We start from the raw sequence: 57,671 nt of genomic DNA, 5'->3' as shown, positions 1-57,671 counted from the left end.
GACGCCAATGTATATGCGTAAGGACACCATGGTGGGAACGGCTGCCATGATTGCTGAGTTGGAGCGTACCATTCGTAAGTGCTTCCCAGAAGGTTTAGTCACCATTGGTGAAATGCAAGTTGCTAACTCATCACGTAATACCATTCCAGGTCAAATTCAATGGACCATCGATTTGCGTAATCCGAATGATGCGGCACTCAAACAGATGGAAGTTGAAACACGCCATGTTTTACAAAGCTTGGCAGAACAGCATGATTTAGAGATCAGCATTAGCGAGCATTGGTTTAGCCCAGCAACTTATTTTGATGCAACTTGTGTAGAAACAGTACAGAAAGCAGTTGATTTCTTGGGATATTCCAATCAGAAAATCGTCAGTGGCGCAGGACATGATGCAATTAATATTGCAAAACATTGCCCAACCACTATGATCTTTATCCCATGTATTGATGGTTTAAGTCATAACGAAGCTGAAGATGTCTATGCACTGGATGCGGCGCAGGGTGCAGATGTATTGCTCAACGCCATCTTAAATTATGATGCGAAGCAAGCGACCACCACAGCAACACAATGTGCTGAAGCAGTTTAAGCACAAGATTTTAGTCAATACATCGTTAAAAAATGCAGCCATTCAGGATGAATGTGCCGCGTAGTGTAAGGAAGAATAAGAGATGAACTCTAAATTACCAGTAGCTGTAGATATTCAAGATATTTGGCAAAAAGACAAAGATCATGTGATTCATCCATGGACAGATTTCACCACATTTAAAGAAGAAGGTTCTTTAATTATGGCGAAAGGTGAAAATGTTTTTGTTTATGATGCACATGGCAATAAGTACCTCGATGGTATTGGTGGTTTGTGGTGCGTGAATGTGGGATATGGTCGTCAAGAAATTGCTGATGCTGTATCTGCACAAATTATGGAACTTCCATATTTCTCACCATTTGGTCATCAAACCACTGCGCCAGCGGCTAAATTGGCAGCAAAATTGGCTGAACATGCACCAAAAGGTTTAAACCATGTGTTCTTTGGTTGTGGTGGTTCAGTGGCGAATGACACGGCAGTCCGTTTAATTCACCATTATTTCCATCAAATTGGTCAGCCTTCAAAGAAAAAATTGATCGCACGTAAAGATGCGTATCACGGCAGTACTTATATCAGTATGAGTCTGACAGGTATTGAAGCAGATCATATTGGTTTTGAAATTCACAACCAATTGGTGCATCACGTTTCATGTCCAAACCCGTACCGTAAGCCTGAATCGCAGTCGATGGAAGATTTCTGTAATGAAAAAGTACAGGAATTGGAAGATACAATCTTGGAATTAGGTCCAGACAATGTTGCGGCATTCTTTGCTGAGCCAATTATGGGTGCAGGTGGTGTGATTGTGCCGCCTGAAGGTTACCGCGCGAAAACGTTAGCAGTGTGTAAGAAATACAACGTGTTGTATGTGTCGGATGAAGTTGTGACTGCATTTGGTCGTTTAGGTCATATGTTTGCTTCTGAAGAAGTGTTCGGCATTGTTCCAGACATCATCACTTGTGCCAAAGGTTTGTCTTCAGGTTATTTACCTTTGGGTGCAACCATTATTTCTGATGAAATTTATGACGCGATCAGCAAACCGCATCACAAGGGTGGCTTATTGACACACGGCTTTACCTATTCAGGTCATCCTGTGAGCTGTGTTGCAGCACTGAAAAACATTGAAATCATTGAGCGTGAAAATATTTGTGAACACGTGCAAGACGTTGGTGTGTATTTTGAAGAGCAGTTAAAAACCTTAGCTGACTTGGAAATTGTCGGTCAGGTACGCGGCAAGAAGTTCATGATGTGTATCGAAAACTTGCGCAATAAAGACACCAAAGAATTGTTTGATGGTGCTGTCGGTGTAGGTAAACGTATTGCCAATCATTGCCAAAAACTCGGTTTGATTGTCCGTCCAGTTGGGCACATGAACGTGTTGTCTCCACCGTTAATTTTAACGCGTGAACAAGTTGACTTTGTGGTTAGAACTTTACGTGGGGCAATTCAAAACACGATTGCAGAATTAAAAGCTGAAGGTCATCTCTAAGTTTTAATTTCACTTAAATAGCTGACAACCTGACCCATTTGGGCAGGTTGCTCAGCGGTTGTTTGCCTGAATAATAGCTTTGGGCAACGTAGAAGATAAAAGTCAAGAAAGACAACATGGAACAATGGTCCTGCTGTGGTGGACACAAAAGAGACGGATAAAGCCTCCAATGATGGACACAAACAAAGGCGAGTAAAAAGATGAAAAATTATATCAATGGACAATGGGCTGCAACGACAGGCTCTACCGAGATTGCGGTGATCAATCCGCGTAGTGAACAAGCACTCGCGCATTTCATTGCAGCGTCACCCCATGATGTAGATGCTGCGGTTGAAGCAGCAAACCAAGCTTTGGCAAGCTGGAGCAATACCAGTGCAGCAGAACGTGCAGCATGGCTGAATAAAATCGCAGATGCGATTGAACAGTCTAAAGACAAACTGGTTGAACTATCCCATCACAACAATGGCAAGTCCATCAGTCAAGCCAAAGTCGATGTCGATAACAGCATTAAATGCTACCGCTACTATGCCGATTTAGTGCAAAAATTTGCTTTCAGCAAAACCAGTCAGACTGATCACGGTACTGAACTTACCCATCAGCAAAACCCAGTAGGCGTGGTGGCATTAATTACCCCATGGAATTTCCCTTTAATTACCAGTGCATGGAAAATCGCGCCCGCTTTAGCAGCAGGCTGTACCTTGGTATTTAAACCTTCTGAACTGGTGCCCTTACCAGAACTCGAATTCATCAAACTGCTGAATCAAATTGATTTCCCACAAGGCGTATTTAATTTGGTCTTGGGGGATGCAGTTGCGGCTGAACATTTGGTACGCCATCCAGAAGTACAAAAAGTCTCTTTCACCGGGAGTACCGAAATTGGCATTCAAGTCATGCAAGCTGCAGCAAGTTCAGTGAAACGTGTGACCTTAGAGCTGGGCGGGAAATCTGCATTTTTAGTATTAGATGATGCTGATCTTGATGATGCTGTGGAAAAAGCCGTTGGTGGTATGTTCTATAACGCGGGTCAAATGTGTTCTGCCATGTCGCGTGTGTTGGTGCATGAATCAATAGCAGATCAGTTTTATCAAAAACTGAAACAAGCCACTGAATCTATTTTATTGGGTCAAGAAGCCGATGGTCAGTTCAGCATGGGTCCAATGACCACGCACAAACAATTCAAAAAAGTGCATGAATATTTAGCCATTGCAGAGCAAGAACAACTGACCGCATTGATTGATGCGGAAAATATTCAATGTCCTGCACAAGGGTTCTATATTCGTCCGCAAATTTATATCAATGTTCCGACGGATAGCCGTCTGTGGAAAGAAGAAATTTTTGGTCCAGTCATGTGCTGCCGTACTTTTAAAACAGAAGATGAAGCCGTTCAAGTGGCAAATGATTCGGAGTTTGGTTTGGCTGCAACCATTATGACGGGCTCAGTCGATCATGGTAAATCACTTGCTAAGCGGCTGCGTGCTGGACATATCTGGATTAACTCTTTCCAAATGATTCATCCGAGTTCTTTGTGGGGTGGCTTTAAAAAGAGTGGAACTGGTCGTGAGTTGGGTGAGTCTGGCATGCAAAGTTATTTAGAAGAAAATGTGATAACAATTTAAATGTAGTTTTACGGAGTATTGGGAAGGAAAAGGATGTCCTTCTCAATATAGGTGTTGTTAGTTGAAACAACTAATGCACGGAAGAAAGTGCTTGCATTGCTACAGGAGTAAAAGCATGGAAGGCGAGAATAAACACAGGAGTCTCTCCCTTTGGCAAGTGGTTGTCATTGGGGTTGCCTATATGGCACCAGCGACGGTATTTGATACATTTGGTATTATTTCTAGAGTTACCAATGGTCAAGTTCCGTTAGCCTATTTATTGGCATTGGTTGCCATGTTGCTAACCGCAGTAAGTTATGCACGTTTTAGTCGACTCTCACCCAAGGAAGGTTCTGCTTATACCTACACTAGTGAAACTTGTGGCAAAACCATGGGCTTTTTTGTGGGGTGGTGTTCGTTATTAGATTACATGCTGTTGCCGCTGATTAATGCGTTGTTGGCTGGTTTTTATTTAAATTCACTGTTCCCTGATGTGTCCTATACCGCTTGGGTGCTGATCATGGTTGGGCTGGTTACCCTGATTAATAGCTTTCGCATTAATATTCTTGCCAATTTCAGCTTTGTTTTTGTGATTGCGACTTTGATCATGATGCTGGTATTTATCTATCTGGTGGTGACAGGAATTGGAAGTTCACAAGGTTATAGCCACGTTGTAACCATGAAACCAATGTTTAGTGGTCAGCCAGAACTGGGTACACTGGTTGCGGGAGTGTCATTGGTGTGTTTTTCGTATTTAGGTTTTGATGCAGTTTCGACACTCGCACATGAAACGAAAAATCCAACTAAAACCATTCCAAAGGCAATTATTTGGACCACATTATTGGGGGGTGCAATTTTTATTACGGTGTCGTGGTTTGTCACATTGCAATTCCCAACTTTGGCTCAATTTAACAACCCTGACGAAGCTTTGCCTGAAATTGCCTTGATTGTGGGTGGTGCAGCATTTCAAACGGCATTATTAAGCGTGCAAATTATGAATGCCTTCGCTTCAGGTTTAGCAACCCATGCCAGCGCTTCACGCTTAATGTACATTATGGGGCGTGATGGAGTATTCAATAAAAGAGTGTTTGGATCGGTCAGCACAAAACTGGGTACGCCACTTTATTCAATCTTCTTTGTCGGTTTAATTTCGTTATTGGCAATTTATGTCGACCTTGCAACGGTAGTGAGTTTTGTCAGTTTTGGTGCCTTAATTGCCTTTACCATGGTGAATTTCTCGGTCTTTATGAAATTCTTTGTAATTGCTAAAGCGCGATCAGGCTTTAAAAATCTGTTTATGAACCTATTTTTACCTTTGGCATCTGTATTTTCATTGTTAGGTTTATGGATCAACTTGGAAAAATCAGCCCTCGAATTTGGTGGGGTTTGGTTATGCGTAGGCATTGGCTTAGTGGTGTATAAGAAAATTAAAAAGCAGCCAATCTCTTTGGGAACGCCAATTGAGGAAGCTTAAAACAGTGTGAGTGAACGACTTTAATTCACTAAAGCAAAAATTTGGAAATGTTAAAATTCAAGAGAGTTTAAAATGGAACTTGTAGTCGAAAAGCAAAAAACAATCAAAACCCCAAAACAACAGGGTTTTAGTATGCCGGGTGAATGGGCAGCGCAAGAAGCAGTCTGGATGATTTGGCCGTACCGTACCGATAACTGGCATAATAATGCACAGCCTGCACAGCAAGCATTTGCACAAGTTGCAGCAGCAATTTTGAAAAAAACACCTGTATTTATGGCGGTTCCTGTTGCAGAAATGGAAAAAGCACGCCAAACCATGCCAGCCGAAGTGACCTTATACGAAATGGAAAGTGACGATGCATGGACGCGTGATACTGGACCTTCGATTGTTAAAAATGCACATGGTGAACGTCTAGGTATTGACTGGGTATTCAATGCTTGGGGCGGAGAAGATGGCGGCTTGTATTTCCCATGGGATCAAGACCAGCTCATTGCCAAGCAAATTTCTGCGATGCATGAGCTGGAAAGTTTTTCTACACCTTTAGTGCTAGAGGGTGGCTCCATCCATGTGGATGGTGAAGGTACACTCTTAACCACGGCAGAATGCTTGCTCAACCCAAATCGTAATCCAGATTTAACACAAGACGACATTGAAGAAATTTTACAAGAGTGTTTAGGCGTCACGACTTTCATTTGGTTACCAGATGGGGTCTATAACGATGAAACAGATGGGCATGTAGATAATATGTGCTGTTTCGTTCGCCCGGGTGAAGTGGCATTGCACTGGACCGATGATGAAACTGATCCTCAATATGCACGTTCTATGGCGGCATTGAAGGTTTTGGAAAATACAGTGGATGCACAAGGTCGTTGTTTAAAAGTCTGGAAACTGCCAGCACCAGGCCCACTGTATGCGCGTGAAAATGAAACCAACGATGTGCAAAAAGGCAATGCGATTGAGCGTGTTGAAGGCAATCGCTTGGCAGGTTCGTATGTGAATTACCTGATTAGTAACCAGCAGATCATTTTCCCATTATTCGATGAAAGCACGGATCAACAAGCACAGCAATTGTTTCAGCAAATGTACCCTGACTATTTAATTACAGGTGTACCAGCGCGTGAAATTTTGTTGGGCGGTGGTAATATTCACTGTATTACGCAACAAATTCCAGCTTAAAGCTATAAAACAGGTTAGTTCAATCCCTTCAAGTAAAGCCATGCACATGCATGGCTTTATTTTTTGTTATTTATTTTGTAAAGCTAAATATATTCATAGTGTTATTAAAATAAATGGACTGTCTGGGGCTGTTGATATTTCTACGGCTTTAATTTGGCTTCCAAGATCACCACGCTAAAATCAATAATGGTAGCTATTTGAAAATATCAAGAGGATTACACTGCGTGTTAGTAAACAAAATAGGCTATTCGCCGTATGCAAAACAAACCACATAGTCTATCTAGAGTGATAACCAGTTATAACTAAGTAGAGAAATATGTGCTGAAACTTTCTAATTTATAGCTATTTAAATGGATATATTTCAGTATGTTAGTTTGATTTTTCATGTGCTTTATATAAGGGAGTTGCTATAATCTTGCCCGTCTATCTTGGGGGATAGTGATGTGTTAAGTCGTATTTTATTGGGTTTTCTTTGTGTATTGTGGGGAGGATCTGCGTTTGCCGAATGGACGTTTGTGAATGCCAATTATGATCGTTCACAATATGTTTATGTCGATTTTGATCGAGTTAAAATGCTTGATATGAGTCGTAATGAAGTTGAATATTGGGTCAAATATCTCATTAAGAGTGACAAAGAAAAAGACGGCTTGGAGTTAGGGGATTACTCACTCGCGCTATACAGAGTTGGCTGTGACAATGAAGTCTATAGCATTCGTTCATCTGCCAATTTTAAAAAAAATGGCTCGTTACTCAGTAGTCAAGACTATGTAACAAGTCAGACTCGACCGCTGATTCCCAATACTGCTGTGGATTATACCGCCGAGATGGTCTGCCATGTTTTACCACAACGACAAAAAGTCGATCGTTTGGAACAACTGGCTCGACGTATTGCGACGGGGGAATATAAATAAGAACCTGCTGTGGATGATTTAATCCATCAGCATGCTTTGTTTTAAGTCGGCTTGTTTCCGCAAATAATCCCAGACCAATTTAATCCGTGGCTCGTGTTGTAAATCAACAAACGTCAGCATCCAAAAGGTATGCGTGAAGCGTACCTGCTCGGGCAATACTTGTTCTAAGTCGGGTTGGTCATGGGCTAGAAATTGCGGCAAAATGGCCAATCCAGCTCCTGCATTGACTGCGATTTGTTGGGCCAAAATACTGCTACTGCGAAAATTTGCGGTCAGAGGAATGGGTAGCCGTTCTAAGCAATACAGCTCCGAACTATAAATCAGATCATCAATATAATTGACAAAGCGATGGGTCGCTAAATCTTCCATCCGCTGAACAGGCGGATGCTGTGCCAGATAGCACTTGCTTCCATAAATTTTTAAACAGTAATCGGTCAGTCGGGTAATGATGTAGGGACCTGATTTTGGACGGTCAATTGAAATCACAATATCCGCTTCACGATGCGACAGCTTCATCATCTTCGGTACAGGAATCAGGTCGATCGTGAGTAGTGGAAATTGCAATGACAGTTCGGCCAATAACTGGGTTAAAAACGCTGTGCCGAAACCCTCAGGTGCGCCAATGCGCACTCGTCCTTCAAGTGGCTGTTGCGGTTTCTGAATTTGCAAAAAGGCCTGTTCCATTTGCTCTACGCGCGGCACTAGTGCCATGCCATCGACGGTGAGTTCATAGCCTGTGGCTTCACGTTTAAACAGCGGCGTACCTAAAGCGATTTCTAAAGACTGTACCCGCCTTGCCACAGTACTGTGTTCGACTCCAATAATCCGTGCTGCATTGGTCAGGGTTTTAGCGCGTGCCAAGACCAAAAAAAACTGCAGATGATCCCAATCTACTTTCATTTTTTATTTTCCACATCCTGTGCAAAATTGCACAACCATCGTGCACCAATCTGCATTGGTGGTCAAAGTTTTCTTTGCTAGTCTGAGTTGAAAAGCAGAAATTGAAAATACGGTTTAAGTCGTATGTTTCAACAGTGACACAATAAAAATGAATGCCTATGGAGAGGTTATGAATACGGTTTCTAAAATCCAAATTACTACAGCTAAACTTTTGATTAACGGTGAGTTTGTCGAGTCTAAAACTCAACAATGGCAAGACATTATCAACCCAGCAACCCAAGAAGTGATTGGTTTAGTCCCTTTTGCAACACCTGAGGAAATACAAGCCGCGATTGCTTCAGCAAAATCCGCTTTTGCCAGCTGGCGAGAAACCCCGATTCAAGCGCGTATGCGCATTATGCTGAAACTACAGCAACTGATTCGTGACAATGCCAAGAAAATTGCACAGGTACTTACAGCCGAACAAGGCAAAACCTTGGCGGATGCGGAAGGTGATATTCAGCGTGGTTTGGAAGTGGTGGAACATGCATGTTCAATTGGCACCTTGCAAATGGGCGAATATACCGAAGGGGTGGCACGTGGCGTAGATACTTATACCTTGCAACAACCTTTAGGTGTCTGTGCGGGGATTACCCCGTTTAATTTTCCTGCGATGATTCCTTTGTGGATGTTCCCCATGGCAATCGTCTGCGGCAATACCTTTGTTTTGAAGCCATCTGAACAAGATCCGCTCTCCACCATGATGTTGGTCGAGTTGGCAATCGAAGCCGGTATTCCCGCAGGCGTACTGAATGTGGTGCATGGTGGCAAAGAGGTGGTCGATGCCCTGTGTACGCATCAAGACATCAAAGCCATTTCTTTTGTGGGCTCAACTGCGGTTGGTACGCATGTCTATAACTTGGCGGGTCAACATGGCAAGCGTGTGCAATCGATGATGGGCGCGAAAAACCATGTGGTCGTGATGCCCGATGCCAATAAAGAACAAACCTTAAATGCCATGGTCGGTGCAGCCTTTGGTGCAGCAGGGCAACGTTGTATGGCGCTTTCAGTTGCAGTCATGGTCGGTGACAGTAAACATTGGATCAATGAGTTGGTTGCAAAAGCGAAGACCTTGAGTGTGAATGCAGGACATGAGCCGAATACGGACATTGGCCCTGTGATTTCACCGCGTGCCAAAGCCCGTGTGATTGATCTGATTAACAGTGGTGTAGAACAAGGTGCTGAACTGCTGCTGGATGGCCGTGAGATTCAGGTTAAAGGCTATGAAAATGGCAACTTTGTTGGCGCGACCATTTTCAATCAAGTCACAACCGATATGCGCATTTATAAAGAAGAAATCTTTGGTCCCGTATTGGCGATTATCTGTGTCGATACTTTGGAGCAGGCAATTGAACTGGTCAATGCCAATCCGTTTGGCAATGGCGTAGGCTTATTTACCCAAAGCGGTGCCGTGGCACGCACCTTCCAAAACCGTATTGATATCGGTCAAGTCGGCATCAATATTCCAATTCCTGTACCTGTACCATTCTTCAGTTTCACTGGTTCACGTGGCTCGAAACTGGGTGATCTGGGGCCTTATGGCAAACAGGCGGTACAGTTCTATACCCAAACCAAAACCATCACCAGCCGTTGGTTTGAAGACAGCCAAGAGGCTGGAGACGTGAATACCACTATCAGTTTACGCTAAGGAGTAGCGAGATGAAGATAGCTTTCATTGGTTTAGGCAATATGGGCGGTTCGATGGCGCAGAACCTGCTCAAAGCGGGGCAAATGGTTCTGGGTTATGACCTGAGTGAAAAAGCCTTGCAGCAGTTTGCCGAAAGTGGCGGGATTGTCTGTGACAGCCCGCAGGCGGCTGCTGAGCAAGCAGATGTGGTGATTAGCATGTTACCCGCAGCCAAGCATGTACGTGAAGTGTATTTGGGGGAAACTGGGATTTTGGCAGTCATGCGTGCAGGCAGCTTATGTATCGATTCCAGTACCATTGATCCGCAAACCATTAAAGATGTGGCGGCTGAAGGCTTAAAGCATCAGATTCAGGTCTGCGATGCACCTGTTTCTGGGGGCACTATTGGTGCCAAAGCAGGTACCTTGACTTTTATGGTCGGTGCCGATGATGCGACTTATGAGCAAGTGAAGCCCATTCTTGGTTTGATGGGGAAAAACACCGTGCATTGTGGTGCGGTCGGTGCAGGGCAAATTGCTAAAATTTGCAATAATATGATTCTGGGCATTTCGATGGCAGCGGTGGCAGAAGGCATGGCACTGGGCAGTCGACTGGGCATTGATACCCATGCACTGGCAGGCGTGATCAATAGTTCAAGTGGTCGTTGCTGGAGTTCTGAAATCTGTAATCCTTGGCCAGACATTAGCCCGAATGCCCCCGCAGGTCGTGGTTATACCGACGGTTTTGCTTCGCAACTCATGCTCAAAGATTTAGGTTTGGCCATTGAAGCGGCAGGCCAAGTCAAGCAACCTGTATTACTCGGTGGTTTGGCACAGCAGCTTTATCAACAACTGTGTTTGCAAGGCAATGCGCATTTAGATTTTTCCAGCATTATCCAGCAATACTTACCCCGAGAGAGTTAATACAAAAGAAACACAGGAGCGCAATGAATGCGCTCTATAAAAACCCTTGTCGTGAATAACAAAAAATGTGACTGAGGTGAAAGGATGACTTCAAATTATCAACAAGCGCAGCAAAGCTTTGATTTACAGCAGGCTGCGCAACGGTTTCTATCAGGTTCAGTCGATGCGCTGAATGCGTGTTATGAGTGCTGTGATCGGCATGCTTTGCCGGGGCAGATTGCTTTGTTTTGGCAGGGTAAAGATGGTCGTAAAGAGCAATATACCTTTCGAGAGTTACAACAACGTGCCAGCCAATTTGCCAATTTCATGAAATCACAAGGGATTGGAAAAGGCGATCGCGTGTCGGGCTTATTGCCACGTACGCCTGAGCTGATTATTACCATTTTAGCCACATGGCGAATTGGTGCGGTCTATCAACCTTTGTTTACTGCATTTGGTCCCAAAGCCATTGAGCACCGTTTACAGTTGGCACAAAGCAAATTGGTGGTAACGGATGTCGGCAATCGCGACAAATTGCATGAAGTAGACGGTTGCCCTGCCATTGTGACGGTCACGGGAGCCAAAGGTACAGGGCTGTATCAAGGAGATTATAGTTTCTGGGCAGAGGTCAATCGCCAATCTGATCAGTGCGAATTGGAGATGATGAACATCCAAGATCCATTCTTGTTGATGTTTACATCAGGCACGACAGGCCCTGCTAAACCCTTACAAGTGCCCCTCAAAGCACTGATTGCTTTCGGTGCTTATATGCAAGATGCGATTGGTTTAAGAGCTGAAGATTCGTTTTGGAATATTGCCGATCCGGGTTGGGCGTATGGATTGTATTACGGCATTACTGGCCCGCTCTTATTGGGTCATCCAACCATTTTTTATGAAGGCGCATTTACTGCAGATAGCTTATGTCAAATTGTCCAAGACTATGGCGTGAATAATTTGGCGGGTGCGCCAACCGCTTATCGCATGATGATGGCGGCGGATCAAAAACAAATGGCGAAACTCCGTGGCAAATTCCGTGTCGTCAGCAGTGCAGGTGAGCCATTGAATCCTGAAGTTTTCCGCTGGTTCAAGCAAGTGTTAGATGCTCCGATCTTTGACCATTATGGTCAAACTGAAGTGGGCATGGTGGTGTGTAATCACCATGCATTGGCGCATGAAGTACGTGCAGGTTCGGCAGGTTTTGCCAGTCCCGGTTATCGCGTGGTGGCTTTGGATGAACAGGGCAATGAATTGGGTGCAGATACCCCAGGAATTCTCGCGGTGGATATCAGTCAATCGCCACTGATGTGGTTTGGTGGTTATCAAGAAAGCCGAAAATCGCCCTTTATTGGACATTATTATTTAACTGGGGACACCGCTGAAATGCATACTGATGGCAGCATGAGCTTTGTCGGACGCAGTGATGATGTGATTACTACGTCAGGTTATCGTGTGGGGCCATTTGATGTGGAAAGTGCGTTGTTGGAACATGTAGCGGTGATTGAAGCTGCCGTGATTGGCGTGCCTGACCCTGAACGTACTGAAGTGATTAAAGCCTTTGTGATTTTATCGGGGGAAAGCACAGCCAGTGCAGAACTTGAACATGAACTCAGCCAATTTGTGAAAAAACGCTTATCTGCCCATGCCTATCCGCGTTTGATTGAGTTTGTGACTGAACTGCCAAAAACACCAAGTGGGAAGATTCAACGCTTTTTACTGCGCAATCAGGAAATTGCTAAACAACAAACTGCGGCTACCGTTTAAATTGAAGAGATTGTAAGGAAAGGATTTATGCAATTCACTGAGGAACACGTCCTGAGTCAGGACAAGGCGAAAAGTTTTGCCCAAGAGCAGATGAAACCGAATACCAGTGAGTGGGATCGACAAGGTATGTTTTTTGAAGAACAAGTCCTGATTCAGGACATGGCAAAAAGCTTTGCCCAAGAACAAATTAAACCCTATGCCAGTGAGTGGGATCGACAGGGAACTTTTCCTGCGCAAGCCTTACAGCAAATGGGGCAATTGGGTTTTATGGGCATGTTGGTGTCTGAAGAATGGGGTGGATCGGCAACAGGCAACTTGGCCTATGTACTGGCGTTAGAAGAAATTGCGGCTGCGGATGGTGCAACTTCAGCCATTATGAGTGTACATAATTCAGTGGGTTGCGTGCCGATTTTGAAATTTGGTACTGAGGAGCAAAAGCAGCAATTCCTCGTGCCTTTAGCCAAAGGGGAAATGATAGGCGCTTTTGCACTGACTGAACCACACACAGGTTCCGATGCCGCAGCCATTAAAACCCGCGCCGTGAAAGATGGTGACCATTACATCATCAATGGTGCTAAGCAATTTATTACTTCAGGGCACAATGCAGGCGTGATTATCGTGTTTGCCGTGACCGATCCTAGCGCAGGGAAAAAAGGTATGAGTGCCTTTTTAGTCCCGCGTAATACGCCGGGTTATGAAGTGATTCGGGTCGAAGAAAAATTGGGTTTACATGCCTCTGACACCTGCCAAATTGCCTTGACTGATGTGCGTGTGCACAAAAGTATGTTGTTGGGCAAAGAGGGCGAAGGCTTAAAAATTGCCTTGTCGAATTTAGAAGGTGGGCGCATTGGTATTGCCGCGCAGGCTGTTGGATTGGCGCGTGCCGCTTTGGAGGAAGCGACGCGTTATGCCAAAGAGCGCGTAGCTTTTGGGAAGCCCATTTTTGAGCAGCAAGCGGTGTCGTTTCGACTTGCCAGTATGGCAACAGAAATTGCCGCAGCACGTCAGTTGGTACATCAGGCGGCGCGTTTTAAAGAAGCGGGTCAACCGTGTTTGACTGAAGCTTCGATGGCGAAGCTGTTTGCCTCTGAAATGACCGAGCGGGTTTGTTCAAATGCCTTACAAATCTTTGGAGGTTATGGCTATCTGAAAGATTTCCCGATAGAGCGGATTTATCGTGATGCCCGAATTTGTCAGATTTACGAAGGTACCAGCGATATCCAACGCTTAGTGATTGCCCGTAGTTTATAAAGCCAATATCGAAAAAACTGACCCTTGCACCTGTCAGTGATCGAGAGATTTTAACGTTACATGTGCACTGGTTTATAGAAGAAGGATCGCAACATGCAGTGGGAAAAAACATTCATCGAAGATTTACAGTGGGACACGATTTTAGTTGAAAAGCGTAAAGGCGTCGGGCTGATTACCTTGAACCGTCCTAAAGCGTTGAATGCCTTGAATAGTCAACTGATTGCTGAAATTAACCAAGCCTTAGACCAATTTGAACGCGATGCTGAAATTGGCTGTATGGTATTGGCGGGTTCGGAAAAAGCCTTTGCCGCGGGTGCCGATATTAAAGAAATGGCAGAGCTGAATTTCCCGAATATCTATTTTGATGATTTTTTCCATTTAGCAGATCGAATTGCGCAGCGTCGTAAACCGTTGATCGCAGCGGTAAGCGGTTATGCACTGGGTGGCGGTTGTGAGTTGGCATTGATGTGCGATTTTATCTATTGCGCGGACAATGCCAAATTTGGTTTGCCTGAAGTAACACTCGGTGTGATTCCTGGCATCGGTGGAACGCAGCGTTTAACGTTGGCATTGGGTAAAGCCAAAGCCATGGAAATGTGTTTAACCGCACGGCAAATGGGCGCGGTTGAGGCCGAGCAAAGTGGTTTAGTGGCGCGAGTGTTACCGAAAGAAGAATTATTGGCCTATACCTTAGAGGCTGCGGAAAAAATTGCGCAACGATCCCTCACTGCCACCATGATGATTAAAGAAAGCATTAATCGTGCTTTTGAAGTGAGTTTAAGTGAAGGATTACGCTTTGAGCGTCGCACTTTCCATTCCATCTTTGCCACAGCTGACCAGAAAGAAGGGATGAAAGCCTTTGTGGAAAAGCGACCAGCCCAATTTAAAAATCAATAAATAAGGAGTCTGCGCATGGAAAATAATTTACAGATCAGCCTCCAAGGACATTTGGGTGTGATTACGCTAGATCGCGCGAGTCATCTGAATGCACTGTCCTTAAGTATGATTCATGGCATTAGCCAGCAGTTAGAACAATGGCGCGAGGACGATCAGGTTCAAGCCGTCTTGATTAACTCGAATAGCCCGAAAGCCTTTTGTGCAGGCGGAGATATTCGTTTCCTCTATGACAGCTATCAAAATGGAACCGCCAATTATCAGCGCTATTTTGCCGATGAATATCACATGCTGAAAAGCCTGCGCCAATATGCGAAACCTGTATTGGTGTTTTTAGATGGCTATGTTTTGGGTGGTGGTTTTGGTTTGGCACAAGCTTGCCAGATTATTGTCAGCAGTGAAAAATCACGTTTTGCCATGCCAGAAACCGCGATTGGCTTTTTCCCCGATGTGGGCGCAACCCATTTTCTGTCTCGTTTAGACGATATCGGTGTGTACATGGCTGTTACGGGTGAACAGATTAGTAGTAGTGATGCTTTGCACTTAGATTTAATTGATTATTTAGTACCGAGTGAACAGTTACAGCAGTTACAAACAGAACTGGGACATGCCGCGCAATTAACCCAACAATCGATTGAGCAGACCATTGCGCGTTATTTAAAAGAACCTGCGCCTAGTGAATTAAAACAGTATGAAGATGCGATTCGCCAGCATTTTTCTCATTCTGAATTGGCCCAAATTGAAGACAGCCTTGCCAATACATTAGATAGTGATTATATGGATTGGGCTGAAAAGATCTTAGCAAACTTACAACAGCGTTCTTTGTTGGCCAAGAAAATCAGCCTAAAACTTCAGCATGTAGGGCGTGGGCTATCGTTAGAACAGTGCATGCAGTTGGAGCGCGATTTACAAGATATCTGGTTTGAGCAGGGTGACATGCTTGAAGGTGTCCGTGCCTTGTTGATTGATAAAGACAAACAGCCGAAATGGCAGACTGAAAACTCTGAACTGATGCAGAGGTTCGAAGAACTTTTGCCAGCGTCACGACAACAGCGTCATGCGAGTGTGCAAGTGTAAGCTTGCTTTCCATCTGTACCGAAAATCCTCCAATACTTTGGAGGATTTTTTTATGATGAGAACGTTAGTGAGATAAATGCATCGAATAACTGAAGCCTCTTCAAAGTTCATCGTGATTACAGCTCTGATGAGCCTTACCAGTTTCATTCTGTAATGAAAATAAACCACTAGAAAAAAACTTATCCCTTCTTTGAATAAGCCAAAGAGTACAGTTCAAGCCCAAATAAAGAATCAAAATCGACGTGTGAGATTTTGTTTAAATATAGAAATTAAGCGAAGAGTCCATCGACTAAGTATAAGAAAAACGTGAAGTTTCTTGTTTTATTGATTGAAAAAAATATTTCAAATATATTTTTTGATCTGAGTTATAGATTGAATTTTGTCTGGTAAAAAAAGCCAATCACTACTTAACTGAGTATGATTCTTATTATTTAATTTAAATAATAAGAAAAGACAAATACTTAAGTTAATTTAAATGATATACGTGTGTATAAAAAAGCTTAAAAGGTATACAAAAAGTAGGGGAATGTGTAAGTGAGTTTTACTGAATGGTTTAAAATTTGATGTTTTTTGTCAATAAAATTAAATATAATGTGACTTATTAGGCATTTTGTTGTTCTTGGGGCTTCTTGATGATACTACAGCAGTACAAAATTGTTTTCGGAGGAACCATGGGGGCAGGAAAATCTGCGGCCATTCAAGCATTGTCTGATATTCCTGTCGTGACGACAGAAGCAGTAAACACTGATACCGAAGCACATCATAAATTTTTGACGACTGTGGGTATTGATTACGGTGAAATTAGCCTTGATGACGGTACGCAGATAGGCCTGTACGGTACTCCAGGCCAAGATCGTTTTGATTTTATGTGGTCTATTGTCTGTAAGGGTGCAATAGGAATCGTGATCTTGATTGATCATAGCCAAGCAGATCGTTTAAAAGATTTAGAGTTTTATTTAAAAGCATTTGAGCAGTATGGATCAAATGTGGTGGTTGGTATTACACATTTAGATCAAGAAGATGAACATAAGCTCAAAATTTACCGTGATTGGATGCAGATCCATCAAAAACAATTTCCGCTGTTTGCCGTTGATGCGCGTGAACAAGATGATGTTTTACTGATGATTGAAACACTAATTACAACAATAGAAATGCAAGCAGAATCTGCAGTTGCATAGGTAGAATAAATGAATAGTTCACGTGAAATTTCGCAAGCACTGATTGAATCTGCTCACATCGAGTTACAACATTTTTTAAATACCGTTACAGGCATCGACTTTGTGATGTTGTGCTCATCGGATGGTTTTGAGCTTGCTTTGGCCTCAAAGAAAAATATCGACAATACAGGAAAAATTGCAGCAGTCAGCAGCTCTATCTTGGCTATGGTAAATGCATTTATTACAGAAATTCAATTGATGGGGTGCCAAACCATTACTCTTGATGCGGACAATGGCAAAGTCTTTTTAACGGCTGTCAACCATCCATTGCATCCTATGGTCATGGTGGCTGTCACGCACACAGATATTCTGATGGGGCAGATGCTGTATTACTACAAAGAGTTAAGTGCGCGATTAAGCAATGCACCGCTCAGCATTGCATCATAAGAAATTCTATATTTATTAATTTTTAATTATATCAATCGGCGTGATGCAGTGATTTGAAGGGTGAGGTTGTTGTGGGTTTGGGCATGAAAAACGTAATAAATATTGCAGTATTTGGTTTAAGTTTAAACTCGTTAGAGCAACTAAAAGAACAAATTTTACTGTCTTTACCTGAAAATTTGAATGTGAGATGGGTCAATCTTGCTGAGCAAAAAATCGATTTATTGCTGGTCAATGATGTTTTTTTTAATTCACCTGGCATTCAAAAGTTGCTGACTATTCAAAATATTGTGTATTTGCGTCTGGTCAAAAAGGTTGAAAATGCAGGGCACATTGTCGGAGATCAATTGTTCTATCCATTTTCAAACATAGAGCATTTGCATGATTGGTTATCTAGAAAGGTAGTATCACAACATGAACTTACCGCGCCTGTGAAGTCAACGCTTGAAGTCATTATGCCTATTCAATCTGTTATGCCTACAGTGCTGAACCCAGTAATGACCACGGAACAGGTTTTTAGCGAAATTTTTACACCACGTAATGGCTATATTCAGTTGTTCGATGCCCATGGTTTTCTCGCTTTGGTCGATACACGGACCGAACGTGTTTGGGTCGAGCCGAATAAAGAGATTCAGTTTAATGAGACCTTGAACCAAACGTATGCAACTGCGCAGTTGGTCCAAGATACGATTAAAGATAAAGACGTTTATGACTTAAGAGTTTGGCTATGGAAAGTGGTGAATGCTTCACCTGCGATTCAGTTACCGCAGATCAGTTTGAATCAGAACTTTAAACTTGAAATATGGCCTCAGTTTGAAAAAAATTTACAACGTCGTGACTTTTTAAAGATGGCAACGTCCTTCTCACAAGGCGCACAAATTGATCAAGTAAAACAATCCTTAACTTTAAGTAATGAAAGGGTATTGAATTTTGTAGCATGTGCTGTTCTACTGCAATTAGGTCGGTTTATTGATCAAAATGAAGTGAAGTATCAGGTAGATACACAACAAGTAGAAACAGGACAAATGAATAAATTACGCGGTTTTATTGGAAAGTTGCGTAAGAAACTAGGTCTTTAAATTTTTTGGGGTAACCCTATAACTAGAGGTAAGAATAAGATGGCACGTGTTAGTTTAGATGCGTTAACAGGGATTGATGGTTTTGTTGCTGCTGCGCTGGTCGACAGTGACAGTGGCTTAGCACTCGCGACTCAGGGGAGTGGTGTGGACTTAGAATTAGCAGCTGCAGGTAATACTGAAGTTGTACGTTCTAAGCGCAAGGTTGCGAAAGCATTACAATTAAACGATAACATTGAAGATATTTTGATTACTTTGGGTAAGCAATATCATTTGATTCGTCCGCTTGATAGCAATGAAACATTGTTTTTATATTTGGTACTTGACCGTACCAAGTCTAACTTAGCGATGGCGCGTTATGAGTTAAAAGGTTTTGAGAAAGAGCTTGATTTTTCTTAATTAAATAGCCGAACTATCCATGCCAGTGTATGTCAATATGCTGGCATTTTTTATTCAGCATAGTAAGTTTGATAAGCAGTTTGAAACGTTCCCACATGAAGCTTGACCAGTTCTGGTAGTGCTTGATAACCGCCAGCTAAAACAAACATCAAAGGCAGTTGATGCTTTTTGGCCAAGCGAAACACAATTTCATCTCGTTTTTCAATCAGTTCTGTGCTGAACCATGATGAGCCGCAAGGATCATTTTGATGGCAGTCCATTCCCGCCTGAAAGATAATTAAATCAGCGTTCCAGTCTAGGGCACGTTGAAAAGCTTGATGGATTGCTAAAATGTATTGGCTGAAGTTTCCTTGATGTTTGTGTACATGATAGGTTTCTGAACGTTCGTAGGTCGGACAGCCAAAAGCCAACCCATAGATACTATAATTAAAAAAGTTATCAAAACGGCGGGTAAATTCTGCCGTGCCATTACCGCCATGCTGATCACAGTCCAGCACGAAAATACGTTTATCTGGAAATTGTTGCGCGACCAAAGCCAGCCCGTTAAAGGTACAAAAAGACCCACCGTGTTCGTAAACCGCATGATGAAAGCCTTGTGCGATATTGGCCGAAATTTGATGTTTGAATGCCAATTCTGTTGCAAGAACTTGCCCTGCATTAATCTGATAAACCGCATCACGCAGTTGAGTATTCCAAGGCTTAAAACCTTGGAAAGTGGCTAGCTTTTCAGGGAAACCTGTATCAAAAGCATCGACATATTTTGGATCATGCAGTTGTTTTAAAATATCTATGGAGAGCTTTTCAGGGCGATGGAACTGTACGATACCGAGGGGATCTAAAGCATCGGCGACAGCGCTCAGTTTTTCCATACTGTTGGTATGGGTCTGAGCATAATAATCCGGTGAGTAGCAAACCTGTAGCATGCGTTTAGTTCCGTATTTGCGCGGTCGCGACATCAACCAATTGTTGTAGGCATGTGGTTCCCGGACTAAATAAACCATTTTCAACTTGCTGCTGATAATGCGTTGTAAAAGCACGTGCGCGATTCTCAGGAGAAATAGCTAAAGTCGTGAGTCTTAAAAACCAAAAGCCGTTGATCTCAGGATAGGGGATCACATAGCCTTTATATTGCTGGTTTTGAGTTTTGTTTTGAATGGCTGTGCGATCATAGTTGACTGAGAACAATGAACCCGCAGGCAAACACACCCCATTCATCAGGATCGGTTTGAGGCTAATACAGGAATGATCATCTCCCATATTGAGTTTTTCCAGCAATAAGGGCTGCTGTTGTTCATCGACAAATATATTGAGCTCGCCCTGTCTTAAGACGCGGCCATGGGCAATTTTAAGAAAGAAATTTTCAGCCATGGGGCAAGAACCGACTTTCGGTTTTTCAGCCAAGGCTTTGAGCTCAACCAAACCTGTTTTCGCCGTGTTTTGCGGGAGAATAATATCGGCAATCAGTTGGCATAGAATTTGAGTTTCTTCCAGTTGCGCTTGTGCGGTGATACTGCGTAATTGTTGTTGTAACTGCCGCTGACGTTGCACTTGCTGAGCAAATTCAGAGCTGTTTTCGGTTGCGAGCAGCGGTTGAATTTGCTCATTCAAATCTAAATTATGCCAATCAGAAATCATGTACTGCGATTGCTCAAGCAATACTTTTAAGGTCTTGGTTTCGTATTGGTCAAACAGTTTTAAGTCGGCAAAATCTTGGCTGAGTCTGGTGCTGTTAATATAGTCCGCTAAAACACGTGTCGCCTGCGTATAGCCGCAACCACGACGTTCTGTTTGGTGGGAGAAATGTTCATTTAACATTTCGGTGAGTTTGCTTGAAAGCGGGTGAACGTGTTGTTTAAAAAGTTGAATAATTTCGTGATCAGTTTCGCGCATCCTTGCCCCAAAAAATAAATTTAAAATCTGTTTTATTATACAGTTATATATCAAATAACTATTGATATTGAAATAAAAACCAGTAGGCATTGTGACATTTATTTTGGCAGGATAATCATTGTTTTATTTGGTATGAACTCTTATTAAAGTGTCTTTTATTGAAACTACAAAGGTCAGCTTATCTTCGGCGTGGAATTTAGCCGATACATCTGTGGTGTGGTACCTAATTCAGCTTTAAATGTCCTACAAAAATTCGCTGCCGTGGAGTAGCCCAGCTCAAAACTAATTTCGGTGATGTTTTTGTTGGTGTGCATCAGCATATGCTCAGCACGGCTTAAAATGACCTGCTTACGAATGGTATTAAAATTGGCATCCCGCTTTTTTAAGTAGCGCTGCAGGGTTTTACTTGAGACATTCAACATTTGAGCACAGTCTTCAAAACTTGGCGGAGGAGATGCTTCGCGGAGCATCATGCTGATCCAGTCAATAATCTCTCCATCTAAACTGATTTGTTTCAGTTGTTCGCGGCACTGTTGTTCCAAAATGTTCAATGAAAATGCATCTGCTTTGGGGAGTTTCGTGTCTAAATTATCCGCTTGAATAAAGATTTTAATGCTAGGACGAATGAGTGTACCAAAGTGAAATTGAGCGGGCTTGAGTTGCTGTAAAGCTTGTACATAAGTTGGTTGAAACACCGATAAATGAATGTCATAGGGTTTAACTTGGTGATTGAGTAATTCAGCAAAACTGCTGCAAAAACCCACTGCAATGGCTTCTAAATGAAAATTCAATGTGAGCGTGCTCATGGCTTGCAGCGGGTGAATGTCTAAAACCACGACGTTACTTAACTCAGTCACTTTTAGTCGAAAGTTCGGCATGATTAAGCTGAAATATTGCGACATCACGCCTAAGGCCTGCATGACATTTTCACAGCTGAGTAAGGCATAACCCACTAAATGATGCGCGCTCAATTTTAAGGAGCGACCGAGCTCAAAGGCCAAATCACGGTTTTCTGGAAATTTAAGTAAATAGCTGACCAAGGTTTCAATTTGTGCTAGCGAAAGCTTGGCATCCTCCTGTTGTACATAGCTGCTCAAATCCGTTCCTAACAGCTGAAAAAGCTCAGTTAAATCCATCTGACGTTCCAGCAATAAAGGCAGCAAACGCAAATAATATCGGGATGGAATAGATGGAATGTGAGGATTCATATTTTTAAAGTGATGTCCTTTTTTGAATATATAATGTCCGAAAATGAATAAAAATAACAACTGATTTTACCAATAATGAGCAAGCGTTCTATCTAAAATAAAAAGGAGTTCCGCATGAATGCACTGACCTTGCTTGAGCACCAGCACAGTGAACATCAGTTTAAGGATAAAAAACGGCATTTATGGTTATTTGGTTTGGCGTACCCGTGTATTGCTATGGGTGCTTTGGCAGGCTATCAGTTTGGCCCCCAAAAACTACGTTCAGTGTTTGCCTCGACAGGCCCGATTTTTATGCACGTGGTCATGCCAGCTTTGGATAAATTCATAGGTGAGGACAGCGAAAACCCACCTGATGCCGCAATTGCAGCCTTAGAGGCCGATCCCTACTATGCTCGTATTGTGAAGTTGTTTATTCCGCTGCAGTACAGTGCCAATTTTTATGCTTTATACCTCGCCAGTCGTGATAGCACCCCAACGCATGATCGTGTGCTTATTGGCACACTATTGGGCGTATTGAATGGTGTCGCGATTAATACTGCACATGAGCTGAGTCATAAACCGAATAAATTAGAACAAATGTTGTCGCATTTAGCATTGGCACCGACGGCTTATAATCATTTTCGGATTGAGCATCCTTATGGGCATCATCGCCGTGTGGCGACACCTGAGGACCCTGCCTCTTCGCAAATGGGCGAGTCTTTTTGGCAGTTTTGGCCAAGAACAGTGGTGGGGAGTTTTAAGTCGGCTGTTGAAATCGAAACTCGACGTTTAGAGCGTCAAGGGCATGGATTCTGGTCACTCAAGAATGAGTTGTTGCAAGGCTGGGCGATGTCAGGGCTTTATCATGCGGCGATGTTAAAATGTTTTGGTAAAAATATTGCGGTTACCCAAGCCACTCAAGCTTTGTACGGTATTACGTTATTTGAAGTCGTAAATTATATTGAGCATTACGGTTTAAAGCGGGAGCAGCTTGAAAATGGCCAATATGCACGCACCCAGCCAGAACATAGTTGGAACAATAACAACTTGGTGACGAATCTATTCTTGTATCAGTTGCAGCGTCACTCTGACCATCACGCTTACCCAACGCGAAGTTTCCAAACTCTGAGAAACTATGAAGACGTACCCCAGCTTCCAGCAGGTTATGGGGCCATGATTCTACCAGCACTAATTCCAAAGTGGTGGTTTAAATTGATGGATCAACGGGTGGTGGAGCATTATGCCGGTGATTTCAGTAAAATGAATATTTACCCTAAAGCCAAACAGAAAATTCAGCAGAAGTTTGCGGGATTGTTTTGTCAGTCATCCCTTATACACGAGGACTAAACATGAAGCGCTACCAATGTTTGGTTTGTGGATGGATTTATGATGAGCAACTCGGATGGCCACAGGAGGGAATTGCTGCGGGTACGCCATGGCAAGATGTTCCTGAAAACTGGACCTGTCCTGATTGTGGGGTTTGTAAAGTTGACTTCGATATGGTGGAAATTTAAACAATAAATTTAAACACATTCTGTATAGGGTGCTGCTACAGGCTGTGGTCGCACCAAAAACCTTTCTATTTGATGATTTATTCTTCTAAACCATTCTAGAACCATTCTTTCGGATGGTTGTTCTACGCTTTATGACTGCTAATCTTCTGAAGCAGATTTAATACTCCAGCTCGGAGTGAAAAATCGTAAGTCATGTTTTAAAGAAACCCACTATTAGGGATGATTGTGGGTTTCTTTAAAATCTAAAGCATATTTAAAAAATATCGATGTGAAATCGAATACGAATAGAACCAAGTAACCGAATTCGAAGATAACAAACATATAGCTCTTATGTAGGGTATGCATAAGAGTTGTGCTCAAAAAAAGGATGTAGGATCTAGATGATTAACCAACATATTAAACACAGAACATATTTCTTTTCATATCAAGCTTATTTTGTATGTCTACTGAGATTTCTAGCAATAAAAATCTAGATTTCTCGAATCATTTGTAACACCTAACACATAACACATTACTTATAAAAATTTAAATGCGAGCAAAAGCTGGTAGGGATACCTGTAACTAAAAACGGTCAAGGAGGATATCATGCATATCAAAAAGTCTAAATTGTGTTTGTCCATTGGGGCAACTTTATTATCTGCGATTTTTGCTACAACACAGGCTGCACCTCAGCAAAGTTATCAAAAAGGTAAAACGATTGCTGATGATCCATTTTTAAAGGCAGTGGTTACTTCTGAAAACATGGAGCCTGCGATCATTCATCCAGCGCAAAGTGCAGCAGCCCAGAAAAAACTGAATGCATATAAACAAAAAACAGGTCGTACTCCAAATATTCTAATTTTCATTGTAGATGATATGGGGTGGGGGGATATTGGTGCCAATGGTGGTGGTACAACAGTTGGTGCACCGACGCCAAATATCGACAAATTGGCTCGAGAGGGATTGCTCTTTACTTCTTTCTACGCACAACCGCTGAGTACACCTTCACGTGCGGCCATGATGACAGGACGTTTACCAGTTCGAACAGGTTTGGTTCGACCGATTCTGACAGGAGAAAAACTTAAAGCAAATCCATGGGATGGTGAAGTGACTGCCGCTGGATTGTTACAAAAAGCGGGTTACCACACAGGCATGATCGGGAAATGGCATTTGGGTGAAATCGAAGGTGCTTATCCACAACAAAATGGTTATGACGAATATTTCGGCTTTTTACAAGTGGTGTCTAATTTAAGTGAAATGACGGATGAGCGTTTATATCCAAATTTGATTCATGACCCTGAGCGTTTGGAAGCAATGCGTTCAATTCAACCGCCTGAAATTACCAGTGGTGTCAAAGGTGGGCCATTAAAGGTCGAGCAGTCGATTAAAACGATTGATGATATTAGTCGGATGGATCAAAAGTTTGCAGATTATTCTGATGGGTTTATTCGTCGTGCAGGCAAGAAAAATGAACCTTTCTATCTCGTTCATTCTTTTTCACGGGTACATAATGACAATTATCCAGCACCAGGATATGCAGGAAAAAGCCCTGCAAAATACCCTTATAAAGATGGTGTAGTTGAAGTCGATGACATCGTTGGTCGCCTGATGAAGACTTTAAAAGATACGGGGCAACTTGAAAATACAGTGGTGTTCTTCACTTCTGATAATGGTGCTAATGAGGATGTATGGCCAGATTCAGGCTTTCATCCTTGGAAAGGTGGCAAAGGCACGACATGGGAAGGGAGAATCCGTGTACCCGGTATTGCATACTGGCCGGGTATGATTAAAGCAGGTCGTGTCAGCGACGGTATTTTTGACATTCTTGACTTATTTAATACTTCCGTTGCATTGGGCGGACAAAGCAACCAAATCCCAAAAGACCGTTATTTCGATGGTATTGATCAAACGAGTTTCTTGCTTGCAGATGATGGAGAATCAAACCGTGAAACCTCATTTTTCTATTCAGGGAATCAGTTCGCTGCATTACGTTGGAATGAGTTTAAAGTGCATTTCAGAGTCATGGAAACTACATCACCACGCAAGAATATTGATAGCACTGTCATGTCTGCTGCCAATCCTGCGCCTTGGGCCTACAACTTATATATCGATCCGAAAGAACAAATTCCAAGCCATCATGGTTTTGAGTGGGGCTATCCACGTGCTTTGAATCTAGTGCGTTACCACATGAGTACTTTTAAGAAATACCCAGTTAAAGACATTGGACTCAATGTCCCTTAATACGCCATTAGGCAATTCATTGAATTAAATAAAGATTATTTAATTCAACAAGATGAATACTTTTCTACGGAATGAATGACAAGTATTTACTTTTTAAAACGTAACTAAAGGAATAGAAATGAAATTGAATCAGAAGCATCTCATTGGGGCGATACTGTCCGTATGTGCAGGCCAGATTTATGCCGCTGGTCTTGAACGTTCGCCACAACAAATAGATGCTTTATTTGAATCTGGCACTTATGCTGAAGTCGGTTATACCTATATTTCACCTGATATCACAGGTACAGACAGCAGTGGAAACAAAGTTTCAGATATGGCTGAAGACTTCCAAATGCTTAATTATGCAGTAAAAACTGACATAAATCCGAAGTTACGCCTTGCAGTGATTTATGACGAACCTTTTGGTGCTAAAGTAAAGTTTGAGGGTGATAATAATTTCATTGCAACAGACCGTCCAGCAGGAGATGCCAATACACGTGTAGATGTGAAATCGAAAAACATCACAACACTTTTAGGCTATAACCTAAATAAAAATGTCATGATTTATGGTGGTCCAGTACTTCAGCAGCTTCAAGCTGATGTTCATTTACGTGGTTTAACTTATGGAGCAAATAGTGGTTATAACAATCATTTTGATGACATCGCGGTAGGGTGGGTTGCAGGTCTAAGCTATGCCAAACCTGAAATGGGGATTTTGGCTTCATTAACCTATCGCTCGGAAGTTGAGCATAAAACAACGATTAATGAAGATGTGCCATTAGCAGACATGGTATTCACAGAGGATTATTCCCACAGTAATTCAGGGACTATTACGACACCTGAATCTGTGAATTTAAATCTGCAAACAGGCCTCAATGCAACGACTGCTGTATATACAAAAGTTCGTTATGTACCATGGAGTGATTTTGCCTACTATCCACCAGTACTGAAAGCAGCAACGACAGAAGCTTTAGGTAAAGGTTTACCTTTAGTTGATTATTCTGAAGATCAATTGGCAGTCGAAATTGGATTAGGCAAACAATTGTCGCCAAATTTAGCAATTGCAGTCTCTGGTTTATGGGACTCAGGTGCAGGTGACCCCGCACCAACTTTAGGTCCTGTGAAGGGTTATTGGGGTGCGGGTTTGGCTGCTAAATACAATATTAGTCAAAAAATGGCTTTCAGCGTAGGTGGTCGCTATATGTGGTTTGGTGATGCGGAAGGTGAAACTTCGGATCGTCGTATTGTTGGCGAGTTTGAGGACAATACAGGCTATATCGTGGGGATGAAACTCTCTTATAAATCTAAATAATTCATCTCGCTTATTACTTGCTTGAGGTTTTGCCTTCTCTCTGAAATGTTGGGAGAAGGTTTTTTTATAACAGTATTAAATTATTTGTCTAGTTGTTTGTACTATCATAGCGTTTACGGAGTTGACTTTATATTTTTCAGTATTTTGAACGAAGTAAATCTATATTAAACAATTCTTTAAAGTATTCGGTTTTTTACCATGAAGATGAAACATCGTGACTGTTTATTCAGATGTATTGCAGAGCAACATAGTGTTGAGCTTGTGCAACGGTTATCATAGAGTCAACAAAGCGTTGGAAGACATTATGAAAATCTTGGCAGATGAAAATCTCGCATTTACCGATTATTTTTTTGCCGAATTTGGTGAAGTTGAGCACAAAGCAGGGCGTACTTTAACGCATGCCGATGTTGTAGATGCCAAAGCACTGTTGGTGCGTTCCGTAACTCAAGTCAATCCAGCATTAATCAATAACACCACACTTCAATATGTAGGTAGTGCAACGATTGGTACAGACCACTTAGATATTAACGCTATTGAAAAGCAGAATATTCAATGGGCGAATGCCGCAGGTTGTAATGCGCAGGCGGTGGCTGAATATGTAATTACGGCTTTACTCCATCTCAATCCAGTATTGCTGAACGCTAAAGAAAGTTTTACTTTGGGCATTATTGGCCTAGGAAATGTCGGTTCACGCTTAGCTTATATGGCCAAACTATTGGGCTGGAATGTGATCGGTCATGATCCTTTTGTACAGCAAGATGCGATTCAGCAGGTCGATTTAAATACCTTATTAAGTACTGCTGATGCGATTTCATTGCATGTACCTTTAACCAAAACAGGATCACATCCAACCTACCATTTGTTCAACGCCGAAGCTTTCGCTGCGATGAAAGCGACAGCAATATTGATTAATTCTGCGCGTGGGCCTGTAATTGAAGAGCAAGCTTTATTGGCCGACATCGAAAAAACACAGCGCAAAGTGGTATTAGATGTCTTTGAACATGAGCCTGTGATTTCTGAACAAGTGTTGAATGCTGTGAGTCTGGTGACGCCACATATCGCAGGTTATAGCTTAGAAGGCAAAGCGCGTGGTACACAAATGATCTATGAGGCTTTCTGTAAAACCTTTCAGTTTGAAGCACATAAAAGTTTCGAGTCGCAGTTGCCTGTATGTGCTCAATATTTTGAAGGCCAAGATTTGAAATCTGCTCTTCAACAGCATTTAAGGGAAATCTACCCGATTGCACGAGATGACCAAGCCTTACGTGCTTGCTTAAAAGAGGGAATGATTGACCAAAAAGCCTTTGATCATTTAAGAAAGACCTATCCATTACGCCGTGAATGGGCTGCACATGGAGGGCCGAAGGTATGAGTCAGGACGTGATCCATTATCAGCCAACCTGTGACTTAAAAGTCATGCGAGCGCGTGCGCAAATGTACAGCCAAATTCGTCAGTTTTTTGCTGAACGTGAAGTGCTTGAGGTTGAAACCCCGATTTTATCTCAAGCTGGTGTGACCGATGTGCATTTGGCTTCGGTTCAAGCACAGCGCCATCTACAAGGCAAGCAACAAACGCATTATTTGCAGACCTCACCTGAGTTTGCCATGAAGCGCTTATTGGCCAGCGGTAGTGGGCCAATTTATCAAATCTGTAAAGTTTTCCGTGATGATGAACATGGTCGTAAACACAATAGTGAATTTACCATGTTGGAATGGTATAGACCGAATTTTAGTTTGAAGGATTTGATGTTTGAAGTGACAGATTTATTGAATGTCACATTAAAGCAGCGTTTTGGTGAAGTTCGCCCTACCATTTTGAGCTATAAGCATGCGTTTATGGATCGCTTGGATTTGAATCCACTGCAAGCCAGTTTGAAAGAGTTAAAAGACTGTTGTAATCGCGTAGGTTTAAATTTGGACTTGGGCGATGACCGACTGGGCTATATCGATTTGCTCTTTTCACATTTTGTAGAGCCAAGTCTAGGTTTTGATACGCCAGTGTTTCTGACCGATTTTCCACCAGAGCTGGCTTCGCTTGCCAAAACTAAAATGGATGAAGACGGTGAATTGATTGCAGCACGTTTTGAGCTATATATTGAAGGTTTGGAACTCGCCAATGCTTATGATGAGTTGATCGACGCAGAGGTATTGCGTTCGCGTTTTGAAGCCGATAATGCTGAACGTGAAAAATTAGGCTTATATGTGATGCCAATTGATGAGTTTTTATTGGCTGCTTTGCCTCAAATGACGGCATGTGCAGGTATTGCGTTAGGTGTGGATCGTTTGTTAATGATTGCAACAGAACAAATGCAGTTGGAAAAGGTGATTACCTTTCCCGCATCCATTTCTTAAGTGAAATTAAATAAAGCGCCGATTGTGGCGCTTTATTTAAGTCGATCAAGGTTTAACTGTATTGAGCCTTCAGCTCTCCAATTGCATGTATTCGACGTTCTATCAGCATTTCACCGATATCCGGGCCTTTAATATCCGTAGGCAGGTCTTGTGCTTTGATATTTCGCACCACATCCATCACCTTTAAAATATATGCAGACTGTGGGTATTCTCGATCTTCCAGTCCTAAACGACCACGTGAGTCGCATTCACAGGCCTGCACAAAGGCTTCGACCCGTTCTGGGCGGCGTAGTACATCTAAGCGTTGCAGTAAGCGCCATAAAGTGCCTGGTTTTAAGGTCAGGGCTTGATGACATTTCAAATGTTCTTTACAGACCGTAATTGCGAGCTGTTTCATCTGAGTTGGAACTTTGAGACGCTCACACACTTCAGTCACAGGTTTGACCCCGCGTTCTTCATGCATGATATGACGCGGTAGCTCGTCCACAGGTGTCAAAGCTTTGCCTAAGTCATGCACTAAAACAGCAAAACGAACATCCAGTGCGTAGTTGGCACGACATGCTTGCTGCAATGACATCATGGTATGAATACCACAGTCAATTTCAGGGTGATATTCAGGGCGCTGTGGAATACCGTAAAGGGCCTCGATTTCTGGAAAAAGCACTTTTAAAGCACCACAGCGACGTAGCACTTCAAAGTATTCATCGGCATGATCTTCCATCAGAGCGCGAGAGGTTTCTTTCCAAACGCGTTCAGGGGTTAGTGCCTCCAGTTCACCCGAGTCTGCGAGTTGCTGCATCAGTGCCAACGTTTCTTCGGCCACCGTAAATCCTAGGGTTTTATAACGTGCAGCAAATCGTGCAACACGGAGGACGCGTAGTGGGTCTTCTACGAAAGCATCAGAAACATGCCTTAAAACACGGAGCTCTAAGTCGCGTTGGCCACCATAGGGGTCATACAGTGTGCCTTCATCATCCATTGCAATGGCGTTGATGGTAAGATCACGTCGAATTAAATCTTGTTCTAGGGTAACGGTACTGTCGGTATAAAACTCAAAGCCATGATAGCCATGCCCTGACTTACGTTCGGTGCGGGCCAGCGCATATTCATCTTTGGTTTCAGGATGTAAAAAAACAGGAAAATCTTTACCTACAGGTTGGAAACCTTGGGCAAGCAGTTGTTCAGGTGTTGCACCGACAACTACATAATCTTTTTCGTGATAGGGGTGACCCAGAAGCTGATCTCGGACCGCACCGCCTACTAAATAAACTTGCATGAAAAAACCTCTACTCTTACAGCCATCATGCTACAGAATAGAGGTTTTCTCAAGTCACAAGATGCGAGTACAACGACAAACAATTATTCGCCGTTTTTCTCCGCTTCTTGAATTTCAGCTACAGTTAGTGCAGTCATATTCACTAAACGACGTGTTGTTGTTGTCGGTGTCAAAATATGAACTGGCTTTGCTGCACCCAGTAGGATAGGGCCAATGGTGACATTATTACCTGACGTTGATTTCAACAGGTTAAATGAAATGTTGGCTGCATCCAAGTTCGGCATGATCAATAGGTTCGCAGAACCTTTGAAGCGTGAGTTTGAGTATGCAAAGCTACGAATGTTTTCATCCAATGCTGCATCCGCATGCATTTCACCTTCAACTTCAAGTTCTGGCGCGATTTGCGACAAAATCTCAAACACTTTACGCATTTTTTGTGCGCTTGGGTCGGTCTGGTCTGAACCGAAGCTTGAGTGAGATAGTAGCGCAACACGTGGTGTCATACCAAAACGACGCACTTCTTCAGCGGCTAAAATAGTCATTTCAGCCAGTTGTTCAGCCGTTGGATTACGGTTGATGTAAGTGTCAGCAATGAACAGGTTGCGGTCTTCAAGCATTAAAGCATTCAATGTAAAGAAAGAGTTGTGACCTTCTTTTTTACCAATGATGTTTTTAACGAAGTCTAAGTGAATGTCGTAGCTTGAATACGTACCACATAGCATCCCGTCTGCTTTACCATGTTTCACTAACATCGACGCGATCAAGGTCGAACGACGACGTGCTTCACGTTGCGCATATTCAGGTGTTACACCTTTACGTTGCATGAGCGTGTAGTAGTCATCTGCAAACAGTTCGTAGTCAGGATTTTTTTCTTGATCGACAATCGTGATATTCACACCATGTTCAAGACGTAAGCCTAACTTTTTAATGTTCGCTTCAATAACCGCAGTTCGACCGACTAAAATTGGTTTTGCAAGATCTTCATCGACCGCAATTTGTACTGCACGAAGTACGCGTAGGTCTTCACCTTCAGCATAGGCAATACGTTTTGGGTCGGATTTTGCTTGAGCAAAAATAGGCTTCATCATAAATGCAGAGTTGTAGACAAACTCAGACAGACGCTGACGATAAGCAGAGAAGTCTTGAATTGGTCGATCAGCTACACCAGAGTCCATTGCTGCTTGTGCGACAGCAGGTGCAATTTCTAAAATCAGACGTTGATCGAGTGGACGTGGAATAAGGTAGTCACGACCAAAAGATGCTGATTTTTCACCATAAGATGCTGCATCTGCTTCAATGTGTGCCATACGCGCAATTGCATAGACACATGCGATTTTCATCTCTTCATTGATCGTTGTTGCGCCTACATCAAGAGCACCACGGAAAATGTAAGGGAAGCAAAGTGCGTTGTTCACTTGGTTTGGATAGTCTGAACGACCTGTCGCCATGATCACGTCATCACGAACTTCATGTGCATGTTCAGGAAGAATTTCAGGATCTGGGTTTGCAAGTGCAAAGATAATCGGATCTTTCGCCATGACCTTAACCATTTCTTTGGTTAAGATACCCGCAGCAGATAAACCAAGGAACATGTCTGCGCCTGCAATCACGTCAGCCAGTTGAGTGCCTTCGATATCTTGTACATAACGTTTTTTAGACTCATCTAAGCCTTCACGTTTCGTGGTGAGCAGACCGCGAGAGTCAGCCACAACGATATTTTCTTTCTTCGCACCAATGGCACAAAGTAAATCTAGGCAAGACAGAGCTGCAGCCCCTGCGCCTGAAGCGACGATTTTAATTTCGTCAATTTTTTTGCCATTCAATTGCAAAGCATTCAGTAAAGCAGATCCAACGATAATGGATGTACCATGCTGATCATCGTGGAACACAGGAATGTTCATGCGTTCACGTAGTTTTTGCTCGATATAGAAACACTCTGGTGCCTTGATGTCCTCAAGGTTGATACCACCAAAAGTCGGTTCTAATGCAGCAACAATGTCCACGATTTTGTCAGGATCATTTTCTGCAATTTCGATGTCAAAAACGTCAACACCAGCGAATTTTTTAAACAGTACGCCTTTACCTTCCATAACAGGTTTAGACGCTAAAGGACCAATGTTACCAAGGCCAAGTACGGCTGTACCGTTACTGACCACAGCAACTAAGTTACCACGCGCTGTGTAAAGCGCCGCAGTAGACGGGTCGCGTTCAATCTCTAAACATGGTGCAGCAACACCTGGTGAATAAGCTAAAGCTAAGTCACGTTGGTTGACCAGCTGCTTGCTTGGTGTAACGCTGATTTTCCCTGGAGTTGGAAATTCGTGATAATACAAAGCTTGCTGTTTTAATGATTGATCGTCCATCTGAATCTCTTTGTAGCGTGGGTTAGCCAGCGGAGCTGGTGGTTTTTTAGTAGACAAGACCGAATATACCATTAGTTGCTGGTATATCCCAGTGATAGCTGGTGCTTTTTAAGGCAAACTTAGAGCTAAAACAGTCTGATTTATATTAAGTATGTATAAGAGGGCGTATCTAGATGATCTCTTAAGTATTGGGTAGCATCGAGCTGTGGAAGAGGTTTTGAAAATAAATAACCTTGCGCGATATCACATTCTAAGTTTTGTAGGTAACTTAGTTGTTGTTCGGTCTCAATTCCTTCCGCCACCACGGTCATACCCATGGCTTTCCCCATGGCAATCATGGCGCTCACAATAGCTTCTTGTTTGCAGTGTCCAATTTTTGAAATGAAGCTTCGATCAATTTTTAAAGTATCGATTGGAAAGTCGGTCAGATAAGACAGTGATGAATAACCTGTACCAAAGTCATCTAAAGAAATGTGAATGCCACGCGATTTGATGGTTTCAAGGAGGTTTTTCACCGCTTCTGAGTTTTCAACCAAAGTGGATTCTGTAATTTCTAATTCGAGGCTACTACCACTGATTTTATATCGATCAAGGGCTTCATCTAAGTCCTTTAAAAGCTGTCCGCGTTGTAGTTGTTGGGCAACCACATTGACCGAAACGCAGATATTATCAAAACCCAATTTATTCCATTCTTTGATTTGCTTAGCGGTTTGTAAAATTACAATGCGGCCAATATCTGAAATTAAGCTGGTTTTTTCTGCCATCGGAATGAAGAGACCTGGTGGCACAATTCCTTTGGTTGGATGATTCCAGCGTACCAGTGCCTCAAAACCATAAATTTTCTGATTGTGAAAGTTGATTTTGGGCTGGTAATAAACCACTAACTCATTGTTTTGTATCGCCAGTCTTAAATCGCGCTCTAAATAAATCCCTTCTTCCAATGCAACGGTATTGCTCAGGCTGTAGAACTTTGTGGCATTTCCACCTAAACGTTTTGCTTCACTCAGCGCTTGTTCTGCACAGTTGTTTAAGTAGTCCAGTTGACGACCATGTTCAGGGTACTGCGAAATTCCCATTGAAAGCGTAATAATATGTTCTTGACCAAAAATATCAAAAGGCAGACTAAAGGCTTTGTTAATGCGATCGATATGTTCCTGAACGGAGGGTCGAATATGAGAGACCTCATATACAATTGCAAAATCATCACCATTCAAGTGAGCCACCATCAGGGCTTCAGCATTGGTCAAACGAAGGCGCTGGGCAACTTGGCGCAGCAGCTCATCGCCTCCATTATTGCTTAAGAATTCATTCAATGGACGGAAACGGTCAATATTGAGCCGAATAATCGCCAGTTGTTTAATGCTATCTTGTTGAGAAACCAAATATTGATGAAGCTGATAGTTATAGTAAAAACGGTTGGGTAAGTCAGTCAGCGTATCGTAGTTTTCTAAATAAGAAAGACGCTGTTCTTGTAGTTTACGTTCGGTTAAATCGGACACGATACCAATATAATGCGTGACACGATCTTGCTCATCGGTAACGGCATTCAGATGCATCCAAATACACAACTCTTTGCCCGACAGAAACTTTTCATTCAGTTCACCGTCGTATTCGCCTTTTTTAAGGAGTTGGCCAATGATTTGGTTATGTGTGGTGCGTTGAAGCGACTTATAGTTCGCAACAATATCAAACAAATGTTTGCCATTGATTTGTGCAGCTTCAAAGCCAGCCAAACGTTCAAAGAAGGGATTTACGTCGATATAACGCAGGTCTTCATCTAAGATGAAAATCCCTTGTTCAGCTTGTTCAAGTACGCTCGCTGCTAGTCGCAGACGTTCTTGGTTGCTTTTTTCATGTTGAATGTCACGTCGAATACCGACCATTTGTAACGGTTTTTGATTGATTGGATCGCGAGCAATGACACGCCCAGTGTCATGTACCCAGTACCATTTCCCGTTATTGTGTTGCACACGGTAAGTGGCTTCATAGCGGTCTGAATGACCCCGTAAATGACTTTTCATTGCAGATTTAAACGGGGCAATATCATTTGGATGAATCAGGTACTGAAGCTGAAGTTGATGCTCTGTGGAATTTTTAAGTACTTTTTCTTGTTTGTGATTGGTCAGGGAAATGAGCCGATCTTTAATATTCCAATCCCAAGGACGAATACCTGAAATTTCATGGGCAAGCGATAGGTTTTCTTGCTTATTTTTTAAGTCTTTATTGATTTGATTTACGTCAAAGGTTCGTTCACGTACTTTTTGCTCAAGCAATTGATTATTCAGTTGTAACTGTTGTTCAATCTCTTTGGATTTATTCACTTCGTTTTGTAGCTGTTTGCATAAATCATCGGTCCAAGCGACTTGTTTTTCAGCTTCTTTTTTCAGCTCTCGATTTTTAATTGAGAGGCGGGATAAGTGCTGATTAATACGGTTGGTGGCATTGGCACAAAGCAAAATCACAATCAGAATAAAGTTTACAGTGAGATGAAAAAGAGTGTGATTGGCATCGAAGTTGATAAATTGCGAGAGGACATAAGGACTAATGGAGGGAATAAAAACCAAACAAAAATAACTAATGCGCTGCGTTAAATAGGTAAGGCAAACGGTCTGTGTGACGATCACTAAAAGTGCAGACAAGAGTAGGGCATTTGTATAGTTAAAATTGCCAGATAGGCTGGGTAAATAGTAATAGATACAGACGACGCCTGCTGCAACCAAAAGACCAATACTTAAACAGATGCCTTGAATCCAGCGGTGCGCATGTTTGGCAGAGTGATTTTTCGGGTTGAAATACACGGTGTTCACGAGCCAAAAAATGCTGAGAATAAACTCAGAAACAAAGAACCATAGGTTAAAATAAAAAGAATCTTGAGAAAAATTATAGTGATATGCACAGAAAATATAAAAATTTAGAATCAGTAAACTACTGATGAGGAAACGAAGATGGCTAATGGAATGCGATATTTGCGCAGTCTGCAAGTGCCGATCAAGATTTTCTGTAGAAATATCTGGCATGAATCGCGAAACCTTATTTTTTTTATGACCCAATGGCGTTGTGTTGTGTCTTTTTTCAAATTTAAATACATTGTGTAAAACACAATCAATTTATATTTTGATATAAGTCAAGGGTAATATTGTTGTACATAATAATCAATATATTAACAGAACAAAAGGGTGACTCGGCTGTTTATGTGATTTAAATCACTAAATTGTAGTTGAGGATTGACAAAGCGACGACGGGCGCTGTCTCTGTACGCAATACACGCTCACCAATACACCAGTTAATAAAACCGTGCTCATTGGCTGTTGTAATTTCAGCCTCACTTAAACCACCTTCAGGCCCAATGAGTAGTGTAATGTTTGGTGTCGCATGTGCCAAAACATCGATTTTTTCTTTATTCGGGGCGAGTACAAGTCGAGTCGCAGGTAATTCGGATGCGAGCCATTTGTCTAAGCTGACTGGAGCATGGATGGTAGGAACAATATTCATGCCGCATTGTTCACAAGCTGCGATGGCGATGCCTTGCCAGTGATCAATTTTCTTTTGATCGCGGTCATATTTCAAACGCATTTCACAGCGTTCAGACGTTAATAGTTGAATCTCCGAAACGCCTAATTCAACTGCCTTTTGAATGACATAATCCATACGGTCACCTTTACTCATGACTTGACCGAGTAAAGCTTTAAATGCAGGCGTACGATTGGTTGGGTTAAAAGCAGTGACCTGAACTGATGCTGACTTTTTAGCAACGTCACTTAAGGTCACTTCATATTCACCGCCTTGCCCATTGAACAAGGTGGCTTGATCGCCAACTTGAGCGCGTAAAACTTTGACCCAGTGATGAAACACAGTTTCTGTTAGTTCAACAGTGTGATCAACATTGAGCTCTGCTTCCATAAAAAAACGAGGCATTCGGTTTTACTCTCAAATAGGATGAATCTAGTTTAAATGCTTATGCTAAATCGAGGTCTAGTACAAGCTGACGGGTTGGATCAGTCGTGTTCATGGTGTAGAAGTGCAAACTCGGTGCGCCACCAGCAATCAGGCGTTCACAAAGCTTCACAATCACTTCATGACCGAAGGCTTTAATACTTGCAGTGTCATCACCATAAGTTGCCAACTGTTTACGAATCCAACGTGGAATCTCAGCGCCTGTACCATCTGCAAAGCGAATCAAGTTGCTGGCATTGGTAATTGGCATGATGCCTGGTGCAATTGGAATATTCACGCCTTCTTTTTGAATGCGATCTACAAAATAGAAGTAAGCATCTGGATTAAAGAAGAACTGCGTTAAACCAGCATTGGCACCTGCATTGGCTTTGTCGCAGAAACGCTGAATGTCTAAATCAAAGCTTTCTGCTTGTGGATGCATTTCAGGATAAGCGGCAACTTCAATATGGAAGTGATCACCTGAATGCTCACGGATAAAGCGCACGAGGTCTGTTGCGTATGGCAACTCGCCTAAACCGACTTGTCCAGAAGGTAAGTCACCACGTAAAGCGACAATACGGTCAATGCCTTGGTCTTTGTATATGTCGAGTAACTCAGCAATACGTGCTTTGTCATCGCCAATACAAGATAAGTGCGGTGCAACAGGCGTACCTTTACCATTGAATTCAGCAATGGCAGCAAGGGTACGTTCACGGGTAGAACCACCAGCACCGTAAGTAATTGAGAAGAACTCTGGGTTTAATAACTGAAGTTCTTGGTGTACGACTTTAAGTTTTTCTGCACCAGCATCGGTTTTGGTTGGGAAAAACTCAAAAGAAATGGGAACTTTTTTGCTCATCATCAAATCCTTTTTTATAAATGCTATTTTTTGTGTTTGCTCTCATCCCATCCTTCTCCCAGAGGGAGAAGGGGATTCATTACATTGAATAGAGATAACAAGATTTCACTGCTAACATCATTTGGTAATGAAAGTCCCTCTCCTGAGCAAACTTTAAGCACTGCTTTAAAGTTCAGCGCAAGAGAGGTTAGGAGAGGTTTGCAACTTAGTATTTATAAGCGTCAGATTTGAACGGACCTTCAACAGCTACACCTAAGTAGTCTGCTTGTTCTTGAGTCAATTGAGTCAAGACACCACCAAAACCAGCAACCATTGCCGCAGCAACTTCTTCATCTAATTTCTTAGGAAGAAGTTCTACACGAATCGCCGCTTGTTTTTGATCTTCTGGAAGATCAGCAAATTTCTCAGCGAATAAGTGCATTTGACCCAAGACTTGGTTGGCAAATGAACCATCCATAATACGTGATGGGTGACCTGTTGCATTACCTAGGTTAACTAAGCGACCTTCAGAAAGAAGGATCAAGTAGTTGTTTTCATCTTCTGAACGATAAACTTGGTGAACTTGTGGCTTCACTTCAACCCATTTGTAACCACGTAAGTAGTTGGTGTCGATTTCAGTGTCAAAGTGACCGATGTTACACACCACTGCACCTGCTTTTAATGAATCAAGCATTGCAGCGTCACATACGTGGTAGTTACCTGTTGTTGTTACGATTAGATCAGTATTTTGAAGAAGGTCAACATTGATGTCTTCTTTCTTGCCTGTTTGTACGCCATTTTTGTATGGAGATACAACTTCGTAACCGTCCATGCATGCTTGCATCGCACAGATTGGGTCAACTTCAGTCACACGTACAATCATGCCTTCTTGACGAAGTGATTGTGCAGAACCTTTACCTACGTCACCGTAACCAATCACAAGTGCACGACGACCAGATAAAAGCATATCTGTACCGCGTTTGATGGCATCATTCAGTGAGTGGCGGCAACCATATTTGTTGTCATTTTTAGACTTAGTTACAGAGTCATTCACGTTGATTGCAGGAACTTTCAAAGTACCGTCACGAAGCATTTCATACAGACGTTGAACACCTGTCGTCGTTTCTTCAGTTACGCCGTGGATTTTTGCAATCACTTCAGGATATTTTTCATGAACAAGGAGGGTTAAATCACCGCCATCATCCAAAATCATGTTGGCATCCCAAGGCGTGCCATTTACATTGATTTGTTGTTCTAAACACCACATGTACTCTTCTTCTGTTTCACCTTTCCAAGCAAATACAGGTACACCTGAAGCCGCAATTGCAGCAGCAGCGTGGTCTTGAGTCGAGAAGATGTTACATGAAGTCCAACGAACTTCTGCGCCTAATTCAACCAGGGTTTCAATAAGAACCGCAGTTTGAATGGTCATGTGAATACAACCAAGGATTTTTGCGCCAGCAAGTGGTTTTGCAGCAGCATAGCGCTTACGTAGGCCCATAAGTGCTGGCATTTCTGCTTCAGCAAGTTTGATTTCTTTACGGCCGTAGTCAGCGAGTGAAATATCAGCAACTTTGTAATCTGTAAATGAAGCAGTAACCGCGTTCATCACGATCTCCTAATATAAAAAATTGATCATTCAGTTCGCGGATGCCGTTGTTGATTCAAAAGGGATTTGAACCGGATCGTCGAGCCTAGCGATTTCACATTTATGTACCTGTGAAAAAGTCGCAGCATCCCTCGACTAGCGAACTATTGTACTTGGAAATTGATTCAGTTCCAACGATGTTTTGTTTATTATCAACACAATCATCTTTTTTGAATTGTGTTATGGCCGTGAATATCCCTGAATCCTTAATGAACCTTGAAGCTAATGGCGGTATTTATGCAGTATGGATGCTACTCCAGCATTTATATATCGATGCGGATATTGAACAGTTGATAGAGGTCTGTGGTTACGATGCAGAAAACGGAACGACAACCATTGGCTTGGCAGTCGGATTAAAGAAATTTGGCTTTGATGTTCAATTTTATACTGATGAAGACACAGAGCTTCAAGCACAAGAAAAATTGAGTTATGCAGAAGCTGAGCAACTAAAGCTGCCAGTTTTAGCGGCCATCAATTACCAACAAATTCAACAGGCATTTGAGCAAAATAAATTTATCATTGTCTATTACGATACTTTAGAAGGCGTCGGAAACCATTCACTGGTTTATTCTATAGATGAGCAGGAAATCTGTTTCTTTGACAGTTTTGATGCGATGCCTGCATCTGTATTTGAACAGCAACGTCAAGTCGAGGGCATCTGCCGACAAGTGATTGTGCTTGATCATTCAAGCGCTCGCATGGAAACAGCACAATAAACATGAAAAGAAGACGTTAAATGAAAAAGATCCTCGGACTATGCGTGTTCATTTCTATGCAGATCAGTGCGAATGACAGCACGGGTTATGTGGCAACGGGCGGTGTGCAATATCTGAAAAATCCAAAAATCAGTATGCAAAGTGAAGATTTGTTTATTAGTAAAAACATCATTCGGGTGAATTACCAATTTAAAAATCTTACCGCTCAAGATATTACGGAAACTGTTTTATTTCCCTTGCCGCGTGTGGGCAGTTCGCGTGAAAGCGATTTTGCGCATACCGAACAATTGATTCAAAGCTTTAAAGTACAAGCCAATGCACAAAAGATTCAGCCAGAAACCCATGTGCGTGCATTTTTACCCGCTTTAACAGCTAGTGGGGACTTCAATTCCAATGGTGAAGTCGTTGATGTGACTGCGGGTTTGAAAAAATGTGGTTTTTCAGATCGAGATTTGATGTATCCGTGGTTATTGCAGCAAGATTCTACGCTTAATCAGCGTTTGTATCGTTGTCAGGACAAAACAGTGCAGCAGCTTTTAAAGCCCTATCAGGCGGATGATGAAATTTATTGGGAATCGCAAATCATTTATAGTTGGCAGCAGAAGTTTAAGGCCAATGCGTTGACCCATGTACAACATGAATACATGCCATTGGTCGGTGGTTCGGTCTCTTTATATCCAGAAGAGGATGAAAAAACCTATTGTATGGATCAAAACTTCAAAGCGGGTTTGAAAAAGGCCAAGTCGCAATATGCACCTTATCAAGCCTTGGGCTATATCTTAAAAACGGGTGCAAATTGGGCGAAACCTATTCAAAGTTTTAAACTGACCATTGAGCGTGACCCGAATGAGCTGGTTTCATTTTGTTGGAAGGGTCAGGTGAAAAAGATCAGTTCGACACAATTTCAAATGACAGAAAAGAATTTTGTACCGAAGCAGGATTTAGATATTATTTTTGTGCATAAGTTTTAAGTCCAATTTTTTGGGCGTTCTTTTGTTTTGTCAAAAGAACCAAAAAAATTGTCATCTGCATAATCTGTTCACTTTTTGAATGCAGAGCGCCTTTTGTTGCAAAACAGTCTATTTTAAAGGTGACTACTTCATCTTATGCTGCAAATAAAAGCATTGCTTTTATTCTTGCTCAGGTTGTGGATGACTTTGCTGTGTATCAAATGAAACATAAAAAATGCCAGTCAGTCTATTCACTAACTGGCATGACATCAAAGGATGGATTTTTGCTTTTATTCTTGTTCTGCGGCATCTGCCTTGTCGTGCCAGTATTTGGCTTTTGCTTCATCCGCATCGACACCTAATGCATTTTCATAAATGAATGCCAAATCACGCATGGCTTGAGCCTCACCCAGTTCCGCTGCTTGTTGTACCAGTTCAATCGACTTAGCGACATCTTTTTCAACCACATCGCCCCGACGGTAAAAACCAGCCAACTCTAATATTGCAGTAGGGTGTTTGAGTTCAGCGGCTTGTTTTAACCAGTGATGTGCATGTCCAAAGTAGGTTTCAGCTTCGCTTGGATCTTCTTCTCGAAGTTCTTTGGCATAAAAAGCATAACCTTCACCCAGCCAATACATGGCTTCTACATGACCCAATGCTGCTGCTTTGAGCGCCCATTCTTCTGCAAGCGTAATGTCATCTTCATTTTCACTTTGCATATACAGTTCAGCAAGTTCAAATTGAGCGTCACTATTGCCTGTTGTTGCAAGGTTGACCAATTCAGCAGGAATTTTAGGAGATTTAGGCATACAAATAACCAAAGATTTAAACTGTGGATAGCCTAATACTTTCAAGTGAAAAAGCCAATCCGAAGATTGGCTTTTAGGTTCAGATCAGGTGCAAAGTTAGGCTGAATATAAATAAGAGTAAAACTGAAACAGCAATATTCTTAATTTTTTGCTCAAAATAACTTAAGCAAAGTCCAACAAACAGTGCTGCGAAGCTAATCACGCCGACCCAATAACTGATTTCGGTGCTCCAATGTCCTTGTGTTAAGCAAATGAGCAAAGAAACAATTAACAGTAACCAACCCACAGTGGTTGCTAAGCGTGTTTGCTGAAGCGTCAGTTCTTTAGCAAAGATTTGCTTTTGGTGCTTAGACATACTGCTGGCAAGAGCAAAAAAACCTAAGGTCGCTAAAGCCCAAATGATCAGAAACCAAATCATGCTTCGGCCTCCTGAACAGGTACTTTCACTTTTTTGTTTGGTAAACCTTGATGTTTTTTAACTTTGTCATAAGCGAAATAGAAAATCACTGCCATTACCCACATGGCTAAATCAACCGATGCAATCATCCACTGGCCTTGCGCAATGCTGTTCCACAAAGCTTGACCGCCTGTCATCAAGTTGACCATTGGCAGCAGGGCGAAAGCGAGTGTTGCCAATAAAAGTAAGTCTAACCATGCTTGGCGGTGAGTACGGAAAATGGCATAAATCAGCGTGAGTAACCATACTATAAAGAAGCTACGAATTTCCCAGTTCAGGCGCATTTCTACATCTGCTGGAATGAAACGATTGGCATAAAAATATGCCGCGCAGGCCAAAGGCAAACCAATAATGGCTGCAATATTCAGGACTTCAACTAGTCGGAAACCAAACGATTTATAGCCTTGTTTCTGCTGTTGGGGTGCACGTTTTACACACCAAAGGATCAGACCTGTCGCCACCATGAGCGTGCCTAAAATACCTGAGCAGAATAATAACCAACGCAGTGCTAAGTCGAGGCCACGCGCTTCGTGTAAGACGGTGACCACGTTATAAATGCCACTTGGAATCGATGGATTTTTGATTCGTATATTTTTATCCGTTTCATCTTGACCCGTGACCCCATTGTAGTTGAGTGTTGCATACACATTGCGATGCGCGACGCTTTCAGCACGTAAGGCACGCAACTCAATTTTGGCTTGGTCTGTATTGGGTGAAATAATGTTAATTGAAGCAATAGGGTTGTCTTTCCACTGTTGTTGTACCGCTGCCATAATTGGCGCTAAGTCTGTCAGTGGTGCAGGGCGGAGTTCGGGTTGTGGACGTTCCTCACCATGACCTTCTGTATGTTCACCGCGTTGCTGTCCGCGTTCTCCACGAGCCGCTCTTTCGCCTTCGCGTGGCACATCTTCAGCCTTTTGGGGCTGCTCAATCATGCTGGCCTGTTGGTCACGTAAAAACTGTTGTCGATTTTCATAAGCTTGGTTAATTCCCCAAGGCATGAACATAAACATGAGCAGTAGTAGGCCACTAAAGGTAATCATTAGATGAAAAGGCAATGCAAAAACAGCGGTTGCATTGTGTGCATCTAGCCACGAACGCTGACCTTTGCCAGAGCGAAAGGTAAAGAAATCTTTAAAGATTTTTTTATGGGTAATGATGCCGCTAACAATTGCGACCAACATGAACATGGTGGCAATCCCGACCAACCAACGCGTCCACAGGCGGGGTAAACCGTACAATTCAAAATGGAAACGATATAGGAATCCACCACCACGCGTATCCCGTGGTTCAATCACTTCACCAGTCGCACTGTCTAAGGTGATGCGTGTTCCACCACGACGTGCTTTCGGGTCTTCACCAACGGCACGAATAGTCACTTCAGTTGTGGTTTGGCGTGAGTTGGGCAGTTGAATATTCCAACTGCCTGCATTTGGGTGGTTTTTCTGTAAATAGTTGAGCGCGACCTGCATCTGTTGCACTTGAGACTGCGCAGGGACAGATTGATGTGTTTCGGGTTTCATCCAAGTAGAAATTTCATTTTGGAAAAAACTGAGGGTTCCAGTCACAAAAATTGCATACAGCAGCCACCCTAAAATGAGACTGGCCCATGTATGCAACCATGACATGGATTGGCGCGGTCCTTCCGCTTTTTGATCAACACGCATTGAAAAACTATCCTAGAAATTTGAGTAGGGCATACAGTGCAATACATGGCACAGCAATGCCGAGTGTTGCTTTTAAGGTTTTTTGAACCATAAAGACCCAAATAAAGGCAGCACAGTTAAGACAAAATGCAATGAGTGTGGCGCTCATGGCCGCATTCACAGGATTTGCAATAAAGACTTTAGCAATGGTTAATGCAGAGAGTGCAGCAAGGAGATAACCTCCGAGCAATGCAAGTGCAAATCGATACAACACCATCAGACGGTAGCTAAGTGGTGTGTCGACTTTCTTCTTTTTGGCAGGCTTCGGATGGACTTTTTCCGAATGAACCAAGGCATCAATTTGAGTGGTGCTATTCATGGAAGAGAGTTGGTGTATTAGTAAACAATATTGCAAATGATAACAATTATTATTTAAATAAAATAGATGGTAACTTTATTTATTTTTTCTGTAACGGTAAGTGAGTTTGGTGAACAGAAAAATTTGGATTGTAGTCGCTGCCTTTTTAAATCGATTTGATTCTTATTGTTATTTCTCTAAGGAATGGCTACACAGTGTTACCAAATCACGTTATACGCTGTTTTGATCTGCGTTAGTTTCATAGTCAATACTTGGGCGAATTTGGAGGAAAAGATGGCTGCTTTTATTAATGCCGAACAGGCAAAAATTATGTCCAACCAAGCGTATTTAGATATTGAAGTCTATAAATTACGTTTAGCTTCACTCATTGAGGAGAGTGCGAAACAGGGAAATACTGCGGTATTTACAGTGCTGCCAAAACATTTACCCCTAGAAGATATTCGTCATTTTTCAGCAGAACTGACCCAACTGGGATATCAAGTCCGTTTGGAAGTGGAAGAGTTCTATTATCGTTTAAACGTGTATTGGATTTAAAACTTCGCTTTGTTGTCTTGGTTTATATTGTGTGGATAAAATAAAAGCCCGTAAACGGACTTTTATCTTTTAGGAGTTTCGAAAACCGATGAGAGGGTTATGGGTGAATATCGGAACCCTTTGTATGATAGGGATTCTTTAAATCTAGTGTCTGTTCAAGCTCATGGTCGAAAATATCGGTGAGCATACTGTCGAAGCGTTGAGCATTGTAATGAATCAACTGATCCGCTTCTTCAGGGCTTATGAATCCTGTTTCAAGTGCATGTTGAATATGTGATTCAAAATCTAAGCCTTCAAATTGTCCTTTGGACTCCGCTTTTTTAAACTTCGTCCACAGTGGATCAATCTTTAATGCTGCTTGGAAGGCATTTTCCATACGCCCAAAGACGTCATTGGGATCGGTATTGTAAAAAACATGCTGCTTCAGTTGTTCACGGAAAGGATTATTTTCCATAATCGCACGTCCTAATAGCGTTTTTAGCTGATCACTTGGTTGCTGGGCAACACGACCAAAAGGGAAACAGATGAACTTGACTACACAAGCTGCCGCTCGCATAGGAAAGTTTGCGAATAGCCCATCAAATGCATCCTGAATTTGGACAAATGCTTTTTCTAAAGCCAGTTGAGCATGTTGTTGTTCAGCCTCACTACGTTGTCCTTTTTCATAAAACTTCAAAATAGCGGTCGCGATAAATAGATGGGAATGAATGTCAGCCAAACGCCCTGAAAGCATTTCTTTGCGTTTAATATCGCCTGCAAGTAAGCCTAAACACAGGTCTGCGGTTAAGGCGAAGTTTGCACTGTAACGGTTAATGGTTTTGTAAAAAGGACGTGAAAAAGCATCTGTCTGTGCGGAAGCATCTGAAGGACCACCGAAGATGCCATAATTGAATGAACGGGCTGTGCGGTTAAAGGTATAAGCCAAATGTTTAAAAAGTAGCGTGTCGAAAGGCGCTAAAGCTGACTTTGTATCTTCTGCTTGAAGGAGTTGGAGTTCTTCATATAAATAAGGATGACAGCGCATTGAGCCTTGACCAAAGATCATTAAAGAACGGCTTAAAATATTGGCCCCTTCAACGGTAATTGAAATGGGGATGGCCTGATAATTCAGTGCTAAAAAATTGCGCGGCCCCATTTGTACTGCCCGTCCGCCAACGACATCCATCCCATGATTGACAATTTTACGCATGGTTTCGGTGGCATAGTATTTGGCCATGGCTGTCATCACTGCGGGCTTGCCGCCTTCGTTTAAACCACAAGTGACCATATAGCGGAAAGCTTCGAGCATATATGTACCACTGGCAATATCACTGGTGGCCTCTTGCACGCCTTCAAAATGTCCTACAGAAATTTTAAATTGTTGGCGGACTTTGGCAAAAGCACCGACACTTAAATAGGCCATTTCAGCTGAAGCAGTGGAGAGCGCTGGCAGTGAAATCCCACGACCTACAGCTAAGCATTCCATCAGCATGCGCCAACCTTTACCTGCATTTTCCACCCCACCAATAATCCAATCGAGTGGGATAAAAACATCTTGTCCATCGACCGTGCCATTCATAAAGGGTGAACCAGGATTATGTCGTGCACCGACTTGGACACCGTCATGACTGGCAGGTAATAAGGCGCAGGTGATGCCATATTCAGTTTTGCTTGCATCGCCTAATAGTCCATCAGGGTCATAGAGTTTAAAAGCGAGACCAATCACAGTCGCAATAGGCGCCAGTGTAATCCAGCGTTTTGAAAAGTTCATACGTAAACCGAGTACTTCTTGGCCTTCAAACACACCATAGCAGACCACGCCTGTATCCGGTATTGCACCCGCGTCTGAACCAGCCTCGGGACTGGTTAAACCAAAGCAGGGGATTTCTTTACCTTTGGCGAGTCCTGGTAGGTAGCGTTGTTTTTGTTCTTCAGTTCCATAATGTAAAAGTAATTCACCTGGCCCTAGCGAGTTGGGCACCATACAACTGACTGCAGTGGTTAGTGAACGTGAAGAAATTTTGCTCATGATGCGGCTTTGTGCAAAGGAGCTAAAGGCACGACCGCCGTATTCTTTGGGAATAATTAAACCTAAAAAGCCTTGTTCTTTGATGTATTGCCATGCTTCAACAGGAAGATCTTTTAAGTGATGATGAATTTCCCATTCATTCAGTAAACCACAAAGGTGTTCAACTTCATGATCTAAGAAGGATTGCTCTTCAGCAGACAGAGTTGGGTAGACATAACCATCAAATTTTTTCCAATCAGGCGCACCCATAAATAATTCTTTTTCCCACCAACTGGTGCCTGCATCCAATGCTTCGCGTTCGGTACTGCTCATACTCGGCATGGCTTTGGCTAAAGCTTTATAGGCAGGTTGAGTGATTAAAGACTTTCGTAATGGATCAATAACCACAATCAGGCTGAGAATAATTAAGGGCAGACCTAGAAGTAATGACCACGGACTGATAAAAATAGCAGCGAAGAGGGATGCAAAAATAATGATCGCAGCCCCAAATAAGCGACTGAGTTCAAAATAAAAAATGGCCCAGAGGATACAGATTAAAAATAAAATGGCGAAAATGAAACCCATTGAAACCTCCCGTTGTTTACACCGTGAGGTGAGTCATACGTTTTATAGAACTCCACGGAAAATAAGGCAAAACGTAGACTAAAAAGGTGTAATAAAATGAATTTGATGTGATGTGTAGCATCACGATTATTTTAGACTTTGAATTAGATTAGGATGTTTATTGAACAATGACTGTGTTAGAAATGTATGAATACGTAATTGAAAAATATAAAGAACGAAGATCGTAATAAAAAAAGCCCTCATATGAGGGCTTTTAATTCTTGCGTTTTAACTGTTTAACACCACAGCAAATTAAGCTTCAATCGTTTGAACAGCAATCTTTTTCGCAGGATCTGCTTTGCGACGTACTGCTGGTACAGGTTCGCCATAGTATTGACGGTCAGCGAAGTAGCTTGAACGAACCATCGGCGCTGCCCAAATATTTCTAAAGCCCAACTTTTGACCATGCGCAGTGTAGCGTTCAAACTCTTCTGGTGTAACGAAGCGGTCAATCGGCGCATGCTCTTTAGAAGGCTGTAAATACTGGCCAATTGTTACATAGTCAACGCCGTGTGCATGCAAATCATCTAAAAGTGAAATGACTTCTTCTTCAGTTTCACCAATACCGACCATCAAACCACATTTGGTTGGAACGTCAGGGCAATATTCTTTAAACATTTTCAGCAAATTTAAAGAGTGTTGGTAGTCTGAACCTGGACGCATTGCTTTGTATAAACGTGGTACCGTTTCAATGTTGTGGTTGAACACATCAGGTGGACACTCGGTCATAATGCGAAGCGCAATGTCCATACGACCACGGAAGTCAGGTACTAAAATCTCAAGTAAAGTATTCGGGCTTAATGCACGTGCTTCTTTAATACAATCAACAAAGTGCTGTGCGCCACCGTCAAGTAAGTCATCTCGGTCTACAGAGGTGATTACGGCATATTTTAAACCTAAGTTTGAAATCGTTTCAGCCATGTGACGTGGTTCGTCTGCATCAAGTGCATTAGGACGGCCATGCGCCACGTCGCAGAAAGGACAACGACGTGTACAAATGTCACCCATAATCATAAAGGTTGCAGTACCGCCACCAAAACATTCAGGTAGGTTTGGACACGCAGCTTCTTCACAAACGGTATGCAGTTTTTGTTCACGTAGGGTTGATTTAATGCGTTGCACTTCTTCGGGTGCTGCCATTTTCACGCGAATCCAATCCGGCTTGCGTGGCGTTTCAACCGTAGGAATAACTTTTACAGGTATACGCGCGACCTTTTCTGCGCCACGAAGTTTGATACCCTGCTCAGGTTTACGGTTTTCAGACATATTCAACTATTCCACTGTTTTTGACGGGGGAGATGCTAAAAATAGCAGTATTAGTATAGCGGAAATGCGAATTGATAGGGCGGAAATACTATTCATTTACTAAATGTGGTTATCACTTAATATATGTAAGCTAAATACAGCAAATTGCCTGCAATTACGTCATAATATGCCCAAGATAAGTAATAAGTTTTTAAAGAAGGAGCGTTGAATGCCACGTAAAAAAGAGGTCGTTGGTGGAACTTTCGTTAAGTACGATGCGGTCGTTCTAGGTTCAGGCCCTGCGGGTGAAGGCGCGGCAATGAAACTTGCCAAATCTGGAAAGCGTGTTGCGATTGTGGATGTGCGTGAGCAGCTCGGTGGTAACTGTACCCACGTGGGAACCATTCCAAGTAAAGCTTTACGTCAAACGGTATCGAGTATTATCCGTTATCGCCGTGACCCAATGTTTAAAAAAATGGGTGACTGGCGCCAGTTTACAATGAAGCAAGTGCTTCAAAATGCACATAAAGTGATTCAACAACAGGTTGATACACACTCACGTTTTTATGACCGCAATAAAATTGATATTTACCACGGTCGTGCCTATGTTCAAGATCAGAATACGGTTTTAGTATTTAGCCCTGAAGGCATCAAAGAAACGATCATGTGCAAACAAATCGTGATCGCAACGGGTAGCCGTCCATACCGTCCTGCGGCGCTTGATTTTAACCATCCGCGTGTATTCGATTCTGACAAAATTTTAGACCTTGATTATTCGATCCAAAAAATCATCATTTATGGTGCCGGTGTAATTGGCTGTGAATATGCGTCTATTTTCATTGGACTCGATCATAAAGTTGACTTGATTAATACACAGCACAAATTGTTGAGTTATCTAGACGATGAAATTTCTGATGCTTTGTCTTATCACTTACGTCAACAAGGTGTCTTGATTCGCCATAATGAGCAGATTGATCATCTTGAAACCTATGATGATCACGTGGTGCTACATTTACAAAGCGGTAAGAAAATTAAAGCAGATGCTATTTTGTGGTGTAATGGTCGCTCAGGAAATACGGATGGCTTAGGCTTAGAAAATGTGGGTATTACGCCAAACAGCCGTGGTCAAATTACAGTCAATGATCAATACCAAACCGAAGTGGAAAATATTTACGCTGCGGGTGATGTGATTGGTTGGCCTTCACTGGCTTCTGCTGCATATGACCAAGGTCGTTGCGCAGGTGCAAATATGAGCGGTGAAGTGGGTGTAGAACCTGTGGTTGATATTCCGACAGGAATTTATACCATTCCAGAAATTTCTTCGATTGGTAAAACTGAACAAGAGTTAACCGAAGAAAAAATTCCGTATGAAGTGGGTCAGGCTTCGTTCCGTCATTTGGCGCGTGCGCAAATTACGGGTGACACAGTGGGTGAGTTGAAAATTTTATTCCACCGTGAAACTTTGGAAGTGCTGGGTGTGCATTGCTTCGGTAATAACGCTTCGGAAATTATTCATATTGGTCAAGCGGTGATGAATAGTCCAAACAATACCATCAATTATTTCGTAGAAACGACGTTTAACTATCCAACGATGGCTGAAGCATATCGTGTAGCGACTTTAAATGGTATGAACCGTTTGTTCTAATTTTTATAGTATTTTCAGAGACCTGTAAGTTTAGACTTACAGGTTTTTTTATATATAAAATTACTATTTTGTAAGTGCAGGCATATCTAAAAGCCTAAAACTTTTTAACGATTTGTGCGATGGTAGGTGAGTGCGACAAGTAAAGGGGGGAGGGAGCAACTTTGTTTATGAGATACAAGTAATTTTGCGGGTGCCATGTTTCTTAGCGTAGAACATGGAAAGAATGATCCAGTGATATGGCGTAGCAGATATTATTAGACATAAAAAAACCAACAAAGTTGGCTTTTTTGAATTGGGCTGCGACGTGAAATCAGTTACAGGATGAACTGATGTAAGAAGTAGGCAGAAATCATCATGCCTAACACAAAAAACATGCACGAATAAGCGTCAAGCTGATAACGCTTTTCTAATTGATGTTCAACATGCTGTATATTTTCTTCTTGCATAATTTTCATGGAAGTTTTTATTCCGATTTAATTATCGTTAAAATCCTATTGCATGTTTGTATTTTTAACATAAAAAAATGCTTAAATAAAGTACTAATTAAAAATAATCAGATCTCCACTATACATAATCACTTAAATATTCAAGTTTATGCTCTGTTAACCCAGAAGCCAGTAGCTATCAATAACTAACTATCTGAAAGTCATAGAACTTAGGATTTTATTATTCATCGTTAAAATAAGATAATTGAATTTAAAACTGTGGATAAAAGTTCTTTTAAATGAATTTAAAATAGCAAGAGATAATAAAATATGTGGATAAGTTTTATACAAATGAATTCAAATTAAAATAAATCGTACTGATATAAATAAAAAAGCCAACGCAGACTATACATCGATCTTGCATAGTTTACGTTGGCTTGTTTTTATAAATTATTGATTTAATGCATAAATGTTGGCTTGAATCCAAATATTGCCGCGAATGTATTGTCCAATATTAAAGTTGGCGTACTCTGGATTTTTAGTGGCAATACGAATCAGTGTTGCAGGTTGGTTGTCTTCATGAATCAAGGCAACATCAAGCAGAGTGTAGTCTTGTTCCATAAACTGCATATTGGTTTTGCCCACAATATTCCCTTGGAACCATGCTTCATCTTCCTGACCGATCTTTTCGCCGTACAAATAAGCGACCATTTTTGAAAAATCAACAGTCACAGGTTCTTTGTCATCATCCGACTTTGCTTCCCATGCATCAATCTGTTCTTGTAGGTTTGCAGGAGCAATGCCATTGTTTGCTGCCAAAATATCGTTCAAGGCACGATGATGTTTAATCGATGCCGGGTCATCAACCACCAGTTGCTCGTGTTCTGCGACCGCTTCTAGTTCATATGCCCATGCATTGAGATGTGCAATATAGGTTTGGTCTTTTTGGTATTGAGCATGATTGACACTATATAAGCTGTCATAAGCGTAGACGATGCTGTTATTGCCTAAGTTTAAACGTAAAACGGCTTGTGTGTTGGATTCACTGCGAATGATGCGTTCAACCACAGCAGACACTTTATAGGGGCTATTAAAACTTGGAAATGCAGTTTTAACAGCCTTGGGTTTATTGTCTTCAACCGCGATGACTTGAGTCAGCTGAACAGCCGCTTGACTTGGACCTTGAATGAGCCAACAACCCGCATCCATATCTTGTTCAGTCTGGCATAAACCCATCGGCATGATTGGTGCATTTAAAGCTAAACCTAACCATTTAGGGACATCTTGTGCAGGGTTATCTGTGAGTAAATTCCAATGCTCGACGTGGCTACCAAAGTTTTGGTCATCAATGGTGATTATTTCTGGACTATTTTGATTGTTCATATGCACGATTGAATGAGGTTATATATCCCTATTAAATCGAGGGTTATTTCTATATTTCAAGTCCTATATTCTATTTTTACTAGAAAATCATCAAAAAAGACTAAAGCCTTACTTTATTTGATAGACAAAAGAACAAAGTATTTTCATCTGATACTTAAAAAGTATGAAGCGAGCTTTGTATAGGTGATTTTGAGCGATTTTATCTATTATGCTCAAGCACTGAGTTTGTTAGACTAAGGTAGTTTCTTTTGTTTATGGATGTGCAGTGCTGCCATTTAAACTCTGGGTCGATGCAGATGCATTGCCTAAAATTTTACGTGAAGTGATTTTACGTGCTTCAGATCGTTATCAGCTTGAAGTGACCTTTGTGGCCAATCAAAATGTCGGGATTACGCCTTCCGTTCGTATAAATTCAATTCAAGTGATGAGTGGGGCCGATGCCGCGGATAAAGAAATCATCGAACGCATGAAAGAGAATGATATTGTGATGACACAAGACATTCCGCTGGCAGCACAGGTGATTGAAAAGGGTGGAATCGCAATTCACCCACGTGGTGAAATCTATACTACCGCTAATGTCAAAGCCCGCCTACATTTACGTGATTTTATGGATTCATTACGTGGAGCAGGTGTAAACACGGGTGGGCCACCACCTATTTCTGAGCGTGATAAACGCGAATTTTCTAGTTCTTTAGACCAAACCATTCAAAAGCAAAAACGCAAAACTGCCATTTAGCATTGAGCTGATTATGTCTTCTAAAGCCAATCTGATGGCAACCTATGGATTATTGGTTTTTATTTGGTCCACAACGCCTTTAGCGATTGTGTGGAGTGTGACCGATTTACATATGCTGTGGGCGTTGGTATTACGTTTTTTCATTGCGCTGCCTTTGGCTATTTGTTTGTTATTGGTTTTAAAGCGACATTTCCCTACCGATAAAGTTGCTTGGCATAGTTATTTGGCTGGTTCTTTTAGCTTGATTGGCTCGCAGTTTTTTACCTATGTGGCGACCAACTATATTAGTTCAGGCATGATTGCATTGATGTTTGGCTTAGCACCGATTATGGCAGGGTTGATCGGGCGTTTTTACTTTAAGACTTATTTGAGTGCGATGCAGTGGCTTGGAATGTGTATTGCACTGTTGGGACTTGCGATAATTTGCCTTGCAGGTACAGCACAGCATGTCCATCCGTTTGGGATTGGACTGATGTTACTTAGTGTATTTTCTTATGCAGCCTCTATTTTCTGGGTGAAAAAAGTCAATGCGAATATTGAACCCGTTGCACAAGCGACAGGTTCAATTTTGGTGTCGACATTGGCGGCTATATGTATTGTGCCTTTTATTTGGCAGCATGCACCGCAGCAAATGCCCGATTTGAAAACTTGCTTGGCGCTGCTATATACGGTCGTCATGGCGTCATTGATTGCGATGTTCTGTTATTTTAAATTGGTACAGAAAATTCAACCTACGACTTTATCGCTGACTACCGTTATGACACCGATGATTGCTTTATTTATAGGTGCTGTGCTGAATCAAGAAAAACTCTCGATGATGGTGATTTTGGGTGCAGTGGTTTTACTGTCAGGTTTGTTTGTTTACTTTTATAAAGATCTTCAGGCAAGTCGGACACTTGCCCAAAAGTTAAAAAGCCAAAACTAGTCCAAGGTTCTGGCTTTAATGATCTTCGACAGCCAAAGAAATACAGTCGGCCAATTTGACACGATCTTGCGGGTGCAAGGTAATAAAGTATGCTCCCGTGCGGCACTTGCCATTTTCCTCTTCATTGCTGTACACCACTTGTGCAATCGCTGCAATATGGAAGAAGTTTTCAGGGTGGCTCAAGGTTAAGTGGATATAGGTACCATCTTGAATTTGTTTTTCGCTATAGAAACTCAAACCACTTTCAGAAAAATTCACATGTTCAGGCGTAGGTAACATGGTTTGTACAATTGTGTCGTACAAAGACCCCGTGATCAGGTTTAATTTCTGGTTAAATAGGGATAAGATTCGAGCAATTTGTTGATCTTTTTCAGATAATTGTTCTAATTCGTAGTTTAGTGCATGATCAAATTGATCTAATTCTGCGAGTAGTAGAAAATAGCGCGGTAAAACAAAATTAGGATCGTAAGGGTCATTCAGGGCAACATCATCAGAAATGATCTGATAGTTAATTCTCAAGGCCGCATCGATTCGTGACATCACACGACGTTCTGGTTGAACGTTTTGATGCTGTAAATTTTCCATAATTATGACCTCGGACTAGATGGTATGTTTAAACCAATCTCGCTGTATATAGGGTTGAGATATACTCGCGCACGGCGTAGCAACCACTTTATTTCTTTTATTGCACTGGTTTCGATGATCGGTCTAACACTGGGTGTGGCTGTACTTATTACAGTCTTATCTGTAATGAATGGTTTCGACCGAGAGTTGAAAACACGTGTACTTGGAATGATACCTCAAGCCACTGTTTCTTCAACACAAATTTTAACAGATTGGCCTGAACTTGCAAAAAAAATTGAGACAAAGGAACACGTCACAGGCGTAGCACCGTTTACTCAATTGCAGGGGATGCTTACGGCACAAGGCCAAGTGGCTGGAATTATGGTCACGGGGATCGAACCTCAATATGAAAAAAAGGTTTCGATTATCCAAGACCACATGGTTGAAGGTGGTATTGATAACTTAAAAAAAGGTGAGTTTGGTATTGTTTTAGGCAAACAAATGACCGATGCCTTAGGTTTAGGTTTAAATGATAGTGTGACTTTGGTTTTACCGGAGGCAACACCATCACCAGCGGGTGTGGTACCGCGTTTTAAACGTTTCAAAATTGTGGGCATTTTCAGCATTGGTGCTGAGGTCGATTCGATGATGGGCTACATTGCCTTGAATGATGCATCAACGTTGTTACGCTTACCTGATGGCGCGCAAGGCATTCGCTTGAAATTGGATGATATTTTTGCAGCACCTAAAGTAGCTGATGAAATTGTGATGGATCTGCCAAGTGGTTTTTATGCCTCGAATTGGACCTATACTCACGGCAATTTGTTTAGTGCGATCCAAATGGAAAAGGCCATGGTGAGCTTATTACTCTTCCTGATTGTCTTGGTGGCTGCATTTAATATTGTGTCGTCCTTGGTAATGGTCGTGACCGATAAAAAATCGGATATTGCCATATTACGTACCCTTGGTGCTTCACCTGCAACCATTACCCGTATTTTTATGGTTCAGGGCACGATTATTGGTGTGATTGGTACGGTATCGGGCGCGATTCTCGGCATTGTTTTCGCTTCTGGAATTAGTGGCTTTGTGGGTTGGTTAAACAACGTGATGGGACTGCATCTGTTTGATGCCTACTTCATCAATTACTTACCATCATATTTAAGATGGCAAGATGTATTAACTATTGTGTCATTGTCTTTAGTTTTAAGTTTCCTTGCAACTATTTATCCTGCAATGCGTGCTGCAAAAATCCAACCTGCGGAGGCATTACGTTATGAGTAAAATTGTTTTAGAAGCGCAAAATATTGAAAAGCATTTTACCGATGGTAAGTCGACTGTTGAGGTGATTAAAGGTCTCTCTCTACAAGTTAAAGCAGGTGAATTTGTCTCGATTGTGGGGTCGAGTGGTTCGGGTAAAAGTACTTTGTTGCATGTCTTGGGTGGTTTAGACCGTCCGAGTTCGGGCCAAGTGTTTTTGCAGGGCAGTCGTTTTGACAGTTTGAATGAAGCTGAGCGTGGTTATTTACGTAACCAACACTTAGGTTTTGTTTACCAGTTTCATCATCTGTTACCTGAGTTTACAGCTTTGGAAAATGTGGCAATGCCACTGATGTTACGTCAAGGCACCAACTTTAAAGATGTACAAAAGCAAGCCGAATATTTACTCGAACGTGTAGGATTGACGCATCGTTTAACCCATAAACCGGGTGAGCTTTCAGGCGGGGAACGTCAACGTGTTGCATTAGCGCGTGCATTGGTGGCCAAGCCAGCATTAATGATGGCAGATGAACCGACAGGCAACTTAGATCGTAAAACAGCAAGCAAAATTTTTGAGCTGCTGATGGATTTACGTCTGGAGTTCAATATGGCGATGTTGATCGTGACACATGATGAACAACTGGCTCAGTCCGCCGATTCTATTTTGCATATGCAAGATGGTCTTTGGGTCAATGATTAGGCTAAGTGCCGACAAAAATATGAGATAAAGCCACTATCTATTGAAGCCCACTTCGGTGGGCTTTATTATGGCACCAATAAAAAAAATAACTGAATAAAAGAATGAAGCTTTTATATGCTGCTGCTTGGATTGTAGGAATTGCATTGATGGGACAGAGCGTCCCCATTCTAAATCACCTTTTTTACCCAGCGCTGATTTTAGTCATCTTACTTTTGCCGTTACAGCTTTTTTTCTTTAAGCACAAACACGCCCTTATTTTGCAGTTTATATGTGGACTGATTTATTCCATGCTGTTTTTAACTGCGGGATATCATTATGCACAATCGGCATTGCAACAGCGTCTAGCCTATAAAGAAACAAAAGTTGAAGATGCTGAAGTCATTGTTTATATCGCGAAAATTAACCAACTGGGTGCTGAGACCATTCAGCAAGAAATACAGGTCTTGAACCGACATGTGCAACCAGTGCAGTGGTTGGGTTTTCAAAAAAGGATCTCGGATGAGCAAGTGGTCTTGGAACTTGGGAAATACTACCGACTGATAGGGGAAATACGTCCTGCGCATAGTTATGCGGTGCAAGGTGTATTCGATGTTGAGCAGTGGTATCTGCAACGTAATCTCATGTCGGGTTTTAAACTCAAGCACATACACCCCTTGTCTGAGTCAGAAATTTCTGCATTAGGCTATACCCATTATTTAAGAAAACAGCAGGGTGTACTCAATAAAATTCAACTGGGTATAGAACAACAGCGCTTAAACATTCGTCATTTTATTTATAGCCAGCCTTTAAGCCATAAGGGCTTAATTCTAGCACTCCTGACTGGGGATGAAAGTTTTTTAGATAAGGAGACGACAGCACTTTTTCAACGCTTTGGCATTAGCCATTTATTAGCGATTTCTGGGCCACATGTGCTGATCTTTGCCGTGATGCTGTGTTGGCTGTTACAAAAGGTGCTGAATCGTTATTGGCCACAGATTTTTCTAAAAATCCCACGACCTTATGCATTGTTACTGCCATTTTGTTGCTGCGTATTGCTGTATTGTGCCTTTGTTGGTTTTGAAATTCCTGCACTTCGTACTTTACTCAGTTGTTTCTGTTTAAGTGTGTTGATTTTGCTCAGACAGAAAATTTCAGCTTTGACGTTACTGTTATTGAGTGCATCACTTCTTTTACTGTTTGATCCTTTTTCAATTCTATCAGCGGCCTTTTGGTTGTCCTATGGTGCGTGCTTTGTGCTTTTACGCATTTATCAAACCACGATTCGGCTTGATTTGACTCGCCCGCAGTCTTGGCAGAAAAAGCTCGTTTTTAGCCTAAAACTTTTGGTTGATTCGCAGTGGAAAATATTTGTGGCTCTGATGCCTTTGGTGATTATTTTCTTCAAGCAAGTCTCATGGGTGAGTCCAATCAGTAACCTTGTCGCTA

50 protein-coding genes (2 of these 50 running past the window's edge) are annotated in these 57,671 nt (G+C 42.1%); 31 read left to right on the top strand and 19 right to left on the bottom strand.

What is annotated here, in order from left to right; all coding sequences use genetic code 11:
• The 6 genes from JZ787_RS01165 to JZ787_RS01140 all read left to right on the top strand — a co-directional run.
• Positions 1–586 carry the 3' portion of a Zn-dependent hydrolase gene (locus tag JZ787_RS01165; RefSeq protein WP_346311459.1) on the top strand. 674 nt of this gene lie to the left of the window's left edge, so the window shows 586 of its 1,260 coding nt (coding positions 675–1,260); the start codon falls outside the window, past its left edge; it ends in the stop codon at positions 584–586.
• 82 nt (positions 587–668) lie between these two features.
• Positions 669–2,069, top strand: coding sequence for an aminotransferase (locus JZ787_RS01160; RefSeq protein ID WP_346311458.1), 1,401 nt, complete (start codon positions 669–671; stop codon positions 2,067–2,069).
• A 200-nt stretch (positions 2,070–2,269) separates the two neighbouring features.
• The gene (locus tag JZ787_RS01155) at positions 2,270–3,685 is read left to right on the top strand and encodes an aldehyde dehydrogenase family protein (RefSeq protein ID WP_346311457.1); all 1,416 of its coding nucleotides are present in this window, start codon (positions 2,270–2,272) and stop codon (positions 3,683–3,685) included.
• A 115-nt stretch (positions 3,686–3,800) separates the two neighbouring features.
• The gene (locus tag JZ787_RS01150; RefSeq protein ID WP_346311456.1) at positions 3,801–5,138 is read left to right on the top strand and encodes an APC family permease; all 1,338 of its coding nucleotides are present in this window, start codon (positions 3,801–3,803) and stop codon (positions 5,136–5,138) included.
• Positions 5,139–5,210: 72 nt separating this feature from the next.
• Positions 5,211–6,314 carry an agmatine deiminase gene (gene aguA, locus JZ787_RS01145; RefSeq protein WP_346311455.1) on the top strand — a complete coding sequence of 368 codons (1,104 nt, stop codon included), beginning with the start codon at positions 5,211–5,213 and terminating at the stop codon, positions 6,312–6,314.
• A gap of 443 nt (positions 6,315–6,757) precedes the next feature.
• Positions 6,758–7,225, top strand: coding sequence for a surface-adhesin E family protein (locus JZ787_RS01140; RefSeq protein ID WP_168159097.1), 468 nt, complete (start codon positions 6,758–6,760; stop codon positions 7,223–7,225).
• 18 nt (positions 7,226–7,243) lie between these two features.
• On the opposite strand, the gene JZ787_RS01135 is transcribed toward JZ787_RS01140, so the two are convergent.
• On the bottom strand, positions 7,244–8,125 hold the full coding sequence (locus JZ787_RS01135) for a LysR family transcriptional regulator (protein ID WP_346311454.1): 882 nt from the start codon (positions 8,123–8,125) through the stop codon (positions 7,244–7,246).
• Positions 8,126–8,294: 169 nt separating this feature from the next.
• Between JZ787_RS01135 and JZ787_RS01130 the strand changes: the two genes are divergently transcribed.
• The 10 genes from JZ787_RS01130 (at position 8,295) to JZ787_RS01085 (ending at position 18,752) form a co-directional block, all read left to right on the top strand.
• Positions 8,295–9,812 (top strand): CoA-acylating methylmalonate-semialdehyde dehydrogenase, encoded by a 1,518-nt coding sequence (locus JZ787_RS01130; RefSeq protein ID WP_346311453.1) that lies wholly within the window; start codon positions 8,295–8,297, stop codon positions 9,810–9,812.
• 11 nt (positions 9,813–9,823) lie between these two features.
• The gene (mmsB, locus tag JZ787_RS01125; RefSeq protein WP_346311452.1) at positions 9,824–10,714 is read left to right on the top strand and encodes a 3-hydroxyisobutyrate dehydrogenase; all 891 of its coding nucleotides are present in this window, start codon (positions 9,824–9,826) and stop codon (positions 10,712–10,714) included.
• 84 nt (positions 10,715–10,798) lie between these two features.
• Positions 10,799–12,454 carry an AMP-binding protein gene (locus tag JZ787_RS01120; protein ID WP_346311451.1) on the top strand — a complete coding sequence of 552 codons (1,656 nt, stop codon included), beginning with the start codon at positions 10,799–10,801 and terminating at the stop codon, positions 12,452–12,454.
• A 126-nt stretch (positions 12,455–12,580) separates the two neighbouring features.
• On the top strand, positions 12,581–13,705 hold the full coding sequence (locus JZ787_RS01115; protein ID WP_346311681.1) for an acyl-CoA dehydrogenase family protein: 1,125 nt from the start codon (positions 12,581–12,583) through the stop codon (positions 13,703–13,705).
• A 93-nt stretch (positions 13,706–13,798) separates the two neighbouring features.
• Entirely contained in the window at positions 13,799–14,602 is an 804-nt protein-coding gene (locus JZ787_RS01110) for an enoyl-CoA hydratase (RefSeq protein WP_346311450.1), read from the top strand.
• A gap of 9 nt (positions 14,603–14,611) precedes the next feature.
• A complete protein-coding gene (locus tag JZ787_RS01105; RefSeq protein WP_346311680.1) occupies positions 14,612–15,676 on the top strand; it encodes an enoyl-CoA hydratase/isomerase family protein in 1,065 nt (354 codons plus the stop codon).
• A 632-nt stretch (positions 15,677–16,308) separates the two neighbouring features.
• Positions 16,309–16,854 (top strand): ATP/GTP-binding protein, encoded by a 546-nt coding sequence (locus JZ787_RS01100; RefSeq protein ID WP_218287950.1) that lies wholly within the window; start codon positions 16,309–16,311, stop codon positions 16,852–16,854.
• 9 nt (positions 16,855–16,863) lie between these two features.
• On the top strand, positions 16,864–17,280 hold the full coding sequence (locus tag JZ787_RS01095) for a roadblock/LC7 domain-containing protein (RefSeq protein WP_346311449.1): 417 nt from the start codon (positions 16,864–16,866) through the stop codon (positions 17,278–17,280).
• A gap of 83 nt (positions 17,281–17,363) precedes the next feature.
• Positions 17,364–18,356 carry a hypothetical protein gene (locus JZ787_RS01090; RefSeq protein ID WP_234951524.1) on the top strand — a complete coding sequence of 331 codons (993 nt, stop codon included), beginning with the start codon at positions 17,364–17,366 and terminating at the stop codon, positions 18,354–18,356.
• Between the two features lie 39 nt (positions 18,357–18,395).
• A complete protein-coding gene (locus JZ787_RS01085) occupies positions 18,396–18,752 on the top strand; it encodes a hypothetical protein (protein ID WP_087526884.1) in 357 nt (118 codons plus the stop codon).
• 50 nt (positions 18,753–18,802) lie between these two features.
• Here the strand turns inward: JZ787_RS01085 and JZ787_RS01080 are convergent, their stop codons facing one another.
• The 3 genes from JZ787_RS01080 to JZ787_RS01070 all read right to left on the bottom strand — a co-directional run bounded on the left by JZ787_RS01080 (position 18,803) and on the right by JZ787_RS01070 (position 21,850).
• Positions 18,803–19,675: a histone deacetylase gene (locus JZ787_RS01080; protein WP_346311448.1), complete on the bottom strand. Its 873-nt coding sequence runs from the start codon at positions 19,673–19,675 to the stop codon at positions 18,803–18,805.
• A 4-nt stretch (positions 19,676–19,679) separates the two neighbouring features.
• Positions 19,680–20,642, bottom strand: coding sequence for a hypothetical protein (locus JZ787_RS01075; protein WP_346311447.1), 963 nt, complete (start codon positions 20,640–20,642; stop codon positions 19,680–19,682).
• 173 nt (positions 20,643–20,815) lie between these two features.
• On the bottom strand, positions 20,816–21,850 hold the full coding sequence (locus tag JZ787_RS01070; protein ID WP_346311446.1) for a helix-turn-helix domain-containing protein: 1,035 nt from the start codon (positions 21,848–21,850) through the stop codon (positions 20,816–20,818).
• 114 nt (positions 21,851–21,964) lie between these two features.
• Here JZ787_RS01070 and JZ787_RS01065 point away from each other — a divergent pair, with 114 nt between their 5' ends.
• From JZ787_RS01065 to epmA, 6 genes are all read left to right on the top strand, one after another.
• The gene (locus tag JZ787_RS01065; RefSeq protein WP_346311445.1) at positions 21,965–23,176 is read left to right on the top strand and encodes an alkane 1-monooxygenase; all 1,212 of its coding nucleotides are present in this window, start codon (positions 21,965–21,967) and stop codon (positions 23,174–23,176) included.
• A gap of 2 nt (positions 23,177–23,178) precedes the next feature.
• Positions 23,179–23,343, top strand: a complete 165-nt coding sequence (locus JZ787_RS01060) for a rubredoxin (protein ID WP_168159086.1) — start codon at positions 23,179–23,181, stop codon at positions 23,341–23,343.
• A 585-nt stretch (positions 23,344–23,928) separates the two neighbouring features.
• Entirely contained in the window at positions 23,929–25,563 is a 1,635-nt protein-coding gene (locus JZ787_RS01055) for an arylsulfatase (protein WP_346311444.1), read from the top strand.
• Positions 25,564–25,681: 118 nt separating this feature from the next.
• The gene (locus JZ787_RS01050; RefSeq protein WP_218287943.1) at positions 25,682–26,854 is read left to right on the top strand and encodes an outer membrane protein transport protein; all 1,173 of its coding nucleotides are present in this window, start codon (positions 25,682–25,684) and stop codon (positions 26,852–26,854) included.
• A 304-nt stretch (positions 26,855–27,158) separates the two neighbouring features.
• On the top strand, positions 27,159–28,226 hold the full coding sequence (locus tag JZ787_RS01045; protein WP_346311443.1) for a 4-phosphoerythronate dehydrogenase: 1,068 nt from the start codon (positions 27,159–27,161) through the stop codon (positions 28,224–28,226).
• A complete protein-coding gene (epmA, locus tag JZ787_RS01040) occupies positions 28,223–29,206 on the top strand; it encodes an EF-P lysine aminoacylase EpmA (protein WP_346311442.1) in 984 nt (327 codons plus the stop codon). The genes JZ787_RS01045 and epmA overlap by 4 nt, the downstream gene beginning before the upstream one ends.
• 52 nt (positions 29,207–29,258) lie before the next feature.
• On the opposite strand, the gene JZ787_RS01035 is transcribed toward epmA, so the two are convergent.
• The 6 genes from JZ787_RS01035 to ahcY form a co-directional block, all read right to left on the bottom strand.
• Positions 29,259–30,482, bottom strand: coding sequence for a multifunctional CCA addition/repair protein (locus JZ787_RS01035; RefSeq protein WP_346311441.1), 1,224 nt, complete (start codon positions 30,480–30,482; stop codon positions 29,259–29,261).
• Positions 30,483–30,565: 83 nt separating this feature from the next.
• Entirely contained in the window at positions 30,566–32,845 is a 2,280-nt protein-coding gene (locus JZ787_RS01030) for an NADP-dependent malic enzyme (RefSeq protein ID WP_010326379.1), read from the bottom strand.
• 140 nt (positions 32,846–32,985) lie between these two features.
• Positions 32,986–35,862 (bottom strand): EAL domain-containing protein, encoded by a 2,877-nt coding sequence (locus JZ787_RS01025; RefSeq protein WP_346311440.1) that lies wholly within the window; start codon positions 35,860–35,862, stop codon positions 32,986–32,988.
• Between the two features lie 181 nt (positions 35,863–36,043).
• Positions 36,044–36,760 carry a 16S rRNA (uracil(1498)-N(3))-methyltransferase gene (locus JZ787_RS01020; protein WP_346311439.1) on the bottom strand — a complete coding sequence of 239 codons (717 nt, stop codon included), beginning with the start codon at positions 36,758–36,760 and terminating at the stop codon, positions 36,044–36,046.
• 40 nt (positions 36,761–36,800) lie between these two features.
• On the bottom strand, positions 36,801–37,637 hold the full coding sequence (gene metF / locus JZ787_RS01015) for a methylenetetrahydrofolate reductase [NAD(P)H] (protein ID WP_234951533.1): 837 nt from the start codon (positions 37,635–37,637) through the stop codon (positions 36,801–36,803).
• A 205-nt stretch (positions 37,638–37,842) separates the two neighbouring features.
• Entirely contained in the window at positions 37,843–39,225 is a 1,383-nt protein-coding gene (gene ahcY / locus JZ787_RS01010; RefSeq protein WP_234951534.1) for an adenosylhomocysteinase, read from the bottom strand.
• 221 nt (positions 39,226–39,446) lie between these two features.
• Between ahcY and JZ787_RS01005 the strand changes: the two genes are divergently transcribed.
• Positions 39,447–39,980, top strand: a complete 534-nt coding sequence (locus JZ787_RS01005) for a cysteine peptidase family C39 domain-containing protein (protein WP_168159081.1) — start codon at positions 39,447–39,449, stop codon at positions 39,978–39,980.
• 20 nt (positions 39,981–40,000) lie between these two features.
• Positions 40,001–40,951, top strand: coding sequence for a DUF4424 family protein (locus JZ787_RS01000; RefSeq protein ID WP_346311438.1), 951 nt, complete (start codon positions 40,001–40,003; stop codon positions 40,949–40,951).
• A 269-nt stretch (positions 40,952–41,220) separates the two neighbouring features.
• Here JZ787_RS01000 and JZ787_RS00995 read toward each other — a convergent pair whose 3' ends face one another.
• The 4 genes from JZ787_RS00995 to JZ787_RS00980 all read right to left on the bottom strand — a co-directional run bounded on the left by JZ787_RS00995 (position 41,221) and on the right by JZ787_RS00980 (position 44,221).
• Positions 41,221–41,739: a tetratricopeptide repeat protein gene (locus tag JZ787_RS00995; protein ID WP_346311437.1), complete on the bottom strand. Its 519-nt coding sequence runs from the start codon at positions 41,737–41,739 to the stop codon at positions 41,221–41,223.
• A 79-nt stretch (positions 41,740–41,818) separates the two neighbouring features.
• Entirely contained in the window at positions 41,819–42,157 is a 339-nt protein-coding gene (locus tag JZ787_RS00990) for a DUF3325 domain-containing protein (protein WP_178928072.1), read from the bottom strand.
• Positions 42,154–43,863: a PepSY-associated TM helix domain-containing protein gene (locus tag JZ787_RS00985; RefSeq protein ID WP_346311436.1), complete on the bottom strand. Its 1,710-nt coding sequence runs from the start codon at positions 43,861–43,863 to the stop codon at positions 42,154–42,156. The genes JZ787_RS00990 and JZ787_RS00985 overlap by 4 nt, the downstream gene beginning before the upstream one ends.
• A gap of 7 nt (positions 43,864–43,870) precedes the next feature.
• A complete protein-coding gene (locus JZ787_RS00980) occupies positions 43,871–44,221 on the bottom strand; it encodes a hypothetical protein (RefSeq protein WP_010326388.1) in 351 nt (116 codons plus the stop codon).
• 273 nt (positions 44,222–44,494) lie between these two features.
• Between JZ787_RS00980 and JZ787_RS00975 the strand changes: the two genes are divergently transcribed.
• Positions 44,495–44,755, top strand: coding sequence for a hypothetical protein (locus tag JZ787_RS00975; RefSeq protein ID WP_010326389.1), 261 nt, complete (start codon positions 44,495–44,497; stop codon positions 44,753–44,755).
• A gap of 97 nt (positions 44,756–44,852) precedes the next feature.
• On the opposite strand, the gene JZ787_RS00970 is transcribed toward JZ787_RS00975, so the two are convergent.
• The gene (locus tag JZ787_RS00970; protein WP_346311435.1) at positions 44,853–47,327 is read right to left on the bottom strand and encodes an acyl-CoA dehydrogenase; all 2,475 of its coding nucleotides are present in this window, start codon (positions 47,325–47,327) and stop codon (positions 44,853–44,855) included.
• 291 nt (positions 47,328–47,618) lie between these two features.
• Positions 47,619–48,632, bottom strand: a complete 1,014-nt coding sequence (gene lipA, locus JZ787_RS00965) for a lipoyl synthase (protein WP_004693928.1) — start codon at positions 48,630–48,632, stop codon at positions 47,619–47,621.
• Positions 48,633–48,840: 208 nt separating this feature from the next.
• Here lipA and sthA point away from each other — a divergent pair, with 208 nt between their 5' ends.
• Positions 48,841–50,256, top strand: a complete 1,416-nt coding sequence (gene sthA / locus JZ787_RS00960) for a Si-specific NAD(P)(+) transhydrogenase (RefSeq protein ID WP_004693926.1) — start codon at positions 48,841–48,843, stop codon at positions 50,254–50,256.
• A 314-nt stretch (positions 50,257–50,570) separates the two neighbouring features.
• Here sthA and JZ787_RS00955 read toward each other — a convergent pair whose 3' ends face one another.
• Entirely contained in the window at positions 50,571–50,711 is a 141-nt protein-coding gene (locus JZ787_RS00955) for a hypothetical protein (protein WP_004693924.1), read from the bottom strand.
• A gap of 420 nt (positions 50,712–51,131) precedes the next feature.
• Positions 51,132–52,064, bottom strand: coding sequence for a hypothetical protein (locus tag JZ787_RS00950; RefSeq protein ID WP_346311434.1), 933 nt, complete (start codon positions 52,062–52,064; stop codon positions 51,132–51,134).
• Positions 52,065–52,329: 265 nt separating this feature from the next.
• On the opposite strand from JZ787_RS00950, the gene JZ787_RS00945 reads away from it, so the two are divergent.
• Together JZ787_RS00945 and JZ787_RS00940 are read left to right on the top strand one after the other, a co-directional pair.
• Complete coding sequence (locus tag JZ787_RS00945; protein ID WP_004693920.1) at positions 52,330–52,800, top strand: YaiI/YqxD family protein; 471 nt, start codon at positions 52,330–52,332, stop codon at positions 52,798–52,800.
• A gap of 13 nt (positions 52,801–52,813) precedes the next feature.
• Entirely contained in the window at positions 52,814–53,725 is a 912-nt protein-coding gene (locus JZ787_RS00940; protein WP_183175291.1) for an EamA family transporter, read from the top strand.
• A 15-nt stretch (positions 53,726–53,740) separates the two neighbouring features.
• Here the strand turns inward: JZ787_RS00940 and JZ787_RS00935 are convergent, their stop codons facing one another.
• Positions 53,741–54,310: a PilZ domain-containing protein gene (locus JZ787_RS00935; RefSeq protein ID WP_176537472.1), complete on the bottom strand. Its 570-nt coding sequence runs from the start codon at positions 54,308–54,310 to the stop codon at positions 53,741–53,743.
• Between the two features lie 24 nt (positions 54,311–54,334).
• Here JZ787_RS00935 and JZ787_RS00930 point away from each other — a divergent pair, with 24 nt between their 5' ends.
• The 3 genes from JZ787_RS00930 to JZ787_RS00920 all read left to right on the top strand — a co-directional run.
• Positions 54,335–55,570 carry a lipoprotein-releasing ABC transporter permease subunit gene (locus JZ787_RS00930; RefSeq protein ID WP_004980646.1) on the top strand — a complete coding sequence of 412 codons (1,236 nt, stop codon included), beginning with the start codon at positions 54,335–54,337 and terminating at the stop codon, positions 55,568–55,570.
• Entirely contained in the window at positions 55,563–56,246 is a 684-nt protein-coding gene (gene lolD / locus JZ787_RS00925) for a lipoprotein-releasing ABC transporter ATP-binding protein LolD (RefSeq protein WP_346311433.1), read from the top strand. Before JZ787_RS00930 ends, lolD begins: the two co-directional genes overlap by 8 nt.
• A 287-nt stretch (positions 56,247–56,533) precedes the next feature.
• Positions 56,534–57,671, top strand: the start of a protein-coding gene (locus JZ787_RS00920) for a DNA internalization-related competence protein ComEC/Rec2 (RefSeq protein WP_346311432.1). It continues 1,148 nt past the right edge of the window; 1,138 of the gene's 2,286 nt are visible here — the first part of the coding sequence; it begins with the start codon at positions 56,534–56,536; its stop codon lies beyond the right edge, outside the window.

It is taken from the genome of Acinetobacter sp. BWR-L5, from assembly GCF_039655985.1.
Taxonomy (GTDB): Bacteria; Pseudomonadota; Gammaproteobacteria; order Pseudomonadales; family Moraxellaceae; genus Acinetobacter; species Acinetobacter johnsonii.
The sequence above is the reverse complement of the archived record's forward strand: the minus strand, read 5'-3'. Positions and strand labels throughout refer to the sequence as shown.

Coding starts and splice junctions, on each gene's coding strand:
- JZ787_RS01160 (WP_346311458.1), top strand. CDS start 669: ATGAACTCTAAATTACCAGTAGCTGTAGATATTCAAGATATTTGGCAA.
- JZ787_RS01155 (WP_346311457.1), top strand. CDS start 2,270: ATGAAAAATTATATCAATGGACAATGGGCTGCAACGACAGGCTCTACC.
- JZ787_RS01150 (WP_346311456.1), top strand. CDS start 3,801: ATGGAAGGCGAGAATAAACACAGGAGTCTCTCCCTTTGGCAAGTGGTT.
- aguA (WP_346311455.1), top strand. CDS start 5,211: ATGGAACTTGTAGTCGAAAAGCAAAAAACAATCAAAACCCCAAAACAA.
- JZ787_RS01135 (WP_346311454.1), bottom strand. CDS start 8,125: ATGAAAGTAGATTGGGATCATCTGCAGTTTTTTTTGGTCTTGGCACGC.
- JZ787_RS01130 (WP_346311453.1), top strand. CDS start 8,295: ATGAATACGGTTTCTAAAATCCAAATTACTACAGCTAAACTTTTGATT.
- mmsB (WP_346311452.1), top strand. CDS start 9,824: ATGAAGATAGCTTTCATTGGTTTAGGCAATATGGGCGGTTCGATGGCG.
- JZ787_RS01120 (WP_346311451.1), top strand. CDS start 10,799: ATGACTTCAAATTATCAACAAGCGCAGCAAAGCTTTGATTTACAGCAG.
- JZ787_RS01115 (WP_346311681.1), top strand. CDS start 12,581: ATGTTTTTTGAAGAACAAGTCCTGATTCAGGACATGGCAAAAAGCTTT.
- JZ787_RS01110 (WP_346311450.1), top strand. CDS start 13,799: ATGCAGTGGGAAAAAACATTCATCGAAGATTTACAGTGGGACACGATT.
- JZ787_RS01100 (WP_218287950.1), top strand. CDS start 16,309: ATGATACTACAGCAGTACAAAATTGTTTTCGGAGGAACCATGGGGGCA.
- JZ787_RS01095 (WP_346311449.1), top strand. CDS start 16,864: ATGAATAGTTCACGTGAAATTTCGCAAGCACTGATTGAATCTGCTCAC.
- JZ787_RS01090 (WP_234951524.1), top strand. CDS start 17,364: ATGAAAAACGTAATAAATATTGCAGTATTTGGTTTAAGTTTAAACTCG.
- JZ787_RS01085 (WP_087526884.1), top strand. CDS start 18,396: ATGGCACGTGTTAGTTTAGATGCGTTAACAGGGATTGATGGTTTTGTT.
- JZ787_RS01080 (WP_346311448.1), bottom strand. CDS start 19,675: ATGCTACAGGTTTGCTACTCACCGGATTATTATGCTCAGACCCATACC.
- JZ787_RS01075 (WP_346311447.1), bottom strand. CDS start 20,642: ATGCGCGAAACTGATCACGAAATTATTCAACTTTTTAAACAACACGTT.
- JZ787_RS01070 (WP_346311446.1), bottom strand. CDS start 21,850: ATGAATCCTCACATTCCATCTATTCCATCCCGATATTATTTGCGTTTG.
- JZ787_RS01065 (WP_346311445.1), top strand. CDS start 21,965: ATGAATGCACTGACCTTGCTTGAGCACCAGCACAGTGAACATCAGTTT.
- JZ787_RS01060 (WP_168159086.1), top strand. CDS start 23,179: ATGAAGCGCTACCAATGTTTGGTTTGTGGATGGATTTATGATGAGCAA.
- JZ787_RS01055 (WP_346311444.1), top strand. CDS start 23,929: ATGCATATCAAAAAGTCTAAATTGTGTTTGTCCATTGGGGCAACTTTA.
- JZ787_RS01050 (WP_218287943.1), top strand. CDS start 25,682: ATGAAATTGAATCAGAAGCATCTCATTGGGGCGATACTGTCCGTATGT.
- JZ787_RS01045 (WP_346311443.1), top strand. CDS start 27,159: ATGAAAATCTTGGCAGATGAAAATCTCGCATTTACCGATTATTTTTTT.
- epmA (WP_346311442.1), top strand. CDS start 28,223: ATGAGTCAGGACGTGATCCATTATCAGCCAACCTGTGACTTAAAAGTC.
- JZ787_RS01035 (WP_346311441.1), bottom strand. CDS start 30,482: ATGCAAGTTTATTTAGTAGGCGGTGCGGTCCGAGATCAGCTTCTGGGT.
- JZ787_RS01030 (WP_010326379.1), bottom strand. CDS start 32,845: ATGGACGATCAATCATTAAAACAGCAAGCTTTGTATTATCACGAATTT.
- JZ787_RS01025 (WP_346311440.1), bottom strand. CDS start 35,862: ATGCCAGATATTTCTACAGAAAATCTTGATCGGCACTTGCAGACTGCG.
- JZ787_RS01020 (WP_346311439.1), bottom strand. CDS start 36,760: ATGCCTCGTTTTTTTATGGAAGCAGAGCTCAATGTTGATCACACTGTT.
- metF (WP_234951533.1), bottom strand. CDS start 37,637: ATGAGCAAAAAAGTTCCCATTTCTTTTGAGTTTTTCCCAACCAAAACC.
- ahcY (WP_234951534.1), bottom strand. CDS start 39,225: ATGAACGCGGTTACTGCTTCATTTACAGATTACAAAGTTGCTGATATT.
- JZ787_RS01005 (WP_168159081.1), top strand. CDS start 39,447: ATGGCCGTGAATATCCCTGAATCCTTAATGAACCTTGAAGCTAATGGC.
- JZ787_RS01000 (WP_346311438.1), top strand. CDS start 40,001: ATGAAAAAGATCCTCGGACTATGCGTGTTCATTTCTATGCAGATCAGT.
- JZ787_RS00995 (WP_346311437.1), bottom strand. CDS start 41,739: ATGCCTAAATCTCCTAAAATTCCTGCTGAATTGGTCAACCTTGCAACA.
- JZ787_RS00990 (WP_178928072.1), bottom strand. CDS start 42,157: ATGATTTGGTTTCTGATCATTTGGGCTTTAGCGACCTTAGGTTTTTTT.
- JZ787_RS00985 (WP_346311436.1), bottom strand. CDS start 43,863: ATGCGTGTTGATCAAAAAGCGGAAGGACCGCGCCAATCCATGTCATGG.
- JZ787_RS00980 (WP_010326388.1), bottom strand. CDS start 44,221: ATGAATAGCACCACTCAAATTGATGCCTTGGTTCATTCGGAAAAAGTC.
- JZ787_RS00975 (WP_010326389.1), top strand. CDS start 44,495: ATGGCTGCTTTTATTAATGCCGAACAGGCAAAAATTATGTCCAACCAA.
- JZ787_RS00970 (WP_346311435.1), bottom strand. CDS start 47,327: ATGGGTTTCATTTTCGCCATTTTATTTTTAATCTGTATCCTCTGGGCC.
- lipA (WP_004693928.1), bottom strand. CDS start 48,632: ATGTCTGAAAACCGTAAACCTGAGCAGGGTATCAAACTTCGTGGCGCA.
- sthA (WP_004693926.1), top strand. CDS start 48,841: ATGCCACGTAAAAAAGAGGTCGTTGGTGGAACTTTCGTTAAGTACGAT.
- JZ787_RS00955 (WP_004693924.1), bottom strand. CDS start 50,711: ATGAAAATTATGCAAGAAGAAAATATACAGCATGTTGAACATCAATTA.
- JZ787_RS00950 (WP_346311434.1), bottom strand. CDS start 52,064: ATGAACAATCAAAATAGTCCAGAAATAATCACCATTGATGACCAAAAC.
- JZ787_RS00940 (WP_183175291.1), top strand. CDS start 52,814: ATGTCTTCTAAAGCCAATCTGATGGCAACCTATGGATTATTGGTTTTT.
- JZ787_RS00935 (WP_176537472.1), bottom strand. CDS start 54,310: ATGGAAAATTTACAGCATCAAAACGTTCAACCAGAACGTCGTGTGATG.
- JZ787_RS00930 (WP_004980646.1), top strand. CDS start 54,335: ATGTTTAAACCAATCTCGCTGTATATAGGGTTGAGATATACTCGCGCA.
- lolD (WP_346311433.1), top strand. CDS start 55,563: ATGAGTAAAATTGTTTTAGAAGCGCAAAATATTGAAAAGCATTTTACC.